Source organism: Caballeronia sp. SBC1, assembly GCF_011493005.1.
In the GTDB taxonomy this organism is placed as follows: domain Bacteria; phylum Pseudomonadota; class Gammaproteobacteria; order Burkholderiales; family Burkholderiaceae; genus Caballeronia.
Genome location: NZ_CP049159.1, coordinates 574,816 through 632,486 on the forward strand (window position 1 = coordinate 574,816; position 57,671 = coordinate 632,486).

Below are 57,671 nucleotides of genomic sequence, written 5' to 3' on the forward strand. Positions count from 1 at the left end.
CGCTAAAATTGTCAGTCAACCGCGAGTATGCGTGTACGGGTCCCTGACAGAACCGGCACGGGCCAGGGCAAAGCAGCAGATTAGCCGGTAAAACTGCCTGTCCTTGCGCGATGAACAGGCACCGTGCACTGATACGCTTCAACCCTACACCCAAAAGCGGCGCGATCTACTGTTTCAGAAACGCTTCTTGGCAGGGCTCGCGAAAACAATCGGACAGCGTGCAATGGTTCTTCAAGCTTTCTTAGCCGCGGCGCTAAAGACATGACCCGGCGGCCAAATGCGGTAATAGGCGCCAGCGTGGTCATTGCCGGCGCGATCCTGGCCATCGCCGCATGGGTGCTGGTCGAAATGCGGCAGGACGCGCTCACGCGGGCGCAGGAAGCCGCGACCAACGTGTTGCTCCTGGTGGAGCGAGATACCGCGCGCAACCTTGAGGTCTACGACCTGTCGTTGCAGGCGGTCATTGAGGGTCTTGAGCATCCCGGCGTGCGTGACTTGCCACCCGAACTTCGTCGGATGGTGCTGTTCGATCGTTCGGCGACGGCTAAAGACATGGGCTCGTTGCTGGTACTCGATGAGGCGGGGAACGTAGCGATCGATTCCACGTCGGATTCACCGCGCCATATCAACCTGGCCGATCGCGATTACTTCGAGATCCACCGCAACTCGCCGAACGTCGGACTCTACGTCAGTCATCCATTCGAACCGCGGCTGAACGGTGGTGGCGTCAGCATTGCCTTGAGTCGGCGACTATCGCACCCGGACGGCAGTTTTGCGGGGGTGGTGGTGGGAACCTTGCACCTGAACTATTTCCGAGACCTGTTTGCCGACATGCATCTGGGTGCGGGTGGCTCGATGGCACTGATGCTCGCAGACGGGACGATGCTGATGCGCCGGCCGTACGACGCGAAGGTCATTGGCCGAAGCCTGATAGATACCGCCAACTACACGCGTTTCACTCAGGCTCCCAGCGGTGACTTTTTCGGTACAGCTGCGATCGACGGTGTACCGCGATGGTATGCGTTTCGGCACATCGATAAGTTTCCGTTGGTCTTCGATGTTGCCCTTGCTACCCAGGACATTTATGCGGAGTGGCATCGCCGGGCGTGGATCATCGGCTCGCTGATCGGTGCGGTCGATGTTCTCATCCTCACGCTGGCCGCACTGTTCGCGCAGCAACTCAAACGCCGCCTGAACATGGAAACCGAACTCCGGTCGCTTGCGAGAACCGACGGACTCACGAAACTCTGCAACCGCCGGGCTTTTGACGAAATCATCCAGACGGAATGGCATCGTGCACAGCGCAGCGATTTGCCACTGTCGCTGCTGATGATCGATGTCGATCATTTCAAGAGTTTCAACGACTTGTACGGGCACTCAGCGGGTGACGATGCACTTGCAGCAGTGGCCCGATGCGTTGGCGAGAAAATCCGGCGACCCGGCGATAGCGCCGCGCGCTACGGCGGCGAAGAATTCGCCGTGGTGCTGCCCAATACCGGCCACGAGGGCGCAGTTCAGGTTGCGGAGAGCATTCGGGCGGCAGTGCAGGCGCTCGGCCGCACTCATATGGCCAGCATGCATCAGGTTGTGACGGTCAGTATCGGAATCGCGTGTGTGACCAACCGCCGCTTCGCCGCGCTACGCGTGTTTGTCAATGCTGCGGACGGAGCACTGTATGACGCCAAAGGCGAGGGCCGTAACCGGGTCGTCTGCGAGTCCAATCTCGCAGAAGCTCATGTCGCTGCTCCAGTCACTCGCCCAAAAATGGACAGTCATTACGACAGTCACTACGTAACGGGGCGAACGCAGCTTTCGGGCGCGAACGCGGGTTGATCGAGTCGCCTCAAAAATGTTATCCGCGCTCGCGCTGCAGATGCGACGATTAGTTATCCTTCGTACTGATTGATTGCAGCCAATCGACAAACGCTCTCATATGGAGTGGTTTATCAGCGTCAAGTGGTATCAACGCGTAGTAGGTTGATCCCGGCGAGAGCAAGGCGGGAAATGGCTTCTGCAGGCGTCCGGTTGCACAATCGCTGTCAAGCGTCGGAAAGGGACCTATTCCGAAACCGAGCCCATCAACGACAGCCTGTAAGGTCACGAAAAAATGGTCGAATCGTAAGGTTCGACTTGCTCGAAGCGCCGGTTGACTCGTGGCCTCAAGCCACGCTTCCCAGTCGCGTGGGCGGGTTTCGCTCGTCAGCCAGGTCTCGGTGACGAGCTGCTCAACGGTCCTGACACCGGTTCGCGAGAGCAGGGACGGACTCGCAATCACGGTATTTGATTCTCGATACAGCGGCCACGCCTGAAATTGGCCGCCACTCGGTACCTCCCGACGGATTGCAACATCGAAGCTGCCGCTGAACGCCGGCTCAGTGGAGAGCACGGTTGACACGCGCACGTCTACCTCTGGGCATATCTCAGCAAATAAATGCAACCGGGGGATGAGCCAGCGCATCGCGACCGTGGCTGATGCGCTGACTCGGATAATCTTTACATGCCGATTCTTTCCGTAGCGTTCTGAGGCGTCCGCAATGTGGTCGAACGCGGCGCTGATTTCGCGGGCGAGCGCCCGAGCATGAGGAGACGCCACCATGCTTTGCCCATCGCGCACAAACAACGGCTGACCCAGCCAGTCCTCGAGAACTGCGATCTGTCGACTGACCGCGCCGTGGGTCAGGTTCAGTTCTCGAGCGGCAGCCGAATAGCTCTCCGCACGGGCCGCGACTTCGAATATGCGCAACGCGTTCAGCGGGGGAAGCTTCTGTCTCATATGTGAGTTTTAGGCACAGGTGCGGGGAGTTTTTATCGATTGTGTGAAAATTCCGTTCATCATACGCTGGTGTCAGTTCAACGCGAAAGGTGATGATCCATGACTGAACATATCAACGTTAATTCCCGCTCCTATCGACTGCCATCGGTTCCGACCATTGTTGTCTGCGTCGACGGATGCGAACAGGAATATATCAATCAGGCCATCCAGGCGGGGAAGGCTCCGTTTCTCGCCGAGTTGCCCGCGTTCGGTTCGGTGCTAACAGCAGACTGCGTGGTTCCGTCGTTCACCAACCCTAACAACCTGTCGATTGTTACCGGTGCGCCGCCGTCCGTTCACGGTATCTGCGGGAACTTCTTTTTTGATCAGGAAGCGCAAGAGGAGGTCTTGATGAACGACGCGAAGTACCTTCGCGCGCCGACTATCTTGGCCGAAATGGCACGCGCGGGGCAACGCGTCGCGGTGGTGACCGCAAAGGATAAGCTGCGCAGCCTGCTCGGCCATCAGCTGAAAGGTATCTGTTTTTCTGCTGAAAAGGCCGACGAGGTGACTCTCGCGGACCACGGTATTGAGGACATCGTAGCGAGAGTCGGCATGCCGGTGCCTCCCGTGTACAGCGCGGAGCTTTCGGAGTTCGTATTTGCCGCGGGACTCTCTTTGCTGACTAACGAGCGCCCCGACTTGATGTATTTGTCGACAACCGATTATGTACAGCACAAATACGCGCCAGGCACACCGGAAGCCAATGCGTTCTACGCCATGATGGACGGCTACTTCAAGCGTTATCACGACGAAGGTGCAGTTGTGGCGATCACGGCCGACCACGGGATGAATGCCAAGACTGATGCAATAGGCCGCCCAAACATCGTATTTTTGCAAGACGTTCTGGACGCCCGCTACGGGGCGAAGTTCGCGCGCGTCATCCTGCCAATTACGGACCCCTACGTAGTGCATCACGGCGCGCTTGGCTCCTATGCGACGATTTACCTGCACGACCGGGAACGCCAACGTGATGTCACGGATTTTCTCGCGGGCATTGCCGGTGTCGAAGCAGTATTGACGCGTTCGCAAGCCAGCCAGCGGTTCGAAGTACCCGCGGATCGGATTGGCGACCTCGTGGTGCTCGGAGAACGTCTGACGGTGCTAGGCAGCGCTGCCGACCAACACGACTTGTCCGGGTTGACTGTGCCGTTGCGTTCGCACGGTGGGGTATCCGAGCAAAAGGTACCGCTCATCTTCAACCGCAAGGTGGTTGACCTTGATCGCACCCGTCGTCTGCGTAATTTCGACGTTATCAATATCGCACTCAATCACCTGGCCTGATAACTAAAAACGGTTAGCGCGGCAGAGACCGCGCGCCGCATGGAGACAGCAATGCCCTCAGATATACCTGACGCTTTGCAATACACGTCCATCAAAGGGGGCACGACTTTCGCGCAATACAAGTGGCGTGCGCTGATCGGCGTGACCTTTTGCTATCTGTTCTATTACACCGGCAGGCAGACGCTTGGTTTTGCGGTCGCCGGTATCCAGCACGATTACGGCCTGTCGAAGTACGAGATCGGCTGGATCAGCGCGACGATGCTGTGGTGCTATGCGGGCGGCCAGTTCATCAATGGCAACCTGGGCGATAAACTGGGTGGCAAGACGATGATGATCGCCGGGGCTGTCCTCTCGGTCGCGGCGAACTGGTTGTTTAGTTTTGGCCATACGTTCCTGTTCTTTCTGCTTGCGTGGGGACTCAACGGCTATTTCCAGTCGATGGGTTTCGCGCCAGGCAGCCGCTTGCTGTCCAACTGGTGGGACCACAAGCATCGCGGCTTTGTATATGGCGTATACGTGGGCTTCTCCGGATTTTCTTCGGTGCTAGCCTATGTTTTCCCAGTCGTCATTTTGGGAACGATGCAGCTCGGCTGGGTCTGGATTTTCCGTCTCGCACCGCTTTCCATGCTCCTCGGCGCACTGGTGTTGTTGCTATTCGTTTCTGAGCGGCCGGAGGCTCGGCATCTGCCGGCCACGGAAAAATCGGAAGACGCAGCATCGCCTGCCGAGCCGGAAGATGAATTGACGAGCGCGCAGCGCTACGCGCTAGTGATGAAGAACTGGAAGCTCTACATCACAGGTTTAGCGATCGGCTTTCAGAACGCCGCACGGTATGCCTTGGTGGTCTGGGTGCCGGTCCATTTTCTCGGCATGGACTGGAAGAGCTCATCGGCGCTGATCGACCCGAAGTGGATCACGGTCGCGTTACCGGTGGGCATGGCGCTCGGCTCGCTGTCGAATAGCTGGATCTCGGACGTGCTGTTCCAGGGGCGCCGCTATATGGCGATCGTCTGGTACATGGTGCTGGCTTGCGCGACTGCAATCTTCATGATGTTCATACCTCACGGCAGTATGCTTGCGATCGTGCTTCTGTTTTTATGCGGCTTTTTTGTCTTTGGGCCGGCGTCTTCGTTCTGGGCCCTGTGTCCTGATATTTTCGGGCGCCGCGCTGCGGGTACAGCGACAGGCGTGCTCAACACCATGTCGTACATGTTCGCTGGCGTCGGCGAACCGGTGATCGGGCGCATTATCGATACGACCGGCCATACGTCGATCATCTTTCCGATTGTCGCGGGGCTCTGTGCAGCAAGCGCGGTAATGTCGATGCTGATTAAACGGTGATCGAGTCGGCCAGCGTAGGCCGCTTTCGAGAGGCGAACATGACACGGTCGCAGCCGAGCATGGTGGGTATTTATATTCGACCAAAGAGGTTGTCGTTCAGGAACCACATCGATCGGTGCTGAAAATTCGAGGAGCTTGCACCACGTTCGCGATACGCGTGACAGCTTGCCCTCGACCCGGTCCGGTCGTCTCAAAAAAGTCTTTGCACATGTCTGAGAAGTCAGATATATTCTTGATCAGAAACAGAGATATCAGGAATGGACCACTACTTCGACGATTTTTTTTGGCCCGGTCAGAGCATCCTCTTTGCGTTGAGCAAAGCACGCCACCTGCTCACGGCGGAAATGGATGTAGCGCTTTCGGGCACCGGCGTCACCAGTTCGCAGGTCGGCGTGCTGCTGCTCCTGTCGCGGGACAGGGCGCACACCTCGGTGGGATTGTCCAGGCTGCTTGGCATCGATTCAGGATTCGTCACACGGATGCTCGACCGGCTGGAAAGGCGGGGTCTAGTGCGCCGGTCTCGCGACAGCGTGGACCGGCGGGTGGTGAGCCTGACGCTGACCGAAGCAGGGCGCGATGTCGCTACGCGGATCGCGGAGATTGCGCCAGCGATGTTGAACCGGCGCCTATCGGGCTTTACCGCACTGGAATTTGCAACCTTGTGCAGGCTCCTCAACAAGTTGCTGGAAGAGTAGGCCGTTTTTTTTGCTCAAATATCTGACATATCAGATAAATGGTGCCGGTTTCAGGACAACCGACCGTCACACCCCTTAAAGGACGCAACATGAATCCGCCGAAACACGCGAGCGCTCCGGCGCCATTGGTTGGCTGGCAGTTCGCACTGGGCACATTCGCCGTGGCGCTCGCCACCTTCATGAATGTGCTGGACTCGTCGATCGCCAACGTCGCGATCCCGACGCTCTCCGGCGACCTCGGCGTGTCGGTCGACGAAGGCACGTGGGTCATCACGATGTTCTCCGCGGCCAACGCGGTGTCGATTCCGCTGACCGGCTGGCTCACGCAGCGAGTTGGGCAGGTGAAGCTCTTCGTGGCCGCGATCCTGCTGTTCGTGGTGTCGTCCGCGGCGTGCGGCCTCGCGCCGAACCTGCCCGTGCTGCTCGTGGCGCGCATCGTGCAAGGCGCGGTGGCGGGGCCGCTGGTGCCGCTGTCGCAATCGCTCCTGCTCGCTTCGTTTCCGCGGGAAAAAAGCTCGAGCGCGCTGTCGCTGTGGGCGATGACCGCAACGGTCGGGCCGATCGCCGGGCCGGCTCTTGGCGGCTGGATCACCGACAACTACAACTGGTCGTGGATCTTCTACATCAACGTGCCCGTCGGCCTCTTCGCCGCCGCGGTGATCTGGGTGCTCTACCGCAAGAGCGAAACGCCGTCGCGCAAGCTGCCGGTCGACAAGATGGGGCTCATCTCGCTGATCGTCTGGGTGGGTGCGCTGCAGGTCATGCTCGACAAGGGCAAGGATCTCGACTGGTTCAATTCACCAGTGATCTGGGCGCTCACGATTGTCGCGCTGGTCGGGTTCGTGTTCTTCCTGATCTGGGAGCTGACCGAGGCGAAGCCGATCATCGACCTGCGCCTGTTTAAAGGACGCAACTTCCTGGGCGGCACCATCGCGATATCGGTCGCGTACGCAGTCTTCTTCGCCAACCTTGTGATCTTGCCGACGTGGATTCAGGAGTACCTGGGCTACCGGGCTGTCGACGCCGGCATGGTGACTGCGCCGCTCGGCATCTTCGCCGTGCTCCTTGCGCCGGTGATGGGCAAGGTCATGCCGAAATCGGACGTGCGGGTGCTGGCGACGCTCGCGTTCCTGGGTTTCGCCGGTGTGTTCTTCATGCGCTCGCTCTACACCACGGACGTTGACCCCTACACGCTCGTGTTGCCCACGCTGCTGCAAGGCATCCCGATGGCGCTGTTCTTCACGCCGCTCACGGCGATCATCCTCTCGGGTCTGCCGCAGGAGAAGATCCCGGCGGCCGCGGGCCTGTCGAACTTCGCGCGGATCTTCGCCGGCGCGGCGGGCACGTCGCTCATGAGCACCATCTGGAACGACCGGACGATCCTGCACCATTCGCAGCTTGCCGAGCAGACTAGCGTGAACAACCCGAACTACGTGCACGCGCTTGCCGGTATTCAGACGACGCTGCATGCGAGTCTCTTCAAAGCCCAGGCCTTTTTCGAAACGCAATTGAGCGCGCAGGCGTCGATGCTCGGCCTGAATGATGTGTTCTGGCTGTCGGCGGTGATCTTTGTCGTGATCATTCCGCTCATCTGGATCACCAAGCCCAGCAGGGACGGTGCGAAGAACGCAGCGGGCGCGGGCGGTCACTGAGCAACGCGTTGCCCGGACGGGAAGAAATCGCAAAATTATTCTTGCCAGAATCTGACTTAGCAGTTATTGTGTGAGTCACACACATTGAGGCTGCGCCATGAAGCACTATACGTCTGAAAATTTCTCCCTGACGCAAAGCGTCGGGTTCCTGCTGACCAAGGCTCGCAACCTGATCACGACGGAAATGGACACGGCCCTCAAGGATCTCGACATCACCGGCCCGCAGATGGGCATTCTGCTTGCGATGCAACGCGGCCTGGCCTCCACGCCGTTCGAGCTCTCGAAGATCTTGTCCGTCGACACCGGGCTGATGACGCGGATGTTGGACAAGCTGGAAACGAAGGGGTTGCTGGAACGCTCGCGCAGCGTGGATGATCGCCGGGTGGTTAACCTGGTGCTGACAAAGAAGGGCAAAGAAATAGCGGCCGAGATTCCGACTATCGCACCGGACGTGCTGAACATGCGGTTGAAGAAGTTCACGAAGGCGGAGTTCGAAGAACTGTGCCGTCTGCTGAATAAGTTCATCGGAGAGTGAGCGCTGCGGCGCTCCCCTTTTTTTAACCATGAATCTGACAGGTCAGAAAATGAAAGCGCAGATTAATCATTCCGGTCGCGGTGTCCGTGCAGTGAGGGCGGGGCTGTCGGCGATCCTGGTGGCGATGCTCTCGGCATGTGCCAACTATGCGGGCATTCACAGCGACAAGCAGATGGCCCAGCCGCAACAGTTCGAGACGACGCAAAGCCTGCCGGCCGAAAGCGGTCACTGGCCGGCGGCCGACTGGGCCGACCAGTTCGGCGACGCACAACTGAAAGGCTTGCTTGAGGAAGCGCTCAAGGGCAGCCCGACGATTGCGCAGGCGCGTGCCCGCCTTGCCGGGGCGCAAGCCTATGCGGACACCGCGAAGGCCAGCACCATGCCGCGGGTCGACGCTGAGTACTCGCTGACGCGCCAGCAGTTCAGCGGCACGGCGGAAGTGCCGCCGCCCTACGCGGGCAGCTGGCAAACCCAGAACAGCGGACTGCTGAGTGCTTCATACGATCTGGATCTGTGGGGCAAGAATCGCGAATCGATGAAGGCGGCGATCTCCCAGGTGCAGGCGAGCGAGGCCGACGCGGAAGTCGTCAAGCTCACGCTCACGACCGCGGTCGCCCGCACCTATAACGAGTTTGCGCGGCTTTATGTGCTGCGCGATATCGCCCAGCAGGAAGTCGAGCGCCGCGAACAGATCGATCGCATCACGGCAGGCCGCATCGCAACCGGGCTCGATACCGAAGTCGAACGCAAGACGGCGCAGGCTAACCTCGCGACCGCCCGCTCGGCGCGCGCCGCACTCGACGGCAGCATCCTCACGACCCGCTACCAGTTGGCCGCGCTCATGGGCGAAGGTCCGGACCGCGGACTCTCGATCGCGCGGCCTGCGCTTGGCGTGGGCGACGAGGTGCGCTTGCCTAACAACCTGCCCGCCGACCTCGTGAGCCGCCGCCCGGACATCGTCGCGGCCCGCTGGCGCGTCGATGCGATCACGCACGAAGTGAAGGAAGCGAAGGCCGAGTTCTACCCAGACATCAATCTGAGCGCTGCGATCGGCCTGGACGCGTTCGGCTTCGGCCGCTTCCTGACGGCGGCGAGCCGCACGGCCAACGTGGGTCCGGCGATCAATCTGCCGATCTTCGACGCGGGTGCGCTGCGTGCGCAATTGAAGGGCCGTTACGCCGATTTCGACGACGCCGTCGCGACCTACAACCAGACCCTGGTCACCGCTTTGAGCAACGTGGCGACGCAACTCGCGCAGATCCGTTCGAGCGACGTGCAGCTTGGCGACGCGCAAGTGGCGCAACAAGCCGCACGCGAGGCCGACGAGCTGGCGATCACGCAGTACAAGGGCGGCCTGACGAATCAGCTGACCGTGCTCAACGCCGACATGAACGCTCTGCAGGCCGATCAGGCCGTCGCTAACCTGCTGATGAACCGGCGCGACCAGCAGATCGCGCTCGCATCGGCGCTGGGCGGCGGCTATGTTGATACGTCATCCGAATCAATACGCAGTGCGGATTCAGCCGCACCTTCCCACGCCGTCGTCGCCGCGCGTTGAACCGGCACGTTCGCACACTCTCTGGAGAATTCACATGAGCGATAGCATTACGGCCGACCGCACGAGCGCGGACCCGGCACAATCGAATAGCAGCGGTGCGCACGGTGCCCCCGCCGGAACCTCGCCGAACGCGCCGTCGCCCGGCGCATCGTCAAAGCGCAAGCTGTGGCTCGCGCTGCTGGGCATCGGGGTCGTGGTCGCGGGTGCTGCGTATGGCGCGTACTACTTCACGTATGGGCAATATCACCAGTCGACTGACGACGCGTATGTCAACGGCAACCTCGTGCAGCTCACGCCGCAGGTGACTGGCACCGTCAACGCGGTCGACACGGACGACACGCAGATCGTGAAAGCGGGCGACCCGGTCGTCACGCTGGACCCGGCCGATTCGAAGATCGCACTGCTGAATGCCGAGGCGGCGCTCGGCCAAGCCGTGCGCCAGGTGAGTACGCTCTACGTGAACAACGACTACTACGCGGCCAACGTCGCGCAGCGCGAGTCGGACCTGGCCCGCGCGCAGGACGATTTGAAGCGCCGTGTCGCGGTGGCCAGCACCGGCGCGGTGTCGGCGGAAGACGTCGCGCACGCCCACGACGCCGTGACCGCTGCTCAGGCAGCGCTCGACGCAGCTCGCCAGCAGGCGCAATCGAACCGCGCGCTGACCGACCGCACGTCGATCGAACAGCATCCGGATGTGCGAGCCGCCGCCGCCAAGCTCCGCGACGCCTATCTCGAGTACGCGCGCAATACGCTGCCCGCGCCGGTGACGGGCTACGTCGCGCAACGCTCGGTGCAAGTCGGCCAACGCGTCGCGCCGGGCACGCCGCTGATGTCGATCGTGCCGCTCGACGGAGTGTGGGTCGATGCGAACTTCAAGGAAGTGCAACTGCGCCGGATGCGCATCGGCCAGCCGGTCACGATGACGGCGGATGTGTACGGCTCGAGCGTCAAGTATCACGGACGGGTGATCGGCTTCTCGGCGGGTACGGGCAGCGCGTTTGCGACGCTGCCGGCGCAGAACGCGACCGGCAACTGGATCAAGATCGTGCAGCGCTTGCCGGTGCGTATCGCACTTGACCCGAAAGAGCTGGCGGCACATCCGCTTCGCATTGGGTTGTCGATGGTGGTCGACGCCGACACGCGTGACAATTCCGGCACGCAGCTCGGCGCTGCTGTGAACACGACCTATCACACCGATGTTTTTGCGCAGTATGGCGAGCAAGCCGACGCGGAGATCGCGAAGATTATCGAGCAAAACGAAGTGACGGTGCCGGAGAAGGTGACAACGTCGGTTGCCAGGAAGATGGCGATGCGGGACCAGGCGCGCGGTTAGGGTTGACGTGGACTCTTAACGACGGTGGCGCAGGACGGCGCCGCCTGTCACGCTCAAGTGTCATTGCCTGCTCGAATGCGTCGTCAGCGAACATCGCGATTGGGCAGGTTTATTTGTCATGACAAATGCTAAGCATGACTTATCGCGTGCTGCGGTCTCGCCCGCTAGATAGCGCTAACGATCGTCGTCACCCATTCGACGAATAATGCCTATTGCCGCAAACGCTATCCCAACGAACCATGACGGAAAGAAGTGAAGGAACAAGGCGGGGACGGCGAAATTTGCGCCGTAAGCTTTGAAGAATGGCGCGTACTCGGGCATGTCCTTAACGCCCATTCAATCCGGATCGAGCCATGTTTGAACTGCTGCCGCTTTCAGACGGGGCGAAGGTTTGCATCGATATAAACGGAGCAGCGCATGTCGCTGCCGGTCATTTGAACGTCGCGGCCGCGATGCTTGAGGCAGGGGTGCAGGCGTGCCGGGCAACTCCCGTGAGCGGCCTGCCGCGTGGGGTGACGGCGCTGATCAACACGTTGAATGGCGTGTTCGGCGGCAAGTTCGAAATACCTGAACAACGTCGTCGAGCAGGATCACCGGGCCATCAAACGCATCATCGAACCGATGATGGGGTTCAAGGATTTTCGGTGTGCGCGCATCATCCTGTCTGGCATAGAGATCGCGCACATGATCCGCAAGGGACAGATGTGTGACGATGGCGTTGCATCGACTGCTGCCGAACAATTCTATTCTCTCGTGATGTAAGCAATCCTCCTCATCTCAGGCGACTGATCGTCGCATCGTCCTTAACGCGACACAACCCGCCGTAGGCATTGGTCGCATCGATGATGGTCTTGCCCTTCCAAGTGGGCAGCGCCTTCGCGACATCCCGGTGCGACTCGAAACGGACAGCCAAAAAGACCATGTCCGCCTTGACCGCTTCCGCCATTTTTTTGGGAATGATTGTGGGGCCGATCGCGGCCGCAGCGGATGCAAAGCTTTCCGGGTCGCGAGTGGTTGCAACGGATACTTCGATGCCGCTTCGGGCAAACGCCTTAGCAAAAGCCTGGCCGATCTTGCCGAAGCCGATAATTGCGCAGCTCATACGTTATCCTTAGTTTTACCACGCCCTACGGGTTCCGAATATCGAATGGAGCGCCGTAGGGCGTAGCGCGTCAGAGTTGCGCCAGGCCGCCGTCAACGGCGACCTCGCTGGCGGTCATGAAGCTGCTGTCCGACGACGCGAGAAAGGCGGCCACGGCCCCGATCTCCGCTGGATCGGCCATGCGCTGGAGCGGAGTCATCGAGGCGTAAAGCTTCTGGCCTTCCTCGCCGAGCGCTGCCTTCGCGAGTTCGGTCGCTGTCGCCCCGGGCGACAGCACGTTCACCCGGATTCCGGTGCCCTTCAGGTCCTCCGCCCAGGTCCGCGCGAGGTTGCGCACTGCCGCCTTGCTCGCGCTGTAGGCGCTCATTCCCGGCGCGCCCGTTGTGCCGGCGCTCGATCCGGTCAGGATTATCGAGCCGCCTTGCCCCATCAGCGGCAGCGCCTTCTGGACCGTGAAGATCGTACCCTTCACATTGGTGTCGAAGGTTTCGTCAATGTGCTCGGCGGTGATCTTGCCGAGCGGAAGCTGGCTTCCCGCGCCGGCATTGGCGAAGACGATGTCGAGGGTTCCGCGCTCGGCCTTCACCGCCGCGTAGAGTCGGTCGAGGTCGGCCAGATCGGAGACCGAGCCCTTCACCGCGCGGGCATTGGGCCCGAGCTCTGCCACAGCGGCGCCGAGCGATTCCTGCCGGCGGCCGAAGATGAAGACGAAGGCACCCTCCTCGATGAAGCGCTTTGCTGCGGCGCGGCCGATGCCGGTAGCGCCACCGGTGATCACAGCGGTCTTTCCATTCAGTCTGGTCATGTCGTGCATCCTTCCTTGGAGTAGTACGGAAGCAGGGAACTGCTTGCTTGAGCCAAGTATGCAGTTCTGATAACCTAAGGACAAGTATGCACCTTTTGGTAACCATGAAAAATGACTGACTGTTCTCAAAATTGCGGTGGCCGCTACTCCTACGGGCTCGCCGCCACGCTCAGCATCATCTCGGGCAAGTGGAAGCCGCTGATCCTGTACTTCCTGCTCGACGGCCCGAAGCGCTACGGCGAGCTCAAGCGCAACGTCCACGGCGTCAGCGCCAAGGTGCTGATCCAGCAATTGAAGGAACTGGAGGCCGATCACGTGCTGGCGCGGACCGACTACAAGGAGGTGCCACCGCGCGTGGACTACGCGCTTACTCCGCTCGGCCGCAGTCTGGCCGACAAGATTGTCCCGCTGTGCACCTGGGGAACCGAGAACATGGCAGAAATGGTGAGCATGCTCGCCGAACGCGACGGTTTGCTTTAGCAGGATGCTGAAGAACCGCGGAGTCGGACGACCCTCCGCGTTCGTGGGAGGGCGGCAGGTCGGCTTCTTCCGATCAGAAGTCGGACGGCTCTACTCCGTTGAGCTGCCGCAGGATTTCCGGGACGAACCGCAGCGTGTGGGTCCCACGCTCTTCGGCGCGATTTCATATGGCCGAAAAGCCGCCGTCGACAGACAACTCCACTGGAATGGGTTGATGAGAACGACGCGAAAGACGTGTGGTTCCCAGTGGTGTTGTGGACCTGCCGGTGAGGACGTGGTGTCGGTGATTCAGCCTACATCGACGTTCAAGGCGATGTCGAAGGTGCCGGCGCCGTTTTTGGCTAGGCCGATGAGCATCAGGCCGAGCGACTCGAGCGTCGAGGCCATGTGCAGGGCGCCGACATCGAACGGACGCAGCCCGAGACTCTCAAGGAAGGTTGAGACGCGCGCCTTGGCGTTCGGATCGTCAGCGGCGATGAACGCGTCGAGGCGTCCGCGCTGAGCAAGTACAGGGCCGAAGAGGGTGTTGAACGCCTTCACGACATGCGCGCCGGCGGGGGCGACCTTGGCGATCTCCTGCGCGCCAGAACTGCCGTGGGGTGTGACGAGGCCCGTGAGGTCGGGGGAGATCGGATTGGTGATGTCGATGATCACCTTGCCGTCGAGCGCATCCCCGTACTCGGCCAACACCGTCGCCGCACTGCCGTACGGCACGGCGAGGATGACAATGTCGCCCGCCGGCGCGGCACCGTAGGTCCCAGTGGTCGCTCCGGCTGCGAGCTTGTCGGCCAGCGCCCGCGCCTTGGTGGGGTCGCGGCTGATGACCTCGAGAGTGTATCCAGCCTTGGCGGTACGGCCGCCGATCGCCGTGGCCATGCCACCTGTGCCGATGATGCTGATAGTGCTCATGTGTAGTTTCCTCGTGAGTTGGGGTATTGCTCGTAGTCCTTAACGGGGGCATCCCCCGGTTAATATTCCTTGTGCGCCGAGCCGCGTGCGTCATCCCTGATGCCATCCCCGGGGCGACCGCGTCTTTGCCCGAACGGATCACGGCATGGCGATATTGCTGTGCGCCGGGCTCGCTGCGACCCGGCTTCCTGCCTCAGCTCAACTCAGGGGGCAGGGAAGTAGTGGCCATTGTCGAGGTCCTTGAGCAGGCCGGGCTGAGCGGGCTCCCAGCCGAGCGTCTGGCGGGTGATGAAGTTGGACGCCGGGAGGTCCAGCGTGACCAAATTCGCGAGGAATCCAAAGTATCCCGGCAGCATCAGTACGTCCACGGGAATGCTCACGGCCGGTAGGCCCAGACGGCTGCCAATGGCCTCGGCGATCTCGCGGAACCGGATGCCCTCGCCCTCAATCCCGTGCCAACTTTTGCCAGCCGGACCCTTCTCCAGCGCCAGGCGGAACAAGGAGGCGAGGTCGCGGCTGTGCACGGCCGGCCACAGGTTCGCGCCGTCTCCGGGGTAGCCGATGGCGCCCTTCTCCTTCGCGAGCCCGATCAGCAGCGGGAGGAACCCGGCATTGTCGGTCGTGCTGTGCGCGATAGTAGGAATCCGTACGATCGAGGACCGCACGCCCCGCTCCGCAAGGCCGACTACCGTGAGCTCCACGACGTTACGAACCCGCAGGGAGCCCTTGTACGCATCGCCGCCGGGAAGGGCCGGGTCCTCTTCGGTCGCCGATCGGTCCAAGAAGGGGGGCCCGGGCGCCGCCCAGCCTAGGTTCGTGGGCGAGCCAATGCTCCCCGACACGACCAGCGGCTTTCCGGTTCCGGCTAGTGCCTCGCCGTACGCGAGCATGATCTGGAGCTCCGCAGCGGCCACGGCGTCAAGCCCGCCGGAGGGAAGCAAGTCCTGCCTATGCGCGACGTGGATGACGCCGTCGGACTCCGCCGCCGCCGCCTTGAGCCCATCGAGGTCGGAGATATCCCCGCGACGCACCTTGGCGCCGAGCGCGGACACTGCCGCTGCGGACTTGTCCGACCTGGCTAAGCCGGTTACCTCGTGGCCGGCGGCTATGAGCTCGGGGATGATGTACGAACCGATATGGCCGGTCCCACCAGTGACGAACACGTGCATATTAGTGGTCCTTATGAGTGATGTGATGTGAGAAGGGGTGGTGCCGGAGCACTCAGCCGAGAAGGCTGATGCCGATCGAGAAGTTGGTGTGCTTGACGGAGTGGGTGAGGAGGCCCAGCGACAGCAGGCAGGCGTGCTCCAGTGTCCGCGCCATCGGCAGCGGCCCGGTATCCATCGGACGCAGTCTGAGGCTCTCGATGAACGCCGAGACGTGTGCCTTCGCCTGCGCGTCGTCCCCGGCGATGAACACGTCCAACGGGTGGCCCTCGGCGGGACCGGCAGCCAGGACGTGGGAGAACTGGGTGTTGAACGCCTTGACGACTTTCGCATCGGCAGGGGCGGCCTTGGCGATCTCCTGCGCGCCGAAACTGTCGCCGGGGGTCACAAAGCTCGTGTGGTCGGAGGCGACGGGATTGGTGATGTCGACAAGAATCTTGCCTGCCAGCTCTTCGCCATGCTGCTTCACCACGTCAAGAACGGCGGAGTAGGGAACCGCCAGGATGACAATGTCCCCGGCCGGGGCGGCGCCGAACGTTCCTGTCGTCGCGCCGGCTCCGACCTGCTCGACGAGCGCCCGCGCCTTGGCGGCGTCGCGACTCATCACCTCGACGGTGTGTCCGGCCTTGGCGGCAAGGCCGCCGATCGCTGCGGCCATGCCGCCTGTGCCGATGATGCTGATAGTGCTCATGTGCAGCCTCCTGGTTTGTTGGGTGCTGCTCGTACTCCCGAACAACCATGCTAGACACATTACTTGCAAAAAACAAGTAAACAACGGAATTTACTTGCGATATGCAAGCGATGTTAAGATCTAGCCATGAAGACGACATCTAAAGAAGACGTTCGGTCCCATTGCGCAGTGAACTACGGCGTCGAGATCTTCGGCGACCGGTGGTCGCTCTTGATCATTCGCGACATCGTTTTTGTTGGCAAGAAGACGTATGGCGAGTTCCTGAAATCGGAAGAGGGAATCGCGACCAATGTCCTTGCTTCCCGCCTTGCCTTTCTTGAGGCGCAAGGAATTCTCTCGAGGGCGCCGAGCCCCGACGACGGGCGCCGTGACTTCTACACGCTGACCGAGAAGGGCCTGGATCTCATTCCCGTCGTGCTTAACATAGTCCTTTGGAGCGCGAAGTACGATTCGAAGTCGTACGTGCGGCGCCGTAAGGAATTCGTTGCTCGATTAAGTCAAAGCCCCATACAGGTGAGCGAAGAGGTGAAGGCGCTGGTCCGCAATGGCGGATGTATGTTTCCTGGGAGCAAGGAATGAGCAAGACGGCATGCGCGCCTTGTCACGTCGCACGAACGATATGCACGCACTACCGGCTACGAGGTGCAGCGAATAGCGGGGCCGATGTCCGAAACGGTCCTGGAAGCCGCCATTAATGTTTCACTAACCCCAGCGGCTTCTCAGGGTCGAGTCCGGAACCTGACTTAGTGTAGAGCGCTCGTTCGAAGCCGTCATCGATGGCGCGGTACCGATAAACGCGGGGGCGCCGAATTGTGGTCACGGTTGAAACGGCGGCCGTCCAATCGCGGTGTAGTATTTCACCGTGGCCACATTATTACCCGGCGTCGACGGCGTACAGATTTAACGCATCTATGACAAGGACAGAAAACTGGTTAAAGGAATGGAAGCTGCCCCGGCGATACCTATGGTGCGCCGGCCGTTAAAACGGCATTGATCGGAAATACGTCATGTCATCTGAGTGGAAGCGCCGCTTACGGCTGTTTATCCAGCGTTTCTGGCAGCCGACCAGTGCATGCATGACCTGCATGCCGGGGAGTTGGGGCAATATTATGAGTCTTGGCCACTGGACGATTGCATTCCATACAGGTCTACTTACCGGACTGCTGGCTGTACTTTTGACTTTCACGCCTGCGGCGAAGCTCTACTCGAATCGATACGAAAATTCTCTGGTCGTCGGCATCCTGACCACAGTAGGCGACGCCTATTCGCATGCGAGTCACTACCGCATCCCCTACGTCGAACACATCGTAACGGGTGTTATTGCAGGTCTCTTGGCGCTGGCTGCCTCATATCTCTTCGAAGACCACGCGCGACGTCTTCGGACAGCATGGGTTCGGGTTTTCGGATAACTTATCCGTCGACTCTCTGCGTCCCTCGTCAAGCCGAAAGAGGCTCTCCGGTTTGGCCACCTATCATTGCCGGGAAACCATTTGAATTTGCGATATCGATCACCACGACTGTGTCATGTGGGTCGATCAGCGACGGCTGACGGCTAGCTCAGACTAGTTTTCCATTCACTCACATGAAGCCGTTCGACCCCGTAGCCCAGATCGCCAACAATCGCTTCCTCCAATATGCGAACCGACACATCACGGTGGCCGCAGTCGCCTCACATCTTGCTGCGGAGGCGCACCGAACAGGCGGCTGTACTCGCGACTGAACTGCGAGGCGCTTTCGTAACCGACCTGGATCGCGGCACTTCCCGCGTCGATGCCGCGGCTGAGCATCAGTTGTCGCGCCTCCTGCAAGCGCAACTGCTTCTGGTATTGCAGAGGACTTGTTCCTGTGATGTTGCGGAAATGCTGACGGAACGTCGAAGGACTCATGTGCGCTTGCGCGGCCAAGTCATCCACCCGTAGTTCCTTTGAGAAATTCTGCTTGAGCCAAGTCACCGCCCTGGCGATTTGTTGGCTCGGCGATCCGTTGGCTGCAAGATGCTGTAATTGCGGGCTGTGGGGACCAGCTAGAAGCCGGACGATTATTTCCTGCTGATAGAGCGGCGCCAATTGCGGAGCCAATGCCGGTTGGTCCAGCAATTCGATCAGCCGAATCAGGACGCCTATCAGCGCATCGTCAAGAGTTTCGATTGTGATAGGCGTGAAAGCGGGCGTTCGAGGCGGAGCCGGTAACTGCATCTCCATAGCTGTCTTCACGATGTCACGGCTGTCTAGCGTCAGCATTAGACCAAGCATCGGCTTCTCAATACTAGCCCGCGTGACGTGCGAGATCACAGGCAGGTCGATGCTTGCCAGCATCGACTGGCCGGGGCCGTAGTTCATCACCTCTTTCCCTACCAACACCTGCTTATGGCCCTGCGCAACGACGCCCAGCCCGAGGCTAAAGATGCAGTGCAACGGCTCGGTTGGCCCCTTCCGGCGATGAAGTGAAAGCGCCGGTATCGCCGTGGCGTGATCGCCGTCAGACTGGGCAAAGCGTGCGATGGCTCGCGCGAGGCCGTCCGTAGGGGTGGTAATGGTGCTCATCGGCTTGAAAACTCAGTGATTCATGCGCATTTCTAACGAGAAAACGGCAGACACACTGTACCCCCGTTCTCAGGACATCCATGCAGTTTTAAGCGTGCTTCGTCATTTTAGGCAAGAAGCACGGCGGTTTCGGCAACCGTCCTGGTGCCAATCGCGCGACACTGAATCCACTTGATTCATATCCCGATGCCTGAGTTTCGGCGAGGCATCACGACACATAGGACCCACGTATGAATAGCAAGAAAGTTTGGCTCGTGACCGGCGCCGGCCGTGGCATGGGCGTGGACATTGCGAAGGCGGCATTGGCAGCCGGCCATGACGTTGTGGCGACCGGCCGCGATCTCGAAAAGGTCAGGAACGCCATCGGCGATCACGATAATCTGTTGATTGCGTCGCTTGATGTGACGAGCCCGGCCGATGCCGACGCCGCAGTCAAAGCTGCTGTCCAAAAGTTCGGCCGGGTTGACGTACTGGTCAACAACGCAGGCAACTTCTATGGGGGCTTCTTCGAGGAGCTTAGCGCCGCCCAGGTGCGCAGCCAGCTCGAAACACTTCTGTTCGGTCCGATGAATGTTACCAGGGCCGTATTGCCGGTGATGCGCAAGCAGCGCTCTGGCCTGGTAGTCACGATCTCATCGACGGCTGGAATTGCTGGTCTTGTCTTTTGCAGCGCATATGCTGCGGCAAAGTTTGGAGTCGAAGGATGGATGGAGTCGCTTGCGCAGGAGATTGCTCCCTTTGGCATCCGCACCATGCTGGTGGAGCCGGGGTTCTTCCGAACAGACCTTCTCAGCGCAGAGTCAACGACCTACGCCGAACTCTCCATCGAGGACTACGCGCCCCGCACCAAGGAGACTGTGACTGCCTGGAAAGGCATGAACGGGAAACAGGGCGGCGATCCGGCCAAGCTTGCAGATGCGCTGGTAGAGTTGACGGCGCAGGATGAGCCTCCTGCTCGCTTCGCCGCCGGCGCGGATGCAGTCGAAGCCTTTGAGGCGAAGGCAAACACTTTACTCGCTCAGGCGGATGCCCACCGCGAGCTGTCCTCATCCCTTTCACATGCCCCTGAATAAAGCCGAGTGTCTCCACTCACGGCAATTCCGCAGATGTTCGCAATCAATTGGAAACGTCCGCTGTGGAGAATGTTGTACGGCAGATATGGGTCGCGAGCACGCCTTGGCTGACAGTGAGACCTGACATTCGCGGCCATCGGTGCGCGAACGGCAGGAAAATGATCTGTAACCGCCTCACCGACTTCGTCACCTCAACGACCGCTTCGGCCGAGTGTGCGCATAGCTATTCCGGCAGACTCCGGGGCCCTCCTGTCGATTCGATTGCGAGGGCGAGCCATGCGCACATGCTCCGGAAAAACACTCTACAGGATACTGTCCAACGCCTTGGCGAGCCTCGCGACCGCGCCTTCGATGTCATGCAGTTTGTCGAGACCAAATAATCCGACGCGGAAGGTCTTGAAGTCTTCAGGCTCGTCGCATTGAAGGGGAACGCCGGGCGCGATCTGCAAGCCGGCATCAGCAAATTTCTTGCCGGATCGTATGCCGTCATCGTCGGTATAGCTGACCACGACGCCCGGAGCCTGAAAACCTTCGGCCGCCACGCTTCTGAAACCCCTGGCACCCAGGAGTGAGCGAACGCGCGTGCCGAGTTCAAGCTGCTCCGCTTTCACTTTGTCGAAACCATAGGCCTCGGTTTCCTTCATGACGTCGCGCAGCGTCGCGAGACTGTCCGTGGGCATCGTGGCGTGGTACGCGAACCCGCCGTTCTCGTAGGCTTCCATAACCTGCAGCCACTTGCGAAGATCGCAAGCGAAACTGGTGCTGGTTGTTGCGTCGATTCTTTCGCGGGCGAGAGGGCTGAGCATGACCAGTGCGCAGCAGGGCGATGCGCTCCATCCCTTTTGCGGCGCGCTGATCAGGACGTCAACGCCGCTCGCCTGCATGTCGACCCAGACCGTGCCGGAGGCGATGCAATCCAGTACAAACATGCCGCCGACGGCATGAACAGCGTCGGACACCGTGCGCAAATAGGCATCAGGCAGCATCATCCCAGACGCGGTTTCGACATGCGGCGCAAAGACCAGATCCGGCTCGTTTTCCCTGATCGCAGCGACCACTTCTTCAATCGGCGGCGGCGCATATGCGGCTTGCCTTCCTTGTTCGACCGGACGCGCCTTCAACACAATCGATTCAGACGGAATGCCGCCCATGTCGAAAATCTGCGACCAGCGGAAACTGAACCAGCCATTGCGGATGACCAGACACTTCCTGCCCGTCGCGAACTGCCGGGCGACGGCTTCCATGCCGAAAGTCCCGCTGCCCGGGACGACAACCGCCGACTTCGCGTTGTAGACCTTTTTCAGGGTGCCGGAAATATCGCGTAAGACTCCTTGAAAGAGCTGCGACATATGATTGATTGATCGGTCGGTGTAAACGACTGAATATTCGAGGAGTCCCTCGCGGTCGACATGGGAAAGTAAACCTGGCACGTTCGCCTCCGGTAATAGACGAATAAGAGAATCGAAAACAGATTCGAACGAAAGCCACCTGCAACGGCATCGGCCGAGAGGCCCCGTTACCCATCCGTCAAGTTTCGGCATGGACCTGCTGTCGAGCCACACCGGTTGGGAATGCTCCAGTGGCAACAATCGGCACGATTGTGAACCTTCGCCGGAGCGTGGTCTCAAAATGAAACTCCCATCTTTCTTGTGGGAGTGTGCCATGAAGACCGAACAATCCCGCGAGGCGTGGAACAAAGGCATCAACCAGGCAATATGACCGGATGATACGTCGATGGGCGGGCGCAGCTGGACTTGATCCGACAGTCTACGGCACACATTCGATGCGCCGGACGAAGGCGAGCTTGATTTACAAACGCACGAAGAACCTCAGAGCCGTCCAGTTGCTGCTCGGCCTTAGCAAGATTGAAAGCACAATCAGGTACCTTGGCATCGAAGTCGATGACGCGCTTGAGATTTCGGTACAGACTGAACTCTGGTGCGTTCGGTGCCGGCCGCACGAATCGATGTTGCGGGCGGGTTCGTGCGACCGCTTTCCGTCGCAGCTCTCTCCGGGCGAAGCGGGAAAGTTGTTGCCGCTCGTCCATCCTGCGAAGCCGTCACCCGAATGACTGGAGCGCATCGGAGACCCTCCGATAACCGTCGAGTACAGGTTCGGCCTATGCCGACATTGAGATGCGTTAGGTTCTATGTCAGCAATTTGGTGGATTGCTGACGGTGGCGAAATCGAGCAGCTGGACGGCAGCTTTCTGCATCAGCGAACTCACACTTCTGACCCCTACCGGTCGTCGCCGGAACCGATGGCAATGGCAGATGTTGGCGGGAAACCGGTCAACTGGATGCTCCGCCAGGAAAGACCTCCATCTTCCCTCCGATGGATACACGCTGAATTGTCGATAAATCGGGTATTCCAAAATCCGCGCAAATCGGTAATCTGCGAGGCTTCAGTGAACGAAAAAGTCTCGCTGCCTGAATGCAACCATTCGGATCCTCCATGACTGAGCCTCGTCTGACATTCCTTGACCAGAATGAATGGGAAAACTGGTTGACGCAAAACGGCGGTACCTCGACCGGGATATGGCTGCGCCTTGCCAAAAAGGGCGCCGGGCAGCCAACCTTGACTTACGAACAGGCGCTGGAAAGTGCCCTTTGTCATGGCTGGATCGACGGTCAAAAACAGACTGAAAGTGAAGAGTACTGGTTGCAACGCTTCACTCGACGCTCGGCAAAAAGTATCTGGTCCAGGCTCAACAAAGACCGGGCCGAAGCGCTGATCGCCGCAGGCAGAATGCTTCCTTCGGGCATGCGAGAAATCGAGAAAGCCAAAGAGGATGGGCGCTGGGAGGCTGCCTATACGTCGGCCAGCAACTCGGTCGTGCCGGACGACCTGCAGGCCGCACTGGATGCCAATCTCAAGGCCAGCGCGTTCTTTGCGACGCTGAACAGCCGAAACCGCTACGCTATCCTGTTTCGGATACAGAATGCCAAAAAGCCCGCAACACGGGTGCGCAAGATTGAGGAGTTCATCGGCATGCTGAATCGCGGCGAAACCATTTATCCCTAGACCAGGAAGTTCGACAGGCGGCGAGCATCGCCGGACGATGCCGCGCTCAGGGCGGGCAACCCGCAGCGTTCTCCACGCCTTAGCGCTGGCGAGCGTCGATCAATGCTGGCTTACGGTTTATTTATCTCTTTGGCCGCTATTCTTGAGGCTTGTTCGACGCCGGCCCGTGTCCGTGCGCTCGGGGCTCGCGATGGCGCGTGCGGGCAGGCGTTGAATAAACCTGAAGGGAGAAAACCTCGGAGTGCCCCGACGCAATGGGAGTCTTCGGGACTATGGCGATTGATGGGCCAGGACGTCCCGCGGTGTTGCGGGATGCTCGAGCAGGCGGGATGCTGAATCAGCGCTGACGCAGTGACGAGGCGGCGAAGTCGCGCAATTGTGATGGCGAAGTGGACGTGCGAGGGAGCGCGCGGAGCGACAGGCGCAAAGGTCCACTCGCGGGCCGCGTTGCCGCAGAGCCGACGGTCGGGTTGCTGGTCCTGGAACAGTGGCGCTCATGTCTGGCCCCCGCGCGTGGGTGGTGCGCGAATCGGCGCGGTGCGCGCAAGGATATCGATGACAATCATTGGCGCGCCGCAGTGCCGGCAGATGAAGGCGGGGCGCGTTTCAATGACGGTTTCGTGGGCTGATGTGTTGACCTGGGTCGCGACGTGCAGCACTTCACGCACCTTTGCGAGACTGGCGCGGCGCACCGGGTTGGCGAGCCGTCCGTAGTGACGGATACGATGGAAGCGGAAGTGTCGCGATAAGGTGGGAAGGCAAAAAAGCCCCATATTATAAGGATTCCTACGTTATCAGAGAGTAGAACTGTTCGGCGGCTGTTCGCGAGACGCCACCGTCCTTCATCTGCCGTTATATGAACGCATCCCGTTTGCGACGGTTTTTCGTGTGCTACGACTGCGACAGGATGGGTTGCAGCTTTTTATCCGGGCTTATTGCAGCCTGATACGCTGCGGCCCACTATGAAATCCGCTGACCCGCGCCTCATTTTTTCCAGCGAGCTCGAAGCTCTTGGGCAGATTCAGGTTTAGCGAGTCCCGGTCCGACCTGTCTTGTCGTCACATACGATTGCCAGCGCAACCTTTCGACGTGTCATCCTGTAGAAGTTGAATTTCCTACGCGCCGTTCGCCGTTCAAACCGGCTTCACGCTCACATAACCTTTTTCATACGGCCTGCGATGCACCAGGATTGCCCAGATCGTGCGGGCCATCTTGTTGGCCTGTGCCACGACCGCTAGATTCATCGGCCGCCGCTTTCTGATCTGCTCAAGCCACGGCCCTGGTTCCTTCGTGTGGAAGAGCACACTGCGTGCATCGTGAATCAGCAGCTTGCGCAGATACGTATCTCCTCGCTTGCTGATCCCCTGCAACTGAACCTTGCCGCCCGAGCCCGTTTGCCTCGGGACCAGCCCGACCCAGGCCGCAAACTCACGCCCGGATCTGAACGTCTTCGGGTCTCCCATCGTCGCGATCGCCGCGGTTGCCGTTAGCAGACCGACGCCCGGTATCGCAGCGATTGCCTTGCATGCCTTGTCCTCTTTCAGCCATGTCTGTAGGCGCCGTTCGATTTCGGCAATCTGCCGATCCAGATTCGTCAAGCCGTTCCACTGCTCGCGCAGCGTGTCGATCAGAATCGTCGGGAGACGGTCCACCAGCCGCTCCAATACATCCGGTATCGCCTTGTCCAGCGCCGCCCGACCTTGCCCATTACTTCACCGTATTCGGTCAGCAGGCCGCGCAGACTGTTGATCTGCATCGTGCGGAACTTCACCAGCTGTTCGCGCATCCGGTGCAACCCCAGCACCGCCTGCTGTGTTTCTGTCTTCACCGCAACTGACTTGCCCGGTTGCTGCACTGCCATCCAGATCGCACGTGCATCAGCCGCATCATTCTTGTTACCCATCAAGAACGCTTTGACGAACTTCGCCGGCATCAGCTTCACCTGGTGGCCCATGGCCATGAGCTTGCGGGCCCAGTGCTGCGAACCACTACACGCCTCCATCCCGATCAGGCACGGCGACCGGTTCGTAAAATGCTCGAGAAACGCCGCCGCTTCACGGATCTATTCAAGATCTCGCCCGTCTCCGCGTCGATGTAATGGAGCTGGATCACGTTCTTTGCAATGTCCATACCAACTCTCGTAAGCTTCATTTCGGACCCTCCGGTTCGCGCTGCTTCGAGCCAAGCCACGCGCGAATGCGCTGTCTTCAGTTGTGGGCATAGGTCTTATTGAGCGTTATCTGCTTGTTCCGATACATCTGCCGGACCTTCTTCATGAAGAGTGCATCTGGCGTTTTCTTGCACTCGGTCACGATCTCATCGACGGGATGCGCGGTATCGAGGACCAACCTATCGTTCTCGCGAACGCCGAGCTTATCGACGCCAGCTACCCAGTAGACAAGGGCAGGCCGATAGGCTTCATCCGTCGCGACAAACTCGTTGCATTTCATTTTGGAAGGAATGACCTCTTTGGGTGTTTGCGCGAACGCGGTACTGGCCATGACGACGCCGCATAGTGCGACGAAAGTCGAGATCGATTTCATGATGTATTCCTAAGTAAGATAAATGGAAGATCAGGGTGGAAACGACGGCTGCCCGTAATTTGGGTTTTGTCAGTTTCGCCGCTATAAGGGCGTGCTGTATCAGCTGCGTCTTAAGGTTTACCCGCGCTGCCATGATGCAAACAACGTTGGGATAAACCAGACTAGGACCGCTTTCTTAAACCAAACTTTATGTGAGTGCCGCGATCTTCAAACAGTGACGTCGCCGGGACCACAGCGATTTAACCTTAACCTCTCCAAGCCGACGAGACTTAAGCAAGCGTTAAGGTCTGGCGGCTAGTGTCGGGGTGCGAGTTGTTATTCTCGGCTGACGGCAATAGATGTTGCGGCGCAATGCGTCGTGGACGAATTGGAGGGAACAGTAAATGGCTTTACATATCAGCGCAGATTTGTTGTTTGAGGAGAGCCTGGCGCAGCGTGCCGGGCGCCGGGCATTCGCGGCTCGACTGGACCACTGTCTGAAGCGAAATAATATCTCGTCCGGGCAAGTCGCGAGGCAGGTCGGCGTAGCGGCGCGAGACGTGTCTTACTGGCGTGCTGGCATAACCGCGCCGGGCCGCTTAGCATACCGGCGCCTTTCGCGATTGCTCAGCGTGGACGTATTCTGGCTGTGCTTGGGGATAGAGGCCGAAGGCTCCGATAGATAGTTCTCTGAGGCACAGAGGCCTTCTCCGGCTGAATATGTACGAGGTGTTGTCGTGTCTGTCGTATCCGTTTATAAATTGTACAAACCAGTCATTCGATAGCCTCAAAAAAATGACCATCGGGATCTCGAAACAGGAGGACTAGTTCCCCGGACGTCAACCGGATGAGTCGCGACGCCATGCCGAGGTTCATCGCGAGCCCGCTCACATCGCTGCAACGGATGACGATTCTGTCGCTAACGATGTCGGTGGCTTTGGCTTGCGTATGGGGTGCAGGCGCGAGGGGTCTGCGGTAGCACAGCAACTCAAGGTGAGGCGACAACTCACCCGTTGTTTGGAGAGAGACGACTTCGACAATCGGGTTTTCGAGCGCATCCAGCAATCCCTGCTCGCTTCCCGAATTGGTTTGATAAGCGCTTGTGGTCAGTCCCAGCGAGTCCGCATAAAAAGCTTTGCTCGACGGTGCACTGGATACGGAGATGGCAGTATGGTCGACCCCGGCGCGCACAGTTGATCGTGCGCCTTCATCGCCGGCAGGCTGCAACAATTCGAGCGGGTGTCCATCCGGGTCACGAAACTTGAAGGCCGTGACGCCGCCGCTGCTATCGGGTAGACGAACTGGCGCCGGACCGCCATCCGGACTGCGTGAAATTGCCGTCGGAAGCGCCGAGGCGCTGTCTTCTCGGTATAGCCGCTTGAACGCGATGTCGATATCCATGCAACGTACTGCCAGATGTTGAAATGCAAGATCGGCTGAGGTGTTTGGCGACGGATAAGGGCGTGCGTTCGGGCCGGCTTCGACAAGTTCGAGTTCCTCCTCGCCAAGCCGCAAGCGTTGCACGTTGATATCGCGCGCGCCGAACCCGAGCTGCGCCGCGAGCGCTCGCTCCATGATGAACACTGGACCACTGGCCTGGAAGCCGAGCCGGTCCTGATAGAAAGCAGTACTACGGTCCAGCTCAACGACGTTGCGGCTGATTCGGATAATCCGGGTGATGGGCGCGGGCTTCATGGACGCTGCGCTCCTCGCTGATTGGTGTAGATAGCAAACAGGGAATGTGAGGCGCAGATAAACAAGCGGCTGCGATTACGCCCGCCAAACGTCAAGTTTGAAACGGTGAATGGCACGTGAACCTTGCCGAGCAGTTCGCCCGAGGGCGCGATGCAGTGCACGCCATCCGCAGCGCTCGACCACACATTGCCGTCTTCATCGCAGCGAATGCCATCGGCGAACCCGGGATCGATCTTGTGGAATACGCTAGGCTTGGAACACGCGATGCCGTCTGCGCCGACATCCATCACGGCAATGTGCCGGATTGGGTCGGGATCGAACTGCAAACCACTTTCACAGACATAAAGGCGCGCCTCGTCCGGTGAAAAACACAGACCGTTGGGACCTGTGAACTGGTCGGAAACGACACTGAGTTCGCCGCTGCCCGGCACGAGCCTATAGACGCATGCGGGACGCTCCTGCACCTGTTTGCCGCCTTCATAATCGGTCTGAATGCCATAGGGTGGATCCGAGAACCAGATCGTGTCATCGCTTTTGACGATCACATCGTTGGGCGAGTTCAAGCGCTTGCCTTCGAAGCGATCTGCCAGTACTAGTACACGCCCATCGAGTTCAGTGCGCGTAGTACACCGTTGGCGGTGCGAGCATCCAATCAGCCGGCCCTGGCGGTCGCGCGTATGGCCGTTGGCAAAGCCTGATGGCTGCCGGAACACGCTGATGCCGCCGCTTTGCGTCCATCGCATGATGCGGTCATTCGGCAGGTCGCTGAACAGCAGGTAATCCTGGTCAGCAAACCAGACTGTCCCCTCAAGCCACCGAAAGCCGTCGCCGAGTAATTCGAGCGGTGCGTTCGGAAGGACCATCGCCTTAAAGCGCGGGTCAATGATTTCCACATCCGAATGTGTCGTCATGTACCGCTCGTTAGCGAAAGTGTCCCGGCACGTGGACCGGGTCGACGTGCAGTTGGATCGTCATGAGCACCGCAGGCTGATCGCCAATCGTGCCTGAGCGATGGCCCATGCGGCCGGTTGTATCGGGGATGCTTGCCTGGTCCTCGCCCAGCGAGAGATCGCCAGGGCCCATTTCGATGCGCGTGCCGTCCATGGACTCTACCCACCACCGCCCCGATATCGGGATGATCCACTGAGGCGCCGGGTTCTCGTGCCAGTCACCGACCCAACCGACTGGCTGGACCGTGAACACCACCGTGGCGTCGGACCGTTCCTGCTTGTCGTTCCATTGAGGAGCAGCGTTACCCACGCCCTTCAATTCAAACCGATCCAGTTCGCATCTGACTTGATGACTGACCCCAAGATTGTCGGTCCACAAATGCCAATACCCAACCTTAGGGGCTTCACCTTCTTTTAACGGCGATTGCATAGTTGCGTTTGAATCTGAGGCGGACATGAATGCGCTCCTTGGCTGGGTGGTTTACCGTCGCTTTACTGATTGCTCGAAGAGGCGGGGGAACCCATCGGCGAAACACTTCCATACGGTGCAGACGAAAGTGGATGTTCGAGCACGGCGGACGCGCTCATCGGCATACCACCGATGACAACCAGAAGCAGGCCTCCGACCAGGCCGAAATTCTTGAGAAAGTCCCAGAAGTGGCTGTGACCGTCGCCCGCCTTCGACCAGAAGTGAGGATATTTCCAGAACGGGTGATATAGGAGTGCCGTGACAGCGCAGAAGCCCGCAAGGACGAATGCGGCGAGACGATCATGCCAGCCAATGACGACGCAAACAGGTGTGACGAATTCCACAATGATGGCGATCACGAGTAACACTGCGCCGCCGGGCAAGAAGGAGGAAGTCGCTTGCTGCATCGCTTCCTTCCAGTGGACAATCTTGTCGAGCGCGCTGAAGGGAAACATCACGACCAGGCACACGCGCGCGATCAATGGGATAGCGACCATATCGAAGAAATTCATCTCCAATCCCTCGCGGTAAGCGTCATGCGGCCACCGGCATCACGCCCAAGCGCTCGCCGATCTTGTCCGCGACCCGCAGTGCATTGGCAACGATTGTCAGGGTCGGGTTGACCGCACCGATCGACGGAAAGAAGCTGGCGTCGGTCACGTAGAGATTGTCGAGTTCATGAGCCTTACAGTTTACGTCGAGCACCGACGTGGCCGGATCGACACCGAAGCGCACGGTGCCTGCCTGGTGAGCGGTGCCCCCAATCGGTATGTCTTTACCCAGATAGAGCTTACGGTCCATCATCGCCGCGTGGGCACCCGCATCGGCAAGTAGCCCCTCGAGTTTCTTTCTCAGCCGGTGATGTGCTTCCATATTGCCCTCCTTGATCTCCAGCACGACGTGGTCGCCTTCGTATCGGATGCGGTTTTCGGAGCGCGGCAGATCTTCCGTCGATAGCCAGAAGTCCATCGAGTGCCGTGCCATGGTTTCGAAGGGCATTTCCGGCAGCCATTCGAGCCATGCGGGCAACGCTTCGCCTCGGATCTGATCGGCATGAGAGGTTGCGCACATCTGGATCAGGCCGAGCGGATAGTCCCAATCGTTCGCACCGAAGTAGAAATCGCTGATCGCGAGGGTCTTCTGGAAGATCGTATCGTTGGGCTCGCGCATGAGTGCCATCAAGATGGACTGGTTATGCCGCATGTAGTTGCGGCCGACCTGGTCGGACCCGTTAGCCAAACCTCTGGGATGCTTGTCATTGCCCGAGCGCAGCAACAGAAGCGCCGACGACAATGCGCCGCAAGCGACCACGACGATATCACCCGTATAACGCCCCGGAGTGCCCTCGCGTACCACCTGAACGCCCGTAACGGTCTTGCCCGATTCATCGGTTTCAAGCCGGGTAACGTAGGTGTTCGTCATCAGTGTGAGGTTCGGATAAGCTGCGAGTGCGGGGTCCACGCACATCACCTGCGCGTCGGCCTTGCCATTGAGCAGGCAAGGAAATCCGTCGAAGGCGTCGCATCGGATACAGCGGCTGGTGGGCGTCACCTGGCCGTCTTTCTCGTCCAGCAGGATGCCGAGCGGCAAATGAAAAGGATGCAATCCCGCTTTGACCAAGGAGTCGTTAAGGGCCTGGATGCGCGGCTCATGCGACACCGCCGGATGCGGGAAAGGCGTACTCGCATGCGGCTCGCACGGATCCTCGCCGCGTTGCCCGTGAACATGAAACAGGCGTTCCGCCTCGGCGTAATAGGGCTCAAAGTCTGCGTATTTGAGCGGCCATGCAGGCGACATGCCGTCCTTGTGCTGAAGCTCGTCGAAGTCGCGCTCCCGAAGCCTGAAGAGCGCCGCGCCGTACACCTTGGAGTTGCCGCCCACATAGTAGTGAAGACCAGGGTGGAACTTGCTGCCGTCACCGCCGTACCAGGTTTCGCTGGTCTGATACATGCCATCAACGAACACGGTCTTCGAATCCCAGTTGGCGGGCTCCCGCTTCAGGTAGTCGCCGCGTTCGAGCAGCAGAATGCTTTTGCCCGTCGAGGCAAGTTTGTACGCGAGAGACGCACCGCCCGGGCCGCTTCCTATCACGACGACGTCGTAGTGGCTCATGTTTTTCCTTTTCCGATCACTCATTTCATCGATTACGGATTTGGGCCCGCAAGCGTTGAATGTTGAATAAGCCAGCGTCCGGTATGTCCAAGTCATTCAGGCAAGAAGTAGTCCTGTTGGTGTTTAGTAATGCAGTGTGTCGTCCAACAGGTCCGGTACAAGTTTTGCGCCTATTTAAGCAGCATGGTGTGATTCACACACCGCTCCGATGAACTACCGCTGGTTGCAGTCGAGCCCGCGTTCTCATGTAACCGTTCAGCGAGAAAAGACAATGCCAAAAGTGGTCGTAGTGACGGGGGCGAGCGCAGGTGTCGGTCGTGCCACGGTGGAAGAGTTTGCACGGCGGGGATATGACGTAGCGTTGCTGGCGCGGGATCCTGATCGACTTGAGCACGCGGCTTCGGATCTCGAATCGCGGTACGGGGTCCGCGCACTTGCGATTCCTACTGACGTCGCGGATGCCCTTGCAGTGGACACTGCCGCCACGCGAGTCGAACAGGAATTGGGACCAATCGATGTGTGGGTCAATGTCGCCATGGCCACTGTGTTTGCGCCGGTTTCAAAACTCACTGCGCGAGAGTTCGAGCGCGGCACCAAGGTGACCTATCTCGGCCAAGTGCACGGAACCATGTCGGCGCTGTCGCGCATGCGGGTTCGAAACCGTGGGACGATCGTTAACGTGGGCTCGGCACTCGGTTATCGATCGGTTCCGCTGCAGTCCATCTACTGCGGCGCCAAATTTGCGATTCGCGGTTTCACTGACGCTCTGCGCTCCGAAATTATCCATGACAAGCTGAACGTGCACTTGACGATGGTGGATTTGCCGGCAGTGAACACCCCTCAATTCGATTGGGCGATGAACAAGATGGGCGTCAAAGCGAAGCCGGTCGCGCCTATTTTCGAGCCCGAGGTTCCGGCTCGGGCCATCTTCTTCGCCGCCACGCACAAGCGCCGTGAGGTCTGGGTTGGTTTTCCGACTGTGAAGGCCATCCTTGCCAATCGCATCGCGCCGGGTCTGATCGATAAGTACCTGGCGTCAGCAGGCTACACCGGTCAGCTGACCGATGAGCCTCTGGCGGCGGATGCGCCTGCCAATCTGTTCGAACCGGTGGCGGGCAACTACGGCGCGCATGGGCGATTTGACAGCGAGTCAAAAGGACGCAGTTGGGAGATGTTCACCGATCGGCACCGTACTGCCTTTTGGGCGGCCGCTGCCTTGGGTTTGATCGGCGGTGTCCATTTGTTAGCCAAAAAGTACAAAGTCTGAAACTCGCGATCACGATCCACAGGGGGCAATGAACGAGCGCGCGTTGATCAACTTTCCGATGGCTTCCTGACGACGCATTCAGGGAGATAGCGGCATTGCTGGGTCAACAGATTTTGGTACGTATAACGAACTGTCATTCGTCACGGTGACATTCACGCATATCGGTTAGTAATGTTTTGTTTAAGGCTAGTTGTCTTATGGTGTTTCAGATCCGGAAAATTCTGCAATGAGCAAACCGATCGAGGATTACGCCCTGTTGAGCGACGGCGAAACCGCTGCGTTGGTGAGCCGGGATGGCTCGATTGATTGGCTTTGCTGGCCGCGATTTGACGATGACGCCTGTTTCGCCGCGCTCCTTGGCACGCGGGAAAACGGCCATTGGTCAATCGCTCCCGTTGCCTCAGTGATCCATCAAAGCCGTCGCTATCAGGAAGATACGCTCGTCGTGGAAACCGATTTTGCGACAGAGGAAGGCGAGGTCAGGGTCATTGACTTCATGCCGATGCGAACAACGTTCTCGTCGGTCGTGCGGATCGTCGTAGGCTTGCGAGGCAGCGTGACAATGCGCTCGACACTATGCCTCCGGTTCGACTACGGGGCATTGCCACCTTGGTCCACAGCGGAGGGTGACACTATGGTCGCGAAAGTCGGTCCCGATCTGGTGATCCTGCGCGCGCCGATGCCACTCGAAGTTAAGTCTCATGCCACCGACACCGAATTTCTTGTCATGCAGGGAAGCCGGTTAGCGTTCGTGATGAGCTACGGGCCATCTCACCAGCCGCCTCCCGCGGCTATCGATGCCGAGGCCGCGTTAGTGTCGACTCAGGGATTCTGGCGCAAGTGGATCGCTCGCTTCGACAATTCGAAGACTGACTGGCCGAACGAGGTGAGGCGCTCGTTACTGACGCTCAAGGCATTGATCCATCAATCGAGCGGCGGGTTAATCGCGGCGCCCACGACCTCGTTGCCCGAAGCGCCGGGCGGCAAGATGAACTGGGACTACCGATACTGTTGGCTTCGCGATGCGAGTTTTACGCTAGGTGCACTGATCAATGCTGGGTTTCTTGGAGAAGCGCAAGCTTGGCGAGATTGGCTACTGCGCGCCATTGCCGGATCGCCCGAACGCGTCAGGATCATGTATCGCGTTGACGGTGCGCGGCATCTTGCTGAGTGGACCGTCGATTCGTTGCCGGGATACCGTTATTCTCAGCCGGTGCGTGTTGGCAACGCCGCGTCGACACAGCATCAGATTGATGTCTTCGGAGAAGTTCTCGATTGCCTCGACCTCGCTCGCCGGGGCGGCGTGCCTGCTTCGACGCAGGAGGCGGCGATTGCGCTAAAGATTGTCGAGCACCTCGAGGCAATGTGGGACAGCGAAGGCTCCGGCGTCTGGGAGTCTCGCGCCGAACCGCGACAGTACACGTATTCGAAGGTGATGGCCTGGGTCGCGTTCGATCGTTTCATTCGCCATCATGAAGCGCTCGGTAGCACAAGTACCGTGGATCAGCGCATGCTTGAACGCGTTACGGCATTGCGATCGACGGTGCACGAGCAGGTTTGCCGCGAAGGCTGGAACGAAGGCTTGGGCAGCTTCACGCAACACTTTGGCGGCCAGGAAATTGACGCAAGCCTGCTCCTGCTGCCTCTCGTTGGCTTTCTGCCGGCTGATGAGCCGCGCATGGCGGCGACAATCGCGACGATCCAGCGGGAACTCTCGGATGGCGGTCTAATTCGCCGAACCAAGGCGCGCCAGGACGGTCCGGGCGAGGGCGCATTTCTCGCATGCTCATGCTGGATGGCTGACTGCCTGATCCTGCAAGGACGCACCGACGAGGCACGGGCGCAATTTGAACGCGTACTTGCTGTCAGTAATGACCTTGGATTGTTGTCCGAGGAATACAACGTAGCAGGCAAACACCTTGCCGGCAATTTTCCGCAAGCGTTGACCCACCTTGCTATCGTCAACACGGCGCTCAACCTCTGTGGTCCGACGCTTAACCGGGGTGGTAGCTGACATTCCCGTGCTCCCCTGGAGTAACGTGTTTCCCGCACGCCATGCTCGAGCCAAACACCAACAAGTCAGGAGTCTTTCATGACCGATGAAGCATCCAAAGATCCTTCCGCCCCGGCGAGTCCGGACGCGAGCCGTTTGCCACACCTGGCGTCCTATCCCACGCTGGCCGGGCAGCCTGCGCTCGTGACTGGCGCGAATTCCGGCATTGGCAAAGCGGTCGCGCTTGGACTTGCTCGCGCCGGTGCAGATGTGATCGTCAACTACGTAGTCGATCCGCAAGCGGCGGAAGACGTTGCTCACGAGATAGCACGTCTCGGACGGCGTGCGATTACGGTTCAGGCCGATGTCAGCAATGAAGAACAAGTGCAGGCAATGTTTGCGCGTGCAATCGACTATTTCGGTACGCTTCACATCGTGGTCAGTAACGCCGGTTTGCAGCGCGACGCGCCGTTCGACAAAATGACACTGGAGCAGTGGAATACCGTGATTGGCGTGAATCTCACCGGACAGTTTCTTTGCACGCGAGAAGCGGTAAGGGAATTCAAACGGCGGGGCGTCGATGGCGCAGTATCGGTCGCGGCCGGGAAAATTCTCTGCATGAGCTCCGTGCATCAGGAGATACCTTGGGCGGGTCATGCCAACTACGCTGCATCCAAGGGTGGTGTCATGCTGCTCATGAAAAGCCTTGCGCAAGAAGTCGCGCCTTACCGCATTCGGGTCAATAGTATCGCCCCGGGGGCGATTCGCACGCCGATTAACACCGGAGCCTGGAGTACGCCTGAGGCCTATGCCGAGCTCATGACGCTGGTTCCTTACAAGCGAATTGGGGAACCAGACGACATCGCTCAGGCTGCAGTTTGGCTTGCGTCAGATGCGGCTGATTACGTGACCGGGGCAACGCTTTTTGTGGACGGTGGGATGACCTTGTACCCAGGGTTTGCGACAGGCGGCTAATGGAGGCAAAAACGGAGGCAAAAAGCGCTTCCGGGTGTCAAGAGGCCGGCATCGCCATACGCAGCGCCAAGCTGGCCATGATCCAGATCGTGCCGGCGACCATAATCGTCAACAGCAACGCCGAGAACAGGATTAGCTGCAGATCCTCCCGCTTGTGGGCAAAACTGATGTGCAGGAAACAGCGGAAGTGTATGAGGATCTGCACCAGCGCGAATACGCCAATAACGATCAGCATCGGCAAGCGCGGTAAGCGAGCCCAGTGCAATAGCGCAAACGGCACCACGGTGAGCAACAACGCCATGCCCGCGCCCCAGACATAAGATCGGAACTCCCGGCGTTCCTCCTGCATCGGGTCTGCGCCGTCCACGGCGACGTTGGGTTGTTCGCTCATGTGAGCCCCGCCAGATAGACCACCGAGAAAATCGCGATCCAGACAATGTCCAGAAAATGCCAGAACAGCGCGAGTCGCATAATGCCGAGCTTCGTCTTGGTATCGAGACCGTAGCGGGCGATTTGGCCCACCAAACCGATCAGCCAGATGCAGCCGCCGGTGACGTGCAGGCCGTGCAAGGGCACCAGGTCGAAGAAGGCGGACAGAAAACCGCTGCGACTGGGTACGCCTCCCTTGGCGAACATGGTACTGAAGTCATGCAGTTCGAAACACAAGAAGGCAATGCCCAGTATCAGGGTCGCCGCTAACCATCCGATCAGCCGCGGCGTGCTGTGCTTGTATTTGAGCGCGAGAGACGCCATTCCGAAAGTGAAGCTGCTGGCCAGGAGCAACAGGGTCTCGACGAAGATGCTCTTGATGTCGTAGAGCTGGTAGGGCTCTGGGCCGCCGGCGGTGGCATGCACAGAGGTCACATAGGTCGCGAACACCATGCCGAACAAGATGGCATCGCTCATGAGAAACACCCAGAAGCCGAACATCAGGCTTTCGGCTGCTTCATGATCCTTGCCGTGCGCGGAACTCAGGTTCAAGCCCGGGTACTTGGCGGCTTCGCGGCTCATGGCACCACCCCTTCGGTTTCGTGTTGGGCTAATCCGCCATTAGCCGGCGTGCGTTCGTCAGCACGGGATATGGCGGTGGCCACGGTTACAGCATCGATCCAGCGATGGTGCTCTTTGCGCACTTCCAACGCACTAACAACGCGCGTGGTATCTCGCGCAAAGCCGCGCCCGATCATCGCGGCCATGGCGGCCAGGAAAGACAGGATCACCATCCACCAGATATGCCATACCAGGCCAAAGGCGAGGAAGAAACCAATCGCCGCAATGAACGGACCCATGGCGCTGTTCTTCGGCATCTCAATGTCTTCATACGTCTCGAGCCGCTGATAGGCGCTACGGTTTTCCTTGGCCACGGTGAAGGCATCGCGATCGGCAACTCGTGGAATCATCGCGAAATTGTATTCCGGCGGCGGCGCCGAGATCGACCATTCCAGACTGCGCCCGTCCCATGGATCGCCGGCAAACACACGATTCGTGTCGCGCTGCCTGATCGACACCCATAGCTGCACGACTAGGGCGGTGAGGGCCACAATAATGAGAACGGCACCGAGCAACGCCACCATTTCCAGCGGCACGTAGGCGGGCTCGGAGTAGGCCACGGTGCGGCGAGGCATACCCATCAGTCCCAGCCCGTAGAGTGGGAAGAACGCAAGCATGAAGCCGACGATCCAGCACAGCGCCGAGATTTTCCCCCAGCGCTCGTTGAGACGAAAGCCAAATGCCTTGGGAAACCAAAAGTGGTAGGCAGCGATCATCCCGAACAGCACCCCTGGCACTGCCACGTTGTGGAAATGCGCGACCAGAAACACACTGTTGTGCACTTGGTAGTCGACGCCCGGGTCAGCCAGCAGGATCCCGCTCATACCGCCCAGCACGAACAGCAGCATAAAGCCGATTGAATAGATCATTGGCACGGTAAAGCGTATCCGACCGCGAAACATCGTCCACATCCAGTCGTAGATTTTGACGCCTGTAGGAATGCCGATGAGCATCGAGGCGATGCCGAACACCGCGTTGATATTGGCGCTTTGGCCCATCGTGAAAAAATGATGCACCCACACGGTGAATGACAGGATCGCGATAGCCATGGTGGCCATCACCAGTGCGCGATAGCCGAATAGCACCTTGCCGGAAAACGTCGAGACGACTTCGGAGTACACGCCAAAAGCCGGCAGTATCAGGATATAGACTTCCGGATGGCCAAATAGCCAGAACAGATTGGCGAAGTGCATCATGTTGCCGCCAAGCGCATTGGTGAAATAGTGAAAGCCGAGATAGCGGTCCAACGCGAGCTGCGCCGTCGCCACGGTCAGTGGCGGCATGGCAAAGATCATCAGGATGCTGGTGCACAATGCCGTCCACGTAAATAGGGGCATGCGCATGAACGTCATTCCTGGCGCACGCATTTTGTAGATGGTGACGGCGAAATTGATGCCGGTGAAAGTCGAGCCCAGAGAGGCCAGCGAAAGCGACCAGATCCAATAGTCCGGACCTACGCCCGGACTGAAGGTTGCTTCTGTATACGGGGGGTAGCCAAACCAGCCGCCGGTAGAGAAGGTGCCAATGCACAGCGAAATCATCACCAGCGCTGCGCCCGCTGCGGTCAGGCCCAGACTGATTGAGTTGAGCACGGGAAAGGCGACTTCGCGCGCGCCGATCTGCAGCGGCATGACGTAGTTGATCACGCCGGTGAGAAACGGCATCGCCATGAAAAAGATCATGATGGTGCCGTGCGTGCTGAACAGCTGCGCGAAGTGATCCGGCGAGAGAAAGCCGCCGCCGAGGCCGAATGCCTGCTGGGTACGCATCAGCAAAGCTTCAATCAGCGCACGGGCCAGCATCACGAAAGCCAGCACGACGTACATGATGCCGATCTTTTTGTGGTCTGGGCTGGTCAGCCAGTCGGACCATAGAACACCCCACTTCCGGTAGCGAGTGATCAATGCAAAGGTAACGATTGCACCTATCGCCACCATCGAGGCGGCTCCCGTGGCGATGATCCCGTTGATCACATTGGCTTCGCTGGGGTCTTGCAGCATCTGCCAGAACGGCAGGGATTCCAGACTCAGCCGTCCCAGCGGGTGCGCCAAAACGTAGGGAAGGCTCACGGCTTTTGCTCCGCAGAGAGTGATGTCGCGTTTTCAACGACGTTCACTACTGTCGATGTTGCGGCATGTCCGGTGGTTTGAGGATCGGCCACGGTACCGTTCATGGTCGCCATGACGACGTTGGAAAAAATGTCGGATGTAGCGTGGTTGAAATAAATACCGCCATCGCTGGCTCGACTTTGGCCCAGCGCGGCCGTGAGCTGTGCGCGGGTCGTGCGTTCCGATATCAGCTTTAGCGTGCTTGCATCCAGTGGCACACCGCGAGCCCGAGTTTGTTTAACCCAGTCGTTAAACGCGTCAGGTGTCATTGCCACGGCGGTGAACCGCTGCTGGTGAAAGCCATCACCGTTGTACATGGTGTTTTCGCCCATGAAGCGCCCGGGTTTGTCCGCCTGCAAGTGCAACTGTGTGACCATGCCGCCCATGGCGTAAATCTGGCTGCCCAGCGCTGGTATCTGCAGCGATTGCATCACCGTGGCGGACGTTAGCTGCATTGCCACGGGCTGACCTGCGGGCAGTGGCAACACACCAATGCTGGCTACACCCTGGTCGGGATAGATGAACAGCCATTTCCAGTCGTAACCGATCACCAGCACGCGCAGTGCCGGTGTGCCCGAGGCCAGAGGTTTGTACGGATCGAGCGCGTGCGTGCTACGCCAGACAAGCGCGGCCAAGAGCGCCACGATCACCGCAGGGCCGCTCCACGCAGCGACTTCCAGAGTTCTGGAAAACGCCCATTTAGGCGTGTAGCGTGAGGATTTCGCCCCATACCGGTAGCGCCAGGCGAACCATGGGATGAGAACAAAGATCGGCAACGCAACGAAGATCGCCAGCAACGCCACCATCTCAAGAAAGTGCGTACGCTGTATCGATGCCACGGGGCCCTGTGGATTGAGAAAGCTGAGATGGGTGTCATCAGTGCAAGAGCTGAGTGTGAACGCCGCGGCGCAAAGAAAAGCGCAGCGGGCAACGGCCTTGACCTTCACGAATAGCGCCGCTGCGGCACGGAGATGAGCATCGGTCGATGGCTCACTCGCACATTCCGGCTTCACTTGATGCACAAGACCACGATGTCCGTTGCCGATGTTCACGATATCGCTGTCCGAGTATCCTGGCTTTCTTCCGCGCCAGCAGTATGGTGCCGGTACCTTGGCAGACAGTACAGTCAGCCAACGCCCAAGCCCAGCCGATTGAATTGCTTCTTGAAAATTGCGTTTTCCGCCTGTTGTTAGATCAGCCAGATCGTATGTGTTCGATCGTGATGAAGATATCCTGACCGACGCTGAAGCAAACGACCACGCCTTCGGAGCTTGCAGCACGAAGAGAGGTTTGATGCCGCCGACTTATCGCCTGTGCAGCGATAGCTTTTAGCATTTAGTGTACCCGGCACTGAATATTCGGGTTTCGGCATGCAACGCGGTTGCCTGTACCACCATCACCCGATTGTGCTGATCGCGCGGTAAGCGCCATGTGCGACACGGGCAGCAGGCAATCTAAATGTGTAACGCATTACTACCAGCCGACAGGACCGAAACTTGCCATATGGTTTGACAGACGGCCAACTCATATTCTTTGGATTCAGATTCCAAATATCAGGACGAAATCATGAAGTCCATTCTCTCCAGCTTACTATTGTTTGCCGTTACGTCGGCGCATGCGGCTACGTTGTTAGGCGTGAATCTGGCGATACCTGTTTCCCAACTACCGAGTTGTGATTCAAGCACCCCGCCGTGTTTGCACGCTATCGCACCTGACGTATACACGCTCCAAACGCAAAACCGACCGCCCTGGGCTCGTGGGGTGATTACCATTACGACAGTCAAAGGGCGTATTGCACAAGTCTTTATCGAATCTAAAACGTCAGTTCACCTGCCCGTCAACGGTCCGCTTAGCGACAGGGTAAAGATCCACACAGTAAATCATTGGGTTTACTGGGACGGAGCCACGGCGACCTATGTCCCCAAGATGCCTAGGGAACGGACCAGCGACATTTCAATAGCGGTCATACCCCCGCCGGCAACTATCGTCGGTCTCCCCGAATCACCAGCGCAGTGACCATGGGACTATTCGGCTCTGGAGCCGTGCGTCAACGTAGGCGACACATCAATCGCGGAGGTGAATCATGGATTCTCGATGCGAGCGAAAGTGCTGACGATGACGTCTCGCTACTTTTGTGAAGCAACATGGCACGATCGTCAACCACCGGATAGGCCCGAGCTCTCCTTCTATTTGAGCGTAACAACATGGGTTGCTCGCGACGACGGTGACGTGTTTTTCAGGCTGCGGCTGCCTGTCCGGCCCTCGGCAGGCACCGTTCAATTCCACTCTATTTCGCTACGGCAGACGAGGCCGCGTTGGCGTCAGCACTTGACGTGGTCTGGATTGAATGAGGCACCGCACTGACATCGACCCAGTCATATCTCACGCTGTCCTGAACCCGCCTGAGGACTTGATCAGCCTGATAAAACTTGTCGAGCTTCATCAGCCCCGCTGCCTCGTCCACATCAACTGTAATCTGTTTGAGCGGCACAACTTCCATCGTATAAGAGACGCCTACGTTGGCTAGCTTTAGCTCCTTCATTGTGGCGTTGGTTTGTCCCTTCTTCAGGTGGGCATTAGCGGACGTGACCGCGGTTCTTTTTGCGGGCGTTGTGAAGTCGTCGCTAACTGTTACGTCCGCTCCAACTGGCAACCATGACACGGCCTTCGTGTCCTTAGCCGAGGACGATTGATAGACCTGTGACGGGGGAGGCTTCATATCAGATTCGGCTTTGAGGAATGCGGTGTCGTCGGTCTGCGCGATCTTCAGAGACTGTTGAGCCTCACTGACAAGCCTGCTGGCTTCCACGGGATGACCGTTAAAAATTGCCAGTCTGGCAAGTTCGATATCGCTGAAGGCTTTGCTGCCCTGGTTTGACAGTTTTCCCATGTCGTTGAGCGCAACTTGAGGCGGCTGCGCGGCATTGACTTCCGCAGAGAAGCACGTTGCAGCGACAAGCGAACTTACCGCCATCACTGCGATAAATCGACTAGTCATGATTTATCTCCATAAATTAGGTTTGCTAAATATATAACTGTTCACCTGACCCGATATTCACAACGAGTCCGCCGGGAGTTAGGCCACTCTTTTGAGACTACCGCTTGCCGCGCGATCGAGTGCCTGTATGTACCACGATAGGACGCGTGTCTTAACGGCCACTTAAATGGGGAGTCGAAAATGGCGGCCGAAGTACGCCCGGAAACGTCGCTTGCAACATTGGATTTTCGAATGGCCGGGAGCATCGCGTCCCTGACGCTGGCTATCGGTTAAGCGAAGTCAACATCAACGCAGGAGAACCAGCCGATCATTCCTTTTGGATTGCTTTTCGGAACAAACAGCACCTGCTTGCGGCATTTTCGTTGAGTCAGGACGTGTCAGGCTTCGTCGACTGGGCGCGGAATGCGCGGCGAGGTGATTTAGATCAATGAAGTGAAGGGCTGAACCTCTACAGTGGACTTTGCCAACTGAGCAAACCCGTCAAGTTGGCAAGCGGTCCGCTCATTGTGCCGTTCGAAGGACAGATCTGCATGCCTCTGAGAGATATCGCACTGCAATCACCCTCGAATGCCGGAGCAGCTCTCGCTGGAAATCACAAAGACCGTCAGTACAAGTGCTTGATCAGGCCAGTCTGGCAATTGTAATGTTCATCGTAATTCGTGGGTCATTCGAGGTTTCGTTCGGCTGAAGCACGCCCCGGCCGCCGTCGCGACTCCACTGATCTCTTTAGCAGCGGATAGAACGCCCTCTTTATCGCTCAATACTGCATCGAAGGAAAGATCGCCATGCTGCACACGACCTCATCCGACACCTTGCGCGCTTCGCTTACCAGAGGTGAGAAGGGAGTTGAATTACCTATTCCCGCCCCGACAACTGTCAGCAACGCTCTGGCAAGTTGGCCGGAATATACGGTCGATGCGTTCCAACGCAGCGTTCTGTTCCTGGACTTGCTGCGCCAGCGTGGTGACGAAGAGATCGAGATCACGTCACGGCCGATGGCGACGGTGTTGAGCTTTGAGCATGAGTTGCTTATGGACGGTCGCTCGCTGCCCCGGCCAATCAACTACGCGCTGTCGCGCATCGTTCCTCCGCCAGGCGTTGTCATCGATCCGCAGAAACGGCCGGTCGTGGTGGTCGATCCACGTGCGGGGCAGGGGCCGGGTATCGGTGGCTTCAAGGCCGAGAGCGAAATCGGGGACGCACTCAACGCCGGGCATCCGGTGTACTTCATCGGTTTTGGGGCGACCCCGACGCCCGGCCAGCAGTTTCTCGATGTAGTCGAGGGACAGGTGAGCTTCTTCGAACGCGTGGTCGAACTCCATCCGGATGCCCAGCGTCCCTTTGCGATAGGCAACTGTCAGGCTGGCTACCAGACCCTGATGGTGGCGATATTGCGGCCGGACCTCTTTGGTCCCTGCCTGGTTGCCGGCTCGCCGATGTCGTACTGGCAGGGTGTGCATGGGAAAAATCCGATGCGCTATTCCGGCGGCCTGCTGGGCGGAAGTTGGCTCACCGCAATGGCTAGCGATCTCGGTAAGGGGAAGATCGACGGGACGGCGTTGATCCAGAACTTCGACACGCTGAACCCAGCAAGCTGGTTGTGGGGCAAGCAGTACGAGGTCTATACCCACGTCGACACCGACGGGGAGCGCTACCTCAAGTTCGAGAAGTGGTGGGGTGACTTTATCCAGCTGAACGGGGATGAACTGCAGTTTCTGGTGGATAACCTCTTCATCGGCGACAAGCTGACCCGCAACCAACTCCATTCGCGCGACGGTACGACCTTCGATCTTCGCAGCGTTACCTCGCCGATTATCGTGTTCACGTCGATGGCCGACAACATCAGTCCGCCACCGCAAACGCTCGGGTGGATCCTTGATCTGTATCGGGACGTCGACGACATTCGCGCCACGGGCCGAACGATCGTGTATTGCGTGAACCAGGAAGTCGGGCACCTCGCCATCTTCGTCTCCGCCAAGGTGGGCGCCAAAGAGGATGAGGAGTTCGTGCAGATGATGGACGTCATCGACTGCCTGCCCCCTGGTCTCTATGAGATGGTCATTTCGCCGCGGCCGGCGAACATACCTGCGGAGGGCTTCGTCACCGGCAACTGGCTTAGCCGCTTCGAGACGCGCTCGCTTGATGACATTCGCGCGCTTGGACGCAACAGCCCCGAAGATGACCGTGCCTTCGCCGCTGTGGCGCGGCTGTCGGACATGAACCTGGCGCTTTATCGCGCCTTCATTCAGCCCCTGGTACGCGCGCTAGCCAACCAGCCGGCAGCGGACCTGGTCCAAGCCTTGAACCCGCTCAGGCTCAGCTACACGATGTTCAGCAACCCCTGGATGAAGGGCGTGCAGACACTGGCTGCCAATGTGAGCGCGGCGCGCCAGCCCGTGGCACCTGACAATCCGTTTCTTGCGCTGCAGACGCGGATATCGGAGCAAATCACCGCTGGTCTGAATAAATATCGGGACCAGCGTGACCAGATGGAAGAGCAGATGTTCTTCGGCTTTTATGGCTCGCCATTCGTTCAAGCGCTCCTTGGCCTCAATGACAGCAGCGAGGTGCGAGCGCTACCGAGCATTTCGGTGGAAGAGGTGGCGGCACGACAGGCGCGCTCAGACGCGTATGCGGCGAAGTTGCAGAGCGGCGGATTCGACGAAGCGCTGAGCCGGGCCGTGCTGTACGTCACCGCGGCCGAGCGGCTGATTGACCAGCGCTGTGCACTCGCGATGAACGTCGTGCGCAAGACGCTTTTGCATCTCTCGCTCGCAGAGTTCAAGGCGATGCTGCGGGACCAGTCCTTTGTGCTGCAACTGGAGCGTGAGCGCGCAGTGGAGGCGCTTGCGGTCATGGTGCCGGGGGCGCAAGAACGCAAGAATCTGCTCAAGCAGGTGCACGCAATCATTAGTGCGGGAGACCTTCCGCTCGCAATGGAGTGCGACCGCCTGAGTCGACTGGCCGAGGTGCTTGGGTTGCCAATTGAGCAGCCGATGGCTCTTGAAACGTCTGGCGAAACCTGAGTCGGCAGCCACGCGATAAACGGATACTCGATTAACGGATACTCGCCCGACGAGACGCTGCCGGCGATCCGAACGAGACTCGTACCCAGCGTGCGCTGCTGGAGTACGGAGTACATATCATCAAAGCTCGCGTGCGGGGCGCATGCAACGAGGGTGGCTCACGTTCAAGGAGAATGTCATGAACATGCTGAGCGGCAAGAAGGGCCTCATTATCGGTATCGCCAACGAGCATAGTCTTGCCTACGGTTGCGCGCGCCACTTCCGCGCCGAGGGCGCCGAAGTGGCGATCACCTACCTCAACGCTCATGCGCAGCCTTACGTGCGACCGCTTGCGGAAGCGTTGCAAAGCGCCATCGTCATGCCATGCGATGTCACGGTGCCAGGCCAACTTGAGGCCGTCTATGAGCGAGTCGCGAAGGACTGGGGGCGCCTCGATTTCGTGCTGCACTCAATTGCTTATGCCCGCAAGGAGGACCTGAGCTGCCGGATCACGGATTGCTCCTTCGAAGGATTTGCCCTCGCAATGCAAGTCAGCGTTCACTCTTTCCTGCGTATGGCCAAGCTCAGCGAACCGTTGATGACGGCGGGCGGCTGCCTGCTTGCCATGAGCTACTACGGCGCCGAAAAAGCGATCGCGCACTACAACGTCATGGGGCCGGTGAAGGCGGCACTGGAGGCGGCGGTTCGCTATATGGCGCTCGAACTCGGGCAGGCGGGGATCCGTGTGAACGCGCTATCGCCGGGGCCGCTAAAAACCCGTGCGGCGTCCGGAATCGACCATTTCGACGAGCTGCTGGAGCGCGCAGTCCGCGAGGCGCCGGAGCACCGGCTGGTCACGCTCGACGATGTCGGCGCCTACGCCGCATTCCTGGTCAGCGACGGCGCCCGGGCGATCACCGGAAACGTCGCCTACGTCGATGCCGGTTATCACATCGTGGCGTGAGCGAGCGACCATCATGCCTGTGCGCGTGAATCGCCTCTGTCTTGAGATCCGGATCGGGCGGATTGGTCTCTCACCTCGACGCGTGGGACGCGCACGTCATGTGTCGTCATCGCACGAACTTAACCCCTCGGAGCTGCCGCAATGCAAACTGCCGTAAACAAGACATTCGATGAGATCGCGCCCGGCGATGTTGCGACTTTCCAGCGCACGCTGCAGATCGGTGACATGCGGGCCTGGGGCGCCGCATTTGGTGAGGCGGACACGCTCACCGGTGCGGGCGAAAGCCAGGCTGCTGCTGGCATTGTGACGGCCATGCTGAGTGCACTGGTTGGCTCTGCTCTTCCAGGTCCAGGGAGTGTTATCCGCTCAACCTCGGTGCAGATCAAGGGCGCACTGCCGATCGCCGCAGTGATGACGGTTCGTCTGGTCGTGCGGGAGAAGCGGCGGGATCAGGGGATTGTGGTGCTGGATGGTCAGTGCACAAACCCGGCGGGTCAGATCATTGCGACCGCGATCCTGGAGGTTCTGGCACCGACGACACGTCAGCAGCATCAGGTGGCGCAGCATCGGCTCGAGAACTTGCTCGAGCGCTGTCGCGGTCTCAAGCCGATGCTGACCGGCATCGTGCATCCATGCAGCGCTGATGCCCTGGCCGGCGCGGTGGGGGCCGCTGAGGCCGGGTTGATCGTGCCCGTTTTTTTCGGTCCCGAGGCCGAGATCCGGCGGATTGCGGATCTCGCGCGCCTGGACATTGCCGCGTATAGGTTGGTCGCCACAGACGGCCCCGAAGAATCGGCCATGAGGGCCGCCACGGCCGCCGGAAACGGTGAAGTCGCGGCACTCATGAAGGGCAGCCTGCACAGCGGCGTTTTCCTGCACGCGGTCATGCAGAAGGAAGCGAAACTGCGCACCGGGCGGTTGATCAGCCACTGCGCGATGGTGTCGGTGCCGACCTATGCCCGCCGCTTCGTCATCAGCGACGTCGCGCTCAACATCGCACCCGACACCGGCCAGAAGCGCGACATTTGCCAGAATGCGATCGGCTTTGCCCGGGCGCTCGGCATCGACTTGCCGAAAGTCGCTGTGTTGGCGGCGGTGGAAATGGTGCGCACCGACATGCCGGCCAGTCTCGACGGCGCGATCCTGGCGAAGATGGCGGATCGTCGTCAGATCGTTGGAGGTATCGTCGACGGGCCGCTCGATCTTGATGCGGCAGTGGATCTCGATGCGGCGCGGATCAAGAATATCTCGTCGCCGGTCGCAGGTGTGGCCGATGTCCTGATCGTGCCAAACATTGAAGCCGGCAACATGATTTACAAGAACCTTGCGTTCATGGCCGATGCCCAGACTGCGGGGCTCGTAGTCGGTGCCCGCGTGCCGCTGATCCTGACCAGCCGTGCTGACACGGCGGCAGCGCGGAGCTTCTCGGCCGCCGCCGCCGTGCTGTATGCAGAGGCGCTGGCGCGCGATCCCTCGATCGTGCTGCCCGAACCCGCGGAGTAACTGGTGATGAACGAGGTCATCGCCGTCTTTAACGCGGGCTCCACCAGCCTGAAGTTCGGCGCCTATGCGGTGGATGCTACCGGGTTGCTATCGCTGCGTTGTGAAGGTCAGATCGACAGCATGCAGGGCGACCCGCATTTCATCGTCAAGGATGCTGCTGGCAAGGTGTTGGGCGCCAATGAGTGGGGCAAGCGTCACACGATCGACCACCGGTTAGCGCTGCATTTCGTCATCGCGTGGCTCGAAGCCAACCTTGCCGAAACGAAAGTGATAGCGGCCGGGCACCGGGTGGTGCTCGGCGGAACGCGGTTTGATGGACCGGTCAGGATCGAAGGTGATGTACTGGACTACCTTGACTCGCTGTGCGCCATGGAGCCTTCGCACCAGCCCTTCAACGTGCACGGTGCCCGGGCCCTGGCCGAGGCATTCCCGGGCCTGCCGCAGGTTGCCTGTTTCGACACGTCGTTTCACCGCACCATGCCGGAGGTTGCGCAGACTTATGCGCTTCCCCAGGACGTGCGCGATGCTGGCGTGCGTCATTGGGGTTACCACGGTATCTCCTACGACTACATCAGCCGGCAGGTGCCGAAATTCGCCCCTGATGCGCGACGGGTGATCGCAGCGCACTTGGGCGGCGGTGCCAGCTTGTGCGCGATGCTGGACGGGCGTAGCGTCGAGACGACAATGGGCTTTGCTGGCGTGTCCGGCCTGCCGATGGCGACGCGCTCGGGCGACGTGCCAACCGGAGCACTGTTCTACCTGCTGCGGCGCAAGCTTTTCGACGTCGCGTCGTTAGAGAAGATGCTTTACGAGCGAGCGGGCTTGCTTGGATTGTCGGGCATCAGCGACGACATGCGGGTACTGCAGGAGAGCGAGGATCCACGGGCGGTCGCCGCGATCGATTATTTCGTATACGCGATGACGAAATACGTCGGCGCCTACACGGCCGTGCTCGGCGGGCTGGACGCGTTGGTGTTCACCGCAGGGATCGGGGAACACTCAGCCGCGGTGCGCGCGGCGCTGTGCGGCAAGCTGGCCTGGCTTGACGTGAAGCTCGACGAGCAGGCGAATACCGCGGGCGGCCCGCGCATATCCACCCCGAAGAGCGGGGTGTCGGTCTGGGTCATCCCGACGAACGAAGACCTGATGATCGCGCAGCATACCCTGGCGCTCATGCACCATTAGATTAACTAACTATCTTGGTGGCACGGCGAACGTGCCTCCCAAAGCCCGGCGCGAATGGACTACGCCAGGTGAAGCTGAAATGAACGGGGGACGGGACGGCTGCATCCAGCACCGCGCCAACTCTCCTACGTCACAAAGACAGAAGGAACACCCATCATGGCACCTGACAACGCTCCTTCCCAGGCTGGAGATTCCAAGCCGGGTTCCAAGCCGATTTCTAAGCCTGACCCGAACGAAGCGCTGAAGTCGCTGTCCATGCCGGATCTACAGGCAAAGCTGGGCTCGTCGCCGAACGGTCTCAGTCAGGCCGAGGCGACGAAGCGGCTCGCTCAATACGGACCTAACGAGATTGAAGAAAAGAAAACCAATCCGTTGCTGAAGTTCCTGTCGTATTTTTGGGGACCCATTCCGTGGATGATCGAAGCGGCAGTGATCCTTTCCGCGGTAGCCCGACATTGGCCTGACTTTGCCATCATCTCTGTGCTACTGCTGTCCAACGCGCTAGTCGGGTTCTGGGAAGAACGCCAGGCTGGCAACGCCATAGCCGCCCTGAAGGCCCAATTAGCGATTACGGCCAAGGTAATACGCGATGGCAAATGGGGTAGCCCGGCCGCGCGGGAGTTAGTGCCGGGTGACGTCATCCGCGTGCGCCTGGGCGATATCGTGCCGGCTGACGCGCGCTTGCTGGAGGGTGACCCGATCGAAGTGGATCAGTCCGCGCTAACGGGAGAATCACTGCCCGTCACGCGTAAAGCGGGCGAGGCCGTATTTTCCGGTTCCATCATTCGCCAGGGTGAAATCGGCGCGCTGGTCTATGCCACGGGCACGAACACCTACTTCGGCAAGACGGCTCAACTGGTGCAAGAGGCGCATACCGTCAGCCACTTCCAACGCGCCGTGCTCAAGATCGGCAACTACCTGATCATTCTCGCGGTGGTTCTGGTGGCCGCAATCGTTGTCGTCGCGATTGTTCGTGGTGATCCTATTCTCACCACATTGCAGTTCGCCTTGGTGCTGACCGTGGCCGCGATTCCCGTGGCGATGCCCACGGTTCTCTCGGTGACCATGGCCGTCGGCGCACGTCTGCTGGCCAGGAAAAAAGCGATCGTGACCCGGTTGTCGGCCATCGAGGAACTCGCCGGGGTGGACATCTTGTGCTCGGACAAGACCGGCACGCTGACTCAGAACAAGTTGACCCTCGGTGATCCATTCTGTGTCAACGACATTCCCGCCGATCAAGTCATCCTGAATGCCGCGCTCGCGTCGCGTGAGGAAGACAAGGACACGATCGATCTTGCGGTGATTGGCGGCTTGAAGAGCGATCAGGCCTTGAAGGGCTACCAGGTGGTCCATTTCCAGCCGTTCGACCCGGTGCACAAGCGCACCGAAGCCACGGTAAAGGGGACGGACGGAAAAGAGTTCAAGGTTGCCAAGGGCGCGCCGCAGGTGATCCTGGAGCTGGCGGCCAATGCCGCGCAGGTGAAGGCCGCCGTCGAGAAGGCCGTCAACGAATTCGCAACACGCGGCTTTCGTTCATTGGGGGTCGCTCGTGCCGATGGAGACGGCCAGTGGCAATTCATTGGCGTACTGCCCATGTTTGATCCGCCACGCGACGATGCCCGCGCAACCATCGCGACCGCGCGCCAGATGGGCGTAAGCGTCAAGATGGTGACCGGCGATGCACGGGCTATCGCCGAGGAAACTGCAAAAAAACTGGGCTTAGGCGCGAATATTCTTGATGCCAGCGGTTTCGGTGACGCGAAGCGTGTTGAGACGGCGCAGTTTGCGTCGTCCATCGAGAAGGCGGACGGTTTCGCGCAAGTGTTCCCCGAACACAAATTCCATATAGTCGATGTCCTGCAACGAGGCGGCCACATCGTTGGCATGACCGGTGATGGAGTGAACGACGCTCCTGCCTTGAAAAAGGCCGATTGCGGCATTGCTGTTTCGGGTGCAACCGATGCAGCACGGGCTGCGGCGTCCATCGTACTGATGACGCCGGGCCTCTCGGTGATCATAGACGCGATCAAGGAGAGCCGGAAGATTTTCCAGCGAATGAACAGCTACGCGATGTACCGCATCGCGGAGACCTTGCGCGTGCTGCTGTTCATGACGCTCTCGATCCTCATCTTCAACTTTTATCCGTTGACTGCGGTGATGATCGTGATGCTGGCGTTGCTTAACGACGGCGCCATCCTGTCCATTGCCTACGACAATGTTCACTACAAGGACCAGCCCGAGGCCTGGAACATGCGCCTGGTGCTGGGCATCGCCACGGTGCTGGGTATGGTCGGCCCCGTCGCCTCATTTGGCTTGTTTTTCCTTGGCGATCGCGTTTTCCATCTCGACCGTCCGCATCTCCAGACATTGATGTATCTGATGCTGTCGGTAGCTGGGCATCTGACGATTTTCCAGACACGCACGCGCGGCCCGTTCTGGTCGATACGTCCTGCGCGAATTTTGCTGTTGGCGGTGTTTGGCACGCAGGCGCTTGCGACGCTGATCGCGGTATATGGGCTGTTTATGACGCCAATCGGCTGGGGCTGGGCATTGCTGGTCTGGGGCTACGCGCTGGTGTGGTTCCTCGTGACCGACCCGGTGAAACTCCTCGCCTACCGGATTCTCGATCCCGTCAAAGCGCAGCCTAAGGTCGAAGGCAGCTCGGAGCCTCGACCCGAAGCCAAAGCCGGGCCTGAGCCCGAAGCCCACGCGCCGCTGCTGGTGAAGCCACAGACTACTAAATGAATCAACGAACGCTATCCGCGGCAAAGTCGCAGGAAGGAATACGATGAAAATACATTCGAAAGACTTTCGCGTACGCGAAGGGGACGAGGTCAATCTCGAAAAATGGCCAACGAAGGTTGATCCCGTCTACGAATCGAAGGAGCAATACCAGAAGCTTCTGGAAGAACATGTCGCTCAACTGAGTTCGATGCAACAGCTTCACTATGCATCCAACCGCCACGCCGTCCTGTTGATATTCCAGGCAATGGATGCGGCCGGAAAAGACGGTGCTATCAGGCATGTGATGTCCGGAGTCAATCCTCAAGGTTGCCAGGTATTCAGCTTCAAGCATCCGAGCGACGCTGAACTGGAACACGACTTCCTTTGGCGAACCACGCGTGATCTACCCGAACGCGGGCGGATCGGCATCTTCAACCGATCCTATTACGAGGAAGTACTAATCGTCCGCGTGCATCCCGAGATCCTTCGCAGCGAGGGGCTCCCGGACGCGGTTCATGACGACAAGACGCTCTGGCACGATCGGTACCGTTCAATCGCTGATTTGGAGAAACATCTTCATAGCAACGGGACTCGCATCGTCAAGTTCTTCCTGCACCTCTCGAAGGAAGAACAGCGCAAGCGCTTTCTGGCGCGTATCGACGAGCCTGAGAAGAACTGGAAATTCAGCCTCGCGGACATCAAGGAGCGCAAATTCTGGAAACACTATATGAAGGCCTATGAAGAATGCCTTAGCGCGACGAGCACAACGGATTCTCCATGGTATGTTGTTCCGGCCGATGACAAAGAGAACGCCCGGCTCATCGTTTCCAAGATCGTCCTCGATACGTTCGAAGGACTAAAAATGTCCTATCCGAAGACGAGTGCGGAGCGTCGGGACGAACTGCTATCGATCCGCAAGCAGCTTGAAGAATGATGACTCGAAATTGAGTGGCCATGCGGCGAAGAAGATCCGGCCGCCCGGTTGTAATCGATGCTCTGCGTTTACTGGAGCGTATCGGTGAAGGGGAGCGTTAAAAACCGTGGGGTAGCAGCTCTTCCACTCGTTGTGACTGGTTAAGGAGTGCAGCAACCTCGGCGGTCAACTCGTCCATGCGCTGCCTGAAAAGTGCGAGGCGTTCGCTTGGATCACTGTTGATCACAACACGCTGCACGCCGTCGATATGCATGCTGGCCCGTAGAGCCCGGTTACGCACACTTTCTTAAACAGAACTTAAGAAGGAAGTTAAGTCGTCCCTGTCAACGAGCTTTCCAACTATGTGGCTGCAAGTGAATGCACTATCGCCGGGGTCACTATTGGTATTAAATACAAAGTAGGAATTGTACTAAACCGCTGACGCGGTAGTGGGAGGGAAGCGGAGGTCAGTGCCTGGCGTTCGGCCAGGACGGTTATCGGATGCCTGGCCACGAGGAAGGGACGCGCAGGCGGGCAGGAGCAGCATGGAGGTGCCCGACCGGGCATGCCATCCCCTGTCTCCTGGAGGTTCGCCATGACACTGCTCCGCCAACGCATGCTGCACGACATGCAGATCCGCAACCTTGCTGTCAACACGCAGAAGACCTATCTCCTGCAGGTTTCCAGTTTCGCCCGACATTTCCGGCGCTCACCCGAGGTGCTCGGTCCCGAAGAGATCCGTGCCTGGATTATCCACCTGACCAACGAACGCAAGCTCGCGCCAGCCAGTGTCCAACTGGCCGTAGGCTCGCTGCGCTTCCTGTACCGCATCACGCTCAGGCAAGACTGGAGTGACGAGGATTTCCCGTTGCCCAAACGGCCCCTGAAGCTGCCCGTCATCCTGAGCTTCGAGGAAGTCACGCGCTTCTTCGAGTCGATTCCCAGCCTGAAACAGCGCGCCATCCTGATGACGGCCTATGCGGCCGGCCTGCGTGTCTCCGAAGTCGTGCATCTGAAGGTCAGTGATATCGACAGCCAGCGGATGATGATCCGTGTCTGCCAGGGTAAAGGCCGTAAGGATCGCTACGTAATGCTCTCTCCGCGTCTGCTCGAGGTCCTGCGACTGTACTGGCAGGACGCCCACCCGAGGGAATGGCTCTTTCCAGGGAGTATTCCGGGGCGGCCCATCACCCGCCATGCCGTGGGCGACGCATGCCACCTTGCACGTGAGCGCAGCGGCATCACGAAACCCGTTACGCCACATTCTTTGAGGCACGCATTCGCCACTCATCTGCTGGAAACCGGTGCTGATGTACGCAGGATCCAGCTGCTCATGGGACATCGCAGCATGGCGACCACGGCACGGTACCTCAAGCTGGCGACGAGCACCGTGTGCGCCACCACCAGTCCCTTCGACCTGCTGCCGCATCCCGCACCCGTTCCACCCCAGCCGCCTGCGCCCGAGTACTTCTGAAGCCGGCGATGCGACCGGCGCTCGAGGTGGCGGACATCTTCCGCCGCTGCGGCCCTCACTACCGGCAGACCCATGCCGACGCCCTCAGTCGTGCCCAGCACCGCGCGATGAGCGCCATCGAGCTATGCCGCACCGCCGCGCTCGGCGGTCATGTCGAGCAGTGCGATGCCTGCGGCCATCAGCGCATTGCCTACGACTCGTGTCGCCATCGCTGCTGTCCGAAGTGCCAGTCGCTTGCCCGCGCGCAATGGCTCGAACGCCGGCGCGCAGAGCTGCTTTGCGCGGTCGAGTATTTCCACGTCGTCTTCACACTCCCCGAGCCCATCGCTGCGCTCGCGTACCAGAACAAGAAGACCCTCTACGATCTGCTTTTCCGCACCAGCGCCGAGACGCTGCGCACGATCGCCGCCGATCCGAAACACCTGGGCGCGGAAATCGGCTTCATCACGGTCCTGCACACGTGGGGGCAGAATCTGCTACACCATCCGCACGTGCATTGCGTGGTACCGGGCGGCGGCATCGCCCCGGACGGCGAACGCTGGATTGCCTGCCGGCCAGGCTTCTTCCTGCCCGTTCGGGTACTCTCGCGGCTCTTCCGGCGGCTCTTTCTCGACCAGTTGCACCGCGCGTTCGATGCCGGCGCGCTGCGCTTGCATGGCCAGCTCGAGCCGTTGCGTGATCCGCGAGCGTTCGCCGCCTGGCTCGCGCCCGCTGCTCACGCGGAGTGGGTCGTCTACGCGAAACCACCGTTTGGGGGCGCCGCACAGGTGCTCGATTACCTGGGCCGCTACACGCATCGCGTCGCCATCTCGAATAACCGGTTGCTGCGCTTTGATGGCGATTCGGTCCTCTTCCAGTGGAAGGACTACCGTCACGAAGCCCGCCACCGGACCATGACGCTCACCGCCGACGAGTTCATCCGCCGCTTCCTGCTGCACGTGCTGCCCGTCGGCTTCAAGCGCATCCGCAGCTACGGGTGTCTCGCCAACTGTCATCGGGCAGACCGCCTCGCCACCTGCCGGCGGCTGCTCGGCGTCGAGCCGCCCGCCGCTGCGTCGCCCGCCGTCGGGGAAGACTACCGTGACCGTTACCTGCGGCTCACCGGCAAATCACTTCGCGACTGCCCAGTGTGCGGCAAGGGCCAGATGGTCCGCATCGAAGGCGGTGTGCCTGGCATCCTGCCGCGCGCTCCGCCTGACCCGAGCCATGTGCACTGACCGGTATCAGCACCACCCCGAGCACGTTGGTCTTCCCCTATGCGGCCAACGCGAACCGACTCGTGCCTTAGCGTCGTCGCACCATCACAATGCCGTGAAACTGCGCACTACCTGCCCGTTGACCCTCGAATTCCCGCTGTCTTCGCGCGGCCGGCTCTTTCAGACCGCCTCGTTCCAGCGTGCAATGGCCAGGCGCCCGGTAGTGCGAATTACCGCGCCGTTCATTCAATGCCCATAGAAGCAAACGCCTGCGGAGCGGTTTAGCACAAACATTTTTTTGATTACCGATCGCGGACTGGCCCCGACCGGCCTCCTCACGCATCAGTAGCCGCGATCGCCAACCAAAAAAATCTCTGCTGTTGAAGCGCCATCGCAAAGCCTTGCCGGATAGCAATGCTCGCAGCGGTGCGAAAGGTTCGTGCCAAGTAACGCTTTTAAGCGAGGTGATCATCCTTCGCAGGGGAGGCTCCAATGAGATTGATACATGGATTCGATTTGATTCAGAAGACGATCAAGAATGCCCTTCATGACGTCGCGGCCGAGATATCGAGCGAGTACAAATCGCTCGCGGGGGAGCAGCCAGCGGCGGAATGGGCACTTGTCTACAGGACTGCCACGGGTTTCTGTTGTGTCTATCATGACCGCTCCGTTGAGTTTAAAGAGATGCTCGATGTTCAGATATGGGCTGAGGAAAACGAGGTCCAAACTTACTATGTCGGACTATGATCGACAATGGTACATCCACTTTTCGGAAGCCTTGGCGCAGGCCGCCACGCGATGCAAAGCTGTTACTTTCTCAGATATCGAACGTGACTGAGGCGGTTGAATCGCGATGAAGGCTCGGTGAATTGTAGTCAGTTGAATGTCGTCGTAACTGGTGTCGCGAAGCGATTTTTAAGGGGAGCTTGGACCTATCCAAAGCCGCATCAGCCTCAGCCAGAATCGAGGGCTCGCTAAGCCGGTGTCGTTCGCCGGCCCGCAAACGAGGTCGCGTTGTTCTCTTTCGTGCCGTTGCTTTTATCCGGTCACCAGAAGGTCATGCAGCAGACGCATTGCTCGTCGGGTTTTCTCTCTCGCCAGGCCGTGAACGCGGACCGGCTGCGGGCGCGAGCATCGGGTATCCGGAGGAAGCGCCTTTCAATGTGTGGCGACGCTTAGTGCGACAGCCGAGTAGTATGCGGATGAGGCGTCTGCAATCGGGGCTGGCTGTGTGATCTTCTACGCCTGCGTGTTCAACGGCGTTGGCTCACATATTGAGTCGCCTGCAAGTCAATGCATTCTGCCGGTGTGTGACTCGACTATTTGAGTTCCTACCGAACCGTGCGCGTTGGATGAAGGAGGTGTGTGATGTCCGAGCATTCCGAGTTGGACGAAGAGTCCCCGGGCATCGACGATCGGCATGTCAAGGTCGCCGCGGTGCAGCCCAGCAACATGAATACGTCCAATGACGATTCGGTTCAACCGCTACCAGTCCGGTGGTTATGCGTACTGGCCTTTGTTGTCGGGATTGTTACCGGACTTGGAGCGATCGTATTTCGCGCTCTAATTGGGCTAGTCCACAATGTTCTGTTTCTCGGCCAATTTTCCTTCACGTACGACACCGGTCATTTCACGCCGGCCGCTCCGTGGGGCGCGCTGGTGATTCTGGTTCCGGTGATCGGCGGAATCGGCGTCACCTGGATCGTGACGAAGTTCGCACCGGAAGCGAAGGGACATGGCGTTCCGGAAGTTATGGACGCGATTTATTACAAAAGCGGGGCGATTCGGCCTGTTGTGGCTTTGGCGAAATCGATCTCGTCCGCCCTTGCAATCGGTTCGGGCGCAGCAGTGGGGCGTGAAGGGCCCATTATTCAAATCGGTTCGGCGCTGGGATCGACGTTTGGTCAGTTCATCAGGATGACTGCAGGGCAGCGGATCACGCTTGTCGCTGCCGGAGCGGGCGCGGGCATTGCGGCGACTTTCAACACGCCGATCGGCGGAGTGTTGTTCGCTACCGAACTGATGATGCCCGAGATCAGCGTCAACACGTTTTTGCCGGTCGCGATCGCGACCGGCACTGCAACGTTCGTCGGCCGGCTCTTTTTCGGAGCGGCACCGGCGTTCTTCGTGCCCGTCCACCTCGGGGCGATCCCTAACGAGCCGAGTAGCGCATTCACCTTCGTACTTTACGCGTTGCTTGGAGCTATCACGGGCGTCGCCGCCGCCATTTTAATTCGTTCGCTTCATTGGGCAGAGGATGCCTTCGAACGCATCCCCAACCCTTATCTACGGCATGGATTAGGTATGCTGATCGTGGGTGCCATGATGTACGCCCTGTGGCTTACCGCAAGCCATTACTATGTGGAAGGGGTTGGCTATGCGACGATTCAGGCGACGCTATACGGGCAACTCTCTGGTGGCGCATTTCTTCTTTTGCTTGCTGTCTGTAAGACAATCGCCACTTCGGTGAGCCTTGGTTCAGGTTCATCGGGCGGGGTCTTCTCACCCTCACTGTTCATAGGTGCAACACTCGGCGCATCGTTTTCCGCGCTGATTACGGCAATCGTGCCAGGCGCGCCAGTAAGTGCGCCCGCGTTTGCAATGGTGGGAATGGGCGCGATGGTCGGCGGCGGCACGGGAGCGGCCATGACTGCCGTCGCGATGATCTTCGAGATGACCCGCGACTATGACATCGTTCTTCCCATGATCATTGCCGTCGCGTTTAGTCTGGGTGCAAGACGCATGTTTTCGCGAGAGAGCATCTACACGCTGAAGCTTGTCAGGCGCGGACATCCTATTCCCAACGCATTGCACGCGAATATGTTCATGGTCCGGAGCGCGTCCAGCGTGATGGAAACTGACGTGCTCGTTCTCGACGAGACCACACTGTTTCACGACGGACTTACGAAGTCGGACCAGCCCGTTTTCCGGCATATCGTCGTGACCAGAGAGCGCGAAATTGTCGGCGTTTTGCGCATTAACACGGGTTTGCGCCGTGCGTTGAGTCAAAGCATCGCCAGCATTACGCTGGGTGCTCTCGCACAAACCAATTTCATCGTCGTGGGAGAGAGCGATGTTGCGTTTGACGTGATTACCAGAATGTGGAAACAGCGCGCGGTCATGGCGGTTGTCGTCGGACACGGCAAGGGGCATGCGCTTCCTCGTGTGCTGGGCGTTATTGCCAAAGAGCATATCGCCGACTCGGTGGCGAGCAGCGTAAAGATTTTCCCTGGTTAGCGATCGCGCAATGGCGATGAATTCTGCACTCCCTGCACAGCGACCACCTGCTGCAAATCAAGCGGACCGCCCATTGTTGTTAGCAAGTCTTTGTATACGCCAGGACGACCTCGCCGAAAGTATCGAAGGGGAGTGCTTCGATACTTTCGGCCTCAGGATCAACGCCCCATCTCGCGTACCGATGGGGATCGAGTTACATCAGAGGGCCGCTGTGACCGGCACTTCGTTCGCAGGCATCGCGCCTTCGTGAAGGTCCAACCGTACCGGCTTATGCGTTTGCAGGATTGTACGGGCGCGCGCCATCTCTTCCGCCGGGCCGTTCGCCATG

The 57,671-nt window shown here is 59.3% G+C and carries 46 protein-coding genes and 4 pseudogenes (1 of these 50 running past the window's edge); 27 read left to right on the top strand and 23 right to left on the bottom strand.

The features are described 5' to 3' along the window. The first annotated feature begins 261 nt into the window (after positions 1-261). A complete protein-coding gene (locus SBC1_RS37560) occupies positions 262-1,833 on the top strand; it encodes a sensor domain-containing diguanylate cyclase (RefSeq protein WP_165107005.1) in 1,572 nt (523 codons plus the stop codon). Positions 1,834-1,882: 49 nt separating this feature from the next. Here SBC1_RS37560 and SBC1_RS37565 read toward each other — a convergent pair whose 3' ends face one another. Then, positions 1,883-2,773, bottom strand: coding sequence for a LysR substrate-binding domain-containing protein (locus tag SBC1_RS37565; RefSeq protein WP_165107008.1), 891 nt, complete (start codon positions 2,771-2,773; stop codon positions 1,883-1,885). Between the two features lie 99 nt (positions 2,774-2,872). Between SBC1_RS37565 and phnA the strand changes: the two genes are divergently transcribed. The 8 genes and pseudogenes from phnA to SBC1_RS37605 form a co-directional block, all read left to right on the top strand. Continuing rightward, positions 2,873-4,096, top strand: coding sequence for a phosphonoacetate hydrolase (gene phnA, locus SBC1_RS37570; RefSeq protein ID WP_165107012.1), 1,224 nt, complete (start codon positions 2,873-2,875; stop codon positions 4,094-4,096). A gap of 51 nt (positions 4,097-4,147) precedes the next feature. Next, a complete protein-coding gene (locus SBC1_RS37575; protein WP_206366228.1) occupies positions 4,148-5,437 on the top strand; it encodes an MFS transporter in 1,290 nt (429 codons plus the stop codon). Positions 5,438-5,694: 257 nt separating this feature from the next. Then, positions 5,695-6,132 (top strand): MarR family winged helix-turn-helix transcriptional regulator, encoded by a 438-nt coding sequence (locus tag SBC1_RS37580; RefSeq protein ID WP_165107016.1) that lies wholly within the window; start codon positions 5,695-5,697, stop codon positions 6,130-6,132. Between the two features lie 89 nt (positions 6,133-6,221). Beyond that, positions 6,222-7,784, top strand: a complete 1,563-nt coding sequence (locus SBC1_RS37585; RefSeq protein WP_165107020.1) for a DHA2 family efflux MFS transporter permease subunit — start codon at positions 6,222-6,224, stop codon at positions 7,782-7,784. A gap of 97 nt (positions 7,785-7,881) precedes the next feature. Further along, entirely contained in the window at positions 7,882-8,319 is a 438-nt protein-coding gene (locus SBC1_RS37590; RefSeq protein ID WP_165107023.1) for a MarR family winged helix-turn-helix transcriptional regulator, read from the top strand. Between the two features lie 49 nt (positions 8,320-8,368). After that, positions 8,369-9,877, top strand: a complete 1,509-nt coding sequence (locus SBC1_RS37595; RefSeq protein WP_165107027.1) for an efflux transporter outer membrane subunit — start codon at positions 8,369-8,371, stop codon at positions 9,875-9,877. 34 nt (positions 9,878-9,911) lie between these two features. Then, positions 9,912-11,210, top strand: coding sequence for an HlyD family efflux transporter periplasmic adaptor subunit (locus SBC1_RS37600; protein ID WP_165107030.1), 1,299 nt, complete (start codon positions 9,912-9,914; stop codon positions 11,208-11,210). A gap of 561 nt (positions 11,211-11,771) precedes the next feature. Further along, a pseudogene (locus SBC1_RS37605) lies at positions 11,772-11,972 on the top strand (DDE-type integrase/transposase/recombinase); the annotation flags it as partial. 58 nt (positions 11,973-12,030) lie between these two features. On the opposite strand, the pseudogene SBC1_RS37610 reads toward SBC1_RS37605, so the two are convergent. Next, positions 12,031-12,312, bottom strand: a pseudogene (locus tag SBC1_RS37610) (NADPH-dependent F420 reductase); the annotation flags it as partial. Between the two features lie 70 nt (positions 12,313-12,382). Beyond that, positions 12,383-13,117, bottom strand: a complete 735-nt coding sequence (locus tag SBC1_RS37615; RefSeq protein ID WP_165107033.1) for an SDR family NAD(P)-dependent oxidoreductase — start codon at positions 13,115-13,117, stop codon at positions 12,383-12,385. A 111-nt stretch (positions 13,118-13,228) separates the two neighbouring features. Between SBC1_RS37615 and SBC1_RS37620 the strand changes: the two genes are divergently transcribed. Next, positions 13,229-13,597 (top strand): helix-turn-helix domain-containing protein, encoded by a 369-nt coding sequence (locus SBC1_RS37620; protein ID WP_165107036.1) that lies wholly within the window; start codon positions 13,229-13,231, stop codon positions 13,595-13,597. A gap of 288 nt (positions 13,598-13,885) precedes the next feature. Here SBC1_RS37620 and SBC1_RS37625 read toward each other — a convergent pair whose 3' ends face one another. From SBC1_RS37625 to SBC1_RS37635, 3 genes are all read right to left on the bottom strand, one after another. After that, positions 13,886-14,506 (bottom strand): NADPH-dependent F420 reductase, encoded by a 621-nt coding sequence (locus tag SBC1_RS37625; RefSeq protein WP_165107039.1) that lies wholly within the window; start codon positions 14,504-14,506, stop codon positions 13,886-13,888. Between the two features lie 203 nt (positions 14,507-14,709). Then, the gene (locus SBC1_RS37630) at positions 14,710-15,675 is read right to left on the bottom strand and encodes an SDR family oxidoreductase (protein WP_165107041.1); all 966 of its coding nucleotides are present in this window, start codon (positions 15,673-15,675) and stop codon (positions 14,710-14,712) included. 52 nt (positions 15,676-15,727) lie between these two features. After that, positions 15,728-16,363, bottom strand: coding sequence for an NADPH-dependent F420 reductase (locus tag SBC1_RS37635; protein WP_241202537.1), 636 nt, complete (start codon positions 16,361-16,363; stop codon positions 15,728-15,730). Positions 16,364-16,489: 126 nt separating this feature from the next. Between SBC1_RS37635 and SBC1_RS37640 the strand changes: the two genes are divergently transcribed. Further along, on the top strand, positions 16,490-16,942 hold the full coding sequence (locus SBC1_RS37640) for a helix-turn-helix domain-containing protein (protein ID WP_165107045.1): 453 nt from the start codon (positions 16,490-16,492) through the stop codon (positions 16,940-16,942). A gap of 428 nt (positions 16,943-17,370) precedes the next feature. Then, positions 17,371-17,772, top strand: coding sequence for a hypothetical protein (locus SBC1_RS37645; RefSeq protein WP_165107047.1), 402 nt, complete (start codon positions 17,371-17,373; stop codon positions 17,770-17,772). Positions 17,773-18,012: 240 nt separating this feature from the next. Here SBC1_RS37645 and SBC1_RS37650 read toward each other — a convergent pair whose 3' ends face one another. After that, positions 18,013-18,906 (bottom strand): AraC family transcriptional regulator, encoded by an 894-nt coding sequence (locus tag SBC1_RS37650; protein WP_165107049.1) that lies wholly within the window; start codon positions 18,904-18,906, stop codon positions 18,013-18,015. Between the two features lie 230 nt (positions 18,907-19,136). Here SBC1_RS37650 and SBC1_RS37655 point away from each other — a divergent pair, with 230 nt between their 5' ends. Continuing rightward, positions 19,137-19,979: an SDR family oxidoreductase gene (locus SBC1_RS37655; RefSeq protein ID WP_165107051.1), complete on the top strand. Its 843-nt coding sequence runs from the start codon at positions 19,137-19,139 to the stop codon at positions 19,977-19,979. A 302-nt stretch (positions 19,980-20,281) separates the two neighbouring features. Here SBC1_RS37655 and SBC1_RS37660 read toward each other — a convergent pair whose 3' ends face one another. After that, positions 20,282-21,409 (bottom strand): aminotransferase class V-fold PLP-dependent enzyme, encoded by a 1,128-nt coding sequence (locus SBC1_RS37660; protein ID WP_165107469.1) that lies wholly within the window; start codon positions 21,407-21,409, stop codon positions 20,282-20,284. Between the two features lie 251 nt (positions 21,410-21,660). Here SBC1_RS37660 and SBC1_RS40345 point away from each other — a divergent pair. Together SBC1_RS40345 and SBC1_RS37670 are read left to right on the top strand one after the other, a co-directional pair. Further along, positions 21,661-21,915 (top strand): annotated as a pseudogene (locus tag SBC1_RS40345) (tyrosine-type recombinase/integrase); the annotation flags it as partial. 518 nt (positions 21,916-22,433) lie between these two features. Continuing rightward, positions 22,434-23,003: a YdeI family protein gene (locus SBC1_RS37670; protein WP_165107053.1), complete on the top strand. Its 570-nt coding sequence runs from the start codon at positions 22,434-22,436 to the stop codon at positions 23,001-23,003. Positions 23,004-23,497: 494 nt separating this feature from the next. Here SBC1_RS37670 and SBC1_RS37675 read toward each other — a convergent pair whose 3' ends face one another. The 8 genes and pseudogenes from SBC1_RS37675 to SBC1_RS37710 form a co-directional block, all read right to left on the bottom strand. Continuing rightward, positions 23,498-23,776 carry a hypothetical protein gene (locus tag SBC1_RS37675; protein WP_241202538.1) on the bottom strand — a complete coding sequence of 93 codons (279 nt, stop codon included), beginning with the start codon at positions 23,774-23,776 and terminating at the stop codon, positions 23,498-23,500. A gap of 360 nt (positions 23,777-24,136) precedes the next feature. After that, a pseudogene (locus SBC1_RS37680) lies at positions 24,137-25,154 on the bottom strand (IS110 family transposase). Between the two features lie 56 nt (positions 25,155-25,210). Continuing rightward, positions 25,211-25,546, bottom strand: coding sequence for an HdeA/HdeB family chaperone (locus SBC1_RS37685; protein WP_165107055.1), 336 nt, complete (start codon positions 25,544-25,546; stop codon positions 25,211-25,213). A 753-nt stretch (positions 25,547-26,299) separates the two neighbouring features. Continuing rightward, complete coding sequence (locus SBC1_RS37690; RefSeq protein WP_165107057.1) at positions 26,300-27,220, bottom strand: VOC family protein; 921 nt, start codon at positions 27,218-27,220, stop codon at positions 26,300-26,302. Then, positions 27,217-28,131: an SMP-30/gluconolactonase/LRE family protein gene (locus tag SBC1_RS37695; protein ID WP_165107059.1), complete on the bottom strand. Its 915-nt coding sequence runs from the start codon at positions 28,129-28,131 to the stop codon at positions 27,217-27,219. The genes SBC1_RS37690 and SBC1_RS37695 overlap by 4 nt, the downstream gene beginning before the upstream one ends. 10 nt (positions 28,132-28,141) lie before the next feature. Then, on the bottom strand, positions 28,142-28,627 hold the full coding sequence (locus tag SBC1_RS37700) for a cupin domain-containing protein (RefSeq protein ID WP_165107062.1): 486 nt from the start codon (positions 28,625-28,627) through the stop codon (positions 28,142-28,144). A 35-nt stretch (positions 28,628-28,662) separates the two neighbouring features. Continuing rightward, complete coding sequence (locus tag SBC1_RS37705) at positions 28,663-29,151, bottom strand: DoxX family protein (protein ID WP_165107065.1); 489 nt, start codon at positions 29,149-29,151, stop codon at positions 28,663-28,665. Positions 29,152-29,173: 22 nt separating this feature from the next. After that, complete coding sequence (locus tag SBC1_RS37710) at positions 29,174-30,751, bottom strand: GMC oxidoreductase (protein WP_165107068.1); 1,578 nt, start codon at positions 30,749-30,751, stop codon at positions 29,174-29,176. Between the two features lie 271 nt (positions 30,752-31,022). Here SBC1_RS37710 and SBC1_RS37715 point away from each other — a divergent pair, with 271 nt between their 5' ends. The 3 genes from SBC1_RS37715 (at position 31,023) to SBC1_RS37725 (ending at position 34,986) form a co-directional block, all read left to right on the top strand. Further along, complete coding sequence (locus tag SBC1_RS37715) at positions 31,023-32,018, top strand: SDR family oxidoreductase (RefSeq protein ID WP_165107070.1); 996 nt, start codon at positions 31,023-31,025, stop codon at positions 32,016-32,018. Positions 32,019-32,244: 226 nt separating this feature from the next. Then, entirely contained in the window at positions 32,245-34,032 is a 1,788-nt protein-coding gene (locus tag SBC1_RS37720) for a glycoside hydrolase family 15 protein (protein WP_165107073.1), read from the top strand. Positions 34,033-34,110: 78 nt separating this feature from the next. Continuing rightward, a complete protein-coding gene (locus SBC1_RS37725; RefSeq protein WP_165107076.1) occupies positions 34,111-34,986 on the top strand; it encodes an SDR family oxidoreductase in 876 nt (291 codons plus the stop codon). 37 nt (positions 34,987-35,023) lie between these two features. Here the strand turns inward: SBC1_RS37725 and SBC1_RS37730 are convergent, their stop codons facing one another. The 5 genes from SBC1_RS37730 to SBC1_RS37750 all read right to left on the bottom strand — a co-directional run bounded on the left by SBC1_RS37730 (position 35,024) and on the right by SBC1_RS37750 (position 41,142). Beyond that, positions 35,024-35,377, bottom strand: coding sequence for a cytochrome o ubiquinol/quinol oxidase subunit IV (locus SBC1_RS37730; protein ID WP_241202539.1), 354 nt, complete (start codon positions 35,375-35,377; stop codon positions 35,024-35,026). Continuing rightward, the gene (locus SBC1_RS37735; RefSeq protein WP_165107078.1) at positions 35,374-35,997 is read right to left on the bottom strand and encodes a cytochrome c oxidase subunit 3; all 624 of its coding nucleotides are present in this window, start codon (positions 35,995-35,997) and stop codon (positions 35,374-35,376) included. The genes SBC1_RS37730 and SBC1_RS37735 overlap by 4 nt, the downstream gene beginning before the upstream one ends. Then, on the bottom strand, positions 35,994-38,036 hold the full coding sequence (locus SBC1_RS37740; RefSeq protein WP_165107475.1) for a cbb3-type cytochrome c oxidase subunit I: 2,043 nt from the start codon (positions 38,034-38,036) through the stop codon (positions 35,994-35,996). Before SBC1_RS37740 ends, SBC1_RS37735 begins: the two co-directional genes overlap by 4 nt. 65 nt (positions 38,037-38,101) lie before the next feature. Then, complete coding sequence (locus SBC1_RS37745) at positions 38,102-39,196, bottom strand: cytochrome ubiquinol oxidase subunit II (protein WP_165107080.1); 1,095 nt, start codon at positions 39,194-39,196, stop codon at positions 38,102-38,104. A gap of 1,235 nt (positions 39,197-40,431) precedes the next feature. Then, entirely contained in the window at positions 40,432-41,142 is a 711-nt protein-coding gene (locus tag SBC1_RS37750) for a YfdX family protein (protein WP_165107083.1), read from the bottom strand. Positions 41,143-41,927: 785 nt separating this feature from the next. On the opposite strand from SBC1_RS37750, the gene SBC1_RS37755 reads away from it, so the two are divergent. The 6 genes from SBC1_RS37755 to SBC1_RS37780 all read left to right on the top strand — a co-directional run bounded on the left by SBC1_RS37755 (position 41,928) and on the right by SBC1_RS37780 (position 51,457). Next, a complete protein-coding gene (locus SBC1_RS37755; protein WP_165107085.1) occupies positions 41,928-44,168 on the top strand; it encodes a DUF3141 domain-containing protein in 2,241 nt (746 codons plus the stop codon). A gap of 184 nt (positions 44,169-44,352) precedes the next feature. Further along, positions 44,353-45,111, top strand: a complete 759-nt coding sequence (gene fabI, locus SBC1_RS37760) for an enoyl-ACP reductase FabI (protein ID WP_370469759.1) — start codon at positions 44,353-44,355, stop codon at positions 45,109-45,111. 141 nt (positions 45,112-45,252) lie between these two features. Continuing rightward, positions 45,253-46,614 (top strand): bifunctional enoyl-CoA hydratase/phosphate acetyltransferase, encoded by a 1,362-nt coding sequence (locus SBC1_RS37765; RefSeq protein ID WP_165107091.1) that lies wholly within the window; start codon positions 45,253-45,255, stop codon positions 46,612-46,614. A gap of 6 nt (positions 46,615-46,620) precedes the next feature. Then, positions 46,621-47,799, top strand: coding sequence for an acetate/propionate family kinase (locus SBC1_RS37770; RefSeq protein WP_165107094.1), 1,179 nt, complete (start codon positions 46,621-46,623; stop codon positions 47,797-47,799). A 255-nt stretch (positions 47,800-48,054) separates the two neighbouring features. Next, positions 48,055-50,544 (top strand): plasma-membrane proton-efflux P-type ATPase, encoded by a 2,490-nt coding sequence (locus SBC1_RS37775; protein ID WP_241202543.1) that lies wholly within the window; start codon positions 48,055-48,057, stop codon positions 50,542-50,544. A 43-nt stretch (positions 50,545-50,587) separates the two neighbouring features. Beyond that, entirely contained in the window at positions 50,588-51,457 is an 870-nt protein-coding gene (locus SBC1_RS37780) for an ADP-polyphosphate phosphotransferase (protein ID WP_165107101.1), read from the top strand. A 97-nt stretch (positions 51,458-51,554) separates the two neighbouring features. Here SBC1_RS37780 and SBC1_RS37785 read toward each other — a convergent pair whose 3' ends face one another. Further along, positions 51,555-51,710, bottom strand: a complete 156-nt coding sequence (locus SBC1_RS37785) for a hypothetical protein (RefSeq protein ID WP_165107104.1) — start codon at positions 51,708-51,710, stop codon at positions 51,555-51,557. A gap of 321 nt (positions 51,711-52,031) precedes the next feature. Here SBC1_RS37785 and SBC1_RS37790 point away from each other — a divergent pair, with 321 nt between their 5' ends. The 3 genes from SBC1_RS37790 (at position 52,032) to SBC1_RS37800 (ending at position 57,343) form a co-directional block, all read left to right on the top strand. Further along, on the top strand, positions 52,032-52,910 hold the full coding sequence (locus tag SBC1_RS37790; protein WP_165107108.1) for a site-specific integrase: 879 nt from the start codon (positions 52,032-52,034) through the stop codon (positions 52,908-52,910). Positions 52,911-52,918: 8 nt separating this feature from the next. Then, entirely contained in the window at positions 52,919-54,127 is a 1,209-nt protein-coding gene (locus tag SBC1_RS37795) for an IS91 family transposase (RefSeq protein ID WP_165989216.1), read from the top strand. Between the two features lie 1,431 nt (positions 54,128-55,558). Further along, positions 55,559-57,343, top strand: coding sequence for a chloride channel protein (locus SBC1_RS37800; protein WP_165107482.1), 1,785 nt, complete (start codon positions 55,559-55,561; stop codon positions 57,341-57,343). Positions 57,344-57,541: 198 nt separating this feature from the next. Here the strand turns inward: SBC1_RS37800 and SBC1_RS37805 are convergent, their stop codons facing one another. Next, positions 57,542-57,671, bottom strand: the end of a protein-coding gene (locus SBC1_RS37805) for a general stress protein (RefSeq protein WP_165107111.1). 425 nt of this gene lie beyond the right edge of the window; only the last 130 of its 555 coding nucleotides appear in the window; its start codon lies beyond the right edge, outside the window; the stop codon is at positions 57,542-57,544.

Bases quoted from the DNA above. Each gene is read 5' to 3' on its own strand.
- SBC1_RS37560 (WP_165107005.1), top strand. From the start codon at position 262: ATGACCCGGCGGCCAAATGCGGTAATAGGCGCCAGCGTGGTCATTGCC.
- SBC1_RS37565 (WP_165107008.1), bottom strand. From the start codon at position 2,773: ATGAGACAGAAGCTTCCCCCGCTGAACGCGTTGCGCATATTCGAAGTC.
- phnA (WP_165107012.1), top strand. From the start codon at position 2,873: ATGACTGAACATATCAACGTTAATTCCCGCTCCTATCGACTGCCATCG.
- SBC1_RS37575 (WP_206366228.1), top strand. From the start codon at position 4,148: ATGCCCTCAGATATACCTGACGCTTTGCAATACACGTCCATCAAAGGG.
- SBC1_RS37580 (WP_165107016.1), top strand. From the start codon at position 5,695: ATGGACCACTACTTCGACGATTTTTTTTGGCCCGGTCAGAGCATCCTC.
- SBC1_RS37585 (WP_165107020.1), top strand. From the start codon at position 6,222: ATGAATCCGCCGAAACACGCGAGCGCTCCGGCGCCATTGGTTGGCTGG.
- SBC1_RS37590 (WP_165107023.1), top strand. From the start codon at position 7,882: ATGAAGCACTATACGTCTGAAAATTTCTCCCTGACGCAAAGCGTCGGG.
- SBC1_RS37595 (WP_165107027.1), top strand. From the start codon at position 8,369: ATGAAAGCGCAGATTAATCATTCCGGTCGCGGTGTCCGTGCAGTGAGG.
- SBC1_RS37600 (WP_165107030.1), top strand. From the start codon at position 9,912: ATGAGCGATAGCATTACGGCCGACCGCACGAGCGCGGACCCGGCACAA.
- SBC1_RS37615 (WP_165107033.1), bottom strand. From the start codon at position 13,117: ATGACCAGACTGAATGGAAAGACCGCTGTGATCACCGGTGGCGCTACC.
- SBC1_RS37620 (WP_165107036.1), top strand. From the start codon at position 13,229: ATGACTGACTGTTCTCAAAATTGCGGTGGCCGCTACTCCTACGGGCTC.
- SBC1_RS37625 (WP_165107039.1), bottom strand. From the start codon at position 14,506: ATGAGCACTATCAGCATCATCGGCACAGGTGGCATGGCCACGGCGATC.
- SBC1_RS37630 (WP_165107041.1), bottom strand. From the start codon at position 15,675: ATGCACGTGTTCGTCACTGGTGGGACCGGCCATATCGGTTCGTACATC.
- SBC1_RS37635 (WP_241202537.1), bottom strand. From the start codon at position 16,363: ATGAGCACTATCAGCATCATCGGCACAGGCGGCATGGCCGCAGCGATC.
- SBC1_RS37640 (WP_165107045.1), top strand. From the start codon at position 16,490: ATGAAGACGACATCTAAAGAAGACGTTCGGTCCCATTGCGCAGTGAAC.
- SBC1_RS37645 (WP_165107047.1), top strand. From the start codon at position 17,371: ATGTCATCTGAGTGGAAGCGCCGCTTACGGCTGTTTATCCAGCGTTTC.
- SBC1_RS37650 (WP_165107049.1), bottom strand. From the start codon at position 18,906: ATGAGCACCATTACCACCCCTACGGACGGCCTCGCGCGAGCCATCGCA.
- SBC1_RS37655 (WP_165107051.1), top strand. From the start codon at position 19,137: ATGAATAGCAAGAAAGTTTGGCTCGTGACCGGCGCCGGCCGTGGCATG.
- SBC1_RS37670 (WP_165107053.1), top strand. From the start codon at position 22,434: ATGACTGAGCCTCGTCTGACATTCCTTGACCAGAATGAATGGGAAAAC.
- SBC1_RS37675 (WP_241202538.1), bottom strand. From the start codon at position 23,776: ATGGGGCTTTTTTGCCTTCCCACCTTATCGCGACACTTCCGCTTCCAT.
- SBC1_RS37685 (WP_165107055.1), bottom strand. From the start codon at position 25,546: ATGAAATCGATCTCGACTTTCGTCGCACTATGCGGCGTCGTCATGGCC.
- SBC1_RS37690 (WP_165107057.1), bottom strand. From the start codon at position 27,220: ATGAAGCCCGCGCCCATCACCCGGATTATCCGAATCAGCCGCAACGTC.
- SBC1_RS37695 (WP_165107059.1), bottom strand. From the start codon at position 28,131: ATGACGACACATTCGGATGTGGAAATCATTGACCCGCGCTTTAAGGCG.
- SBC1_RS37700 (WP_165107062.1), bottom strand. From the start codon at position 28,627: ATGTCCGCCTCAGATTCAAACGCAACTATGCAATCGCCGTTAAAAGAA.
- SBC1_RS37705 (WP_165107065.1), bottom strand. From the start codon at position 29,151: ATGAATTTCTTCGATATGGTCGCTATCCCATTGATCGCGCGCGTGTGC.
- SBC1_RS37710 (WP_165107068.1), bottom strand. From the start codon at position 30,751: ATGAGCCACTACGACGTCGTCGTGATAGGAAGCGGCCCGGGCGGTGCG.
- SBC1_RS37715 (WP_165107070.1), top strand. From the start codon at position 31,023: ATGCCAAAAGTGGTCGTAGTGACGGGGGCGAGCGCAGGTGTCGGTCGT.
- SBC1_RS37720 (WP_165107073.1), top strand. From the start codon at position 32,245: ATGAGCAAACCGATCGAGGATTACGCCCTGTTGAGCGACGGCGAAACC.
- SBC1_RS37725 (WP_165107076.1), top strand. From the start codon at position 34,111: ATGACCGATGAAGCATCCAAAGATCCTTCCGCCCCGGCGAGTCCGGAC.
- SBC1_RS37730 (WP_241202539.1), bottom strand. From the start codon at position 35,377: ATGAGCGAACAACCCAACGTCGCCGTGGACGGCGCAGACCCGATGCAG.
- SBC1_RS37735 (WP_165107078.1), bottom strand. From the start codon at position 35,997: ATGAGCCGCGAAGCCGCCAAGTACCCGGGCTTGAACCTGAGTTCCGCG.
- SBC1_RS37740 (WP_165107475.1), bottom strand. From the start codon at position 38,036: ATGCTGCAAGACCCCAGCGAAGCCAATGTGATCAACGGGATCATCGCC.
- SBC1_RS37750 (WP_165107083.1), bottom strand. From the start codon at position 41,142: ATGACTAGTCGATTTATCGCAGTGATGGCGGTAAGTTCGCTTGTCGCT.
- SBC1_RS37755 (WP_165107085.1), top strand. From the start codon at position 41,928: ATGCTGCACACGACCTCATCCGACACCTTGCGCGCTTCGCTTACCAGA.
- fabI (WP_370469759.1), top strand. From the start codon at position 44,353: ATGCTGAGCGGCAAGAAGGGCCTCATTATCGGTATCGCCAACGAGCAT.
- SBC1_RS37765 (WP_165107091.1), top strand. From the start codon at position 45,253: ATGCAAACTGCCGTAAACAAGACATTCGATGAGATCGCGCCCGGCGAT.
- SBC1_RS37770 (WP_165107094.1), top strand. From the start codon at position 46,621: ATGAACGAGGTCATCGCCGTCTTTAACGCGGGCTCCACCAGCCTGAAG.
- SBC1_RS37775 (WP_241202543.1), top strand. From the start codon at position 48,055: ATGCCGGATCTACAGGCAAAGCTGGGCTCGTCGCCGAACGGTCTCAGT.
- SBC1_RS37780 (WP_165107101.1), top strand. From the start codon at position 50,588: ATGAAAATACATTCGAAAGACTTTCGCGTACGCGAAGGGGACGAGGTC.
- SBC1_RS37785 (WP_165107104.1), bottom strand. From the start codon at position 51,710: ATGCATATCGACGGCGTGCAGCGTGTTGTGATCAACAGTGATCCAAGC.
- SBC1_RS37790 (WP_165107108.1), top strand. From the start codon at position 52,032: ATGACACTGCTCCGCCAACGCATGCTGCACGACATGCAGATCCGCAAC.
- SBC1_RS37795 (WP_165989216.1), top strand. From the start codon at position 52,919: ATGCGACCGGCGCTCGAGGTGGCGGACATCTTCCGCCGCTGCGGCCCT.
- SBC1_RS37800 (WP_165107482.1), top strand. From the start codon at position 55,559: ATGAATACGTCCAATGACGATTCGGTTCAACCGCTACCAGTCCGGTGG.